Annotated in this window: 57 protein-coding genes, 2 tRNA genes and 1 riboswitch (1 of these 60 only partly in view); of the genes, 29 read left to right on the top strand and 30 right to left on the bottom strand. The window is 53.9% G+C overall.

Annotation, left to right across the window (positions count from 1 at the left end; translation table 11 throughout):
• Positions 1–313 carry the 5' portion of a DNA repair protein RadC gene (gene radC / locus IGQ15_RS03600; RefSeq protein WP_297048738.1) on the bottom strand. 437 nt of this gene lie to the left of the window's left edge, so the window shows 313 of its 750 coding nt (coding positions 1–313); its start codon is at positions 311–313; its stop codon lies off the left edge, out of view.
• A 295-nt stretch (positions 314–608) separates the two neighbouring features.
• Here radC and IGQ15_RS03595 point away from each other — a divergent pair, with 295 nt between their 5' ends.
• The 5 genes from IGQ15_RS03595 to IGQ15_RS03575 all read left to right on the top strand — a co-directional run bounded on the left by IGQ15_RS03595 (position 609) and on the right by IGQ15_RS03575 (position 6,420).
• Entirely contained in the window at positions 609–2,360 is a 1,752-nt protein-coding gene (locus IGQ15_RS03595; protein WP_297048737.1) for an iron uptake porin, read from the top strand.
• 167 nt (positions 2,361–2,527) lie between these two features.
• A complete protein-coding gene (locus IGQ15_RS03590) occupies positions 2,528–2,899 on the top strand; it encodes a hypothetical protein (RefSeq protein ID WP_297048736.1) in 372 nt (123 codons plus the stop codon).
• Complete coding sequence (gene rsmG, locus IGQ15_RS03585; RefSeq protein ID WP_297048735.1) at positions 2,886–3,566, top strand: 16S rRNA (guanine(527)-N(7))-methyltransferase RsmG; 681 nt, start codon at positions 2,886–2,888, stop codon at positions 3,564–3,566. The genes IGQ15_RS03590 and rsmG overlap by 14 nt, the downstream gene beginning before the upstream one ends.
• A 175-nt stretch (positions 3,567–3,741) precedes the next feature.
• On the top strand, positions 3,742–4,032 hold the full coding sequence (locus IGQ15_RS03580; RefSeq protein WP_297048734.1) for a DUF1816 domain-containing protein: 291 nt from the start codon (positions 3,742–3,744) through the stop codon (positions 4,030–4,032).
• 102 nt (positions 4,033–4,134) lie between these two features.
• Positions 4,135–6,420 (top strand): ComEC/Rec2 family competence protein, encoded by a 2,286-nt coding sequence (locus tag IGQ15_RS03575; protein WP_297048733.1) that lies wholly within the window; start codon positions 4,135–4,137, stop codon positions 6,418–6,420.
• On the opposite strand, the gene IGQ15_RS03570 is transcribed toward IGQ15_RS03575, so the two are convergent.
• The 3 genes from IGQ15_RS03570 to IGQ15_RS03560 are packed head-to-tail and all read right to left on the bottom strand — an operon-like array spanning position 6,417 to position 8,235.
• Positions 6,417–7,625 (bottom strand): GTPase, encoded by a 1,209-nt coding sequence (locus tag IGQ15_RS03570; protein ID WP_297048732.1) that lies wholly within the window; start codon positions 7,623–7,625, stop codon positions 6,417–6,419. The two genes, IGQ15_RS03575 and IGQ15_RS03570, sit on opposite strands and share 4 nt — an antisense overlap.
• Entirely contained in the window at positions 7,594–7,875 is a 282-nt protein-coding gene (locus tag IGQ15_RS03565; protein ID WP_297048731.1) for a DUF2973 domain-containing protein, read from the bottom strand. Before IGQ15_RS03565 ends, IGQ15_RS03570 begins: the two co-directional genes overlap by 32 nt.
• A 36-nt stretch (positions 7,876–7,911) precedes the next feature.
• Positions 7,912–8,235 (bottom strand): DUF2605 domain-containing protein, encoded by a 324-nt coding sequence (locus IGQ15_RS03560; RefSeq protein WP_297048730.1) that lies wholly within the window; start codon positions 8,233–8,235, stop codon positions 7,912–7,914.
• 184 nt (positions 8,236–8,419) lie between these two features.
• On the opposite strand from IGQ15_RS03560, the gene IGQ15_RS03555 reads away from it, so the two are divergent.
• Positions 8,420–8,956, top strand: a complete 537-nt coding sequence (locus tag IGQ15_RS03555; protein WP_297048728.1) for a phycobiliprotein lyase — start codon at positions 8,420–8,422, stop codon at positions 8,954–8,956.
• Positions 8,956–9,309 (top strand): VOC family protein, encoded by a 354-nt coding sequence (locus IGQ15_RS03550; RefSeq protein ID WP_297048726.1) that lies wholly within the window; start codon positions 8,956–8,958, stop codon positions 9,307–9,309. The genes IGQ15_RS03555 and IGQ15_RS03550 overlap by 1 nt, the downstream gene beginning before the upstream one ends.
• Here IGQ15_RS03550 and sfsA read toward each other — a convergent pair.
• Entirely contained in the window at positions 9,306–10,031 is a 726-nt protein-coding gene (sfsA, locus tag IGQ15_RS03545; protein ID WP_297048724.1) for a DNA/RNA nuclease SfsA, read from the bottom strand. The genes IGQ15_RS03550 and sfsA overlap by 4 nt on opposite strands.
• A gap of 346 nt (positions 10,032–10,377) precedes the next feature.
• Between sfsA and IGQ15_RS03540 the strand changes: the two genes are divergently transcribed.
• The 5 genes from IGQ15_RS03540 to IGQ15_RS03520 all read left to right on the top strand — a co-directional run bounded on the left by IGQ15_RS03540 (position 10,378) and on the right by IGQ15_RS03520 (position 14,589).
• Positions 10,378–10,713, top strand: coding sequence for a rubredoxin (locus tag IGQ15_RS03540; RefSeq protein ID WP_149819429.1), 336 nt, complete (start codon positions 10,378–10,380; stop codon positions 10,711–10,713).
• Positions 10,703–11,746, top strand: a complete 1,044-nt coding sequence (locus tag IGQ15_RS03535) for a photosynthesis system II assembly factor Ycf48 (RefSeq protein WP_297048721.1) — start codon at positions 10,703–10,705, stop codon at positions 11,744–11,746. The genes IGQ15_RS03540 and IGQ15_RS03535 overlap by 11 nt, the downstream gene beginning before the upstream one ends.
• Before the next feature lie 87 nt (positions 11,747–11,833).
• Positions 11,834–12,859 carry an aromatic ring-hydroxylating dioxygenase subunit alpha gene (locus tag IGQ15_RS03530; protein ID WP_297048720.1) on the top strand — a complete coding sequence of 342 codons (1,026 nt, stop codon included), beginning with the start codon at positions 11,834–11,836 and terminating at the stop codon, positions 12,857–12,859.
• Between the two features lie 57 nt (positions 12,860–12,916).
• Positions 12,917–13,696 carry an enoyl-ACP reductase FabI gene (fabI, locus tag IGQ15_RS03525; protein ID WP_297048718.1) on the top strand — a complete coding sequence of 260 codons (780 nt, stop codon included), beginning with the start codon at positions 12,917–12,919 and terminating at the stop codon, positions 13,694–13,696.
• 47 nt (positions 13,697–13,743) lie between these two features.
• The gene (locus IGQ15_RS03520) at positions 13,744–14,589 is read left to right on the top strand and encodes a PspA/IM30 family protein (RefSeq protein WP_297048716.1); all 846 of its coding nucleotides are present in this window, start codon (positions 13,744–13,746) and stop codon (positions 14,587–14,589) included.
• A 6-nt stretch (positions 14,590–14,595) separates the two neighbouring features.
• Here IGQ15_RS03520 and IGQ15_RS03515 read toward each other — a convergent pair.
• The 6 genes from IGQ15_RS03515 to IGQ15_RS03490 form a co-directional block, all read right to left on the bottom strand.
• Positions 14,596–14,667 (bottom strand) — tRNA-Lys (locus IGQ15_RS03515).
• Between the two features lie 54 nt (positions 14,668–14,721).
• Positions 14,722–15,504 carry an HAD family hydrolase gene (locus tag IGQ15_RS03510; protein WP_297048715.1) on the bottom strand — a complete coding sequence of 261 codons (783 nt, stop codon included), beginning with the start codon at positions 15,502–15,504 and terminating at the stop codon, positions 14,722–14,724.
• Between the two features lie 17 nt (positions 15,505–15,521).
• Positions 15,522–15,593: transfer RNA gene (locus tag IGQ15_RS03505), tRNA-Gln, on the bottom strand.
• Between the two features lie 70 nt (positions 15,594–15,663).
• Entirely contained in the window at positions 15,664–16,674 is a 1,011-nt protein-coding gene (locus IGQ15_RS03500; protein ID WP_297048712.1) for a TOBE-like domain-containing protein, read from the bottom strand.
• Between the two features lie 197 nt (positions 16,675–16,871).
• Positions 16,872–17,102, bottom strand: a complete 231-nt coding sequence (locus tag IGQ15_RS03495; RefSeq protein WP_297048711.1) for a hypothetical protein — start codon at positions 17,100–17,102, stop codon at positions 16,872–16,874.
• Positions 17,086–18,540 (bottom strand): ParA family protein, encoded by a 1,455-nt coding sequence (locus tag IGQ15_RS03490; protein ID WP_297048709.1) that lies wholly within the window; start codon positions 18,538–18,540, stop codon positions 17,086–17,088. Before IGQ15_RS03490 ends, IGQ15_RS03495 begins: the two co-directional genes overlap by 17 nt.
• A 217-nt stretch (positions 18,541–18,757) precedes the next feature.
• Between IGQ15_RS03490 and rpsB the strand changes: the two genes are divergently transcribed.
• Complete coding sequence (gene rpsB / locus IGQ15_RS03485; RefSeq protein ID WP_297048707.1) at positions 18,758–19,549, top strand: 30S ribosomal protein S2; 792 nt, start codon at positions 18,758–18,760, stop codon at positions 19,547–19,549.
• A 17-nt stretch (positions 19,550–19,566) separates the two neighbouring features.
• Complete coding sequence (gene tsf / locus IGQ15_RS03480) at positions 19,567–20,493, top strand: translation elongation factor Ts (protein ID WP_297048705.1); 927 nt, start codon at positions 19,567–19,569, stop codon at positions 20,491–20,493.
• 5 nt (positions 20,494–20,498) lie between these two features.
• Here the strand turns inward: tsf and IGQ15_RS03475 are convergent, their stop codons facing one another.
• The 5 genes from IGQ15_RS03475 to IGQ15_RS03455 are packed head-to-tail and all read right to left on the bottom strand — an operon-like array spanning position 20,499 to position 27,298.
• On the bottom strand, positions 20,499–21,149 hold the full coding sequence (locus IGQ15_RS03475) for a riboflavin synthase (RefSeq protein ID WP_297048703.1): 651 nt from the start codon (positions 21,147–21,149) through the stop codon (positions 20,499–20,501).
• 7 nt (positions 21,150–21,156) lie between these two features.
• Complete coding sequence (locus IGQ15_RS03470; protein WP_297048701.1) at positions 21,157–23,007, bottom strand: prolyl oligopeptidase family serine peptidase; 1,851 nt, start codon at positions 23,005–23,007, stop codon at positions 21,157–21,159.
• On the bottom strand, positions 23,004–24,452 hold the full coding sequence (gene purF, locus IGQ15_RS03465) for an amidophosphoribosyltransferase (protein WP_297048699.1): 1,449 nt from the start codon (positions 24,450–24,452) through the stop codon (positions 23,004–23,006). The genes IGQ15_RS03470 and purF overlap by 4 nt, the downstream gene beginning before the upstream one ends.
• Positions 24,453–26,738, bottom strand: a complete 2,286-nt coding sequence (gene purL / locus IGQ15_RS03460; protein WP_297048698.1) for a phosphoribosylformylglycinamidine synthase subunit PurL — start codon at positions 26,736–26,738, stop codon at positions 24,453–24,455. It abuts the gene before it with no gap.
• A 35-nt stretch (positions 26,739–26,773) separates the two neighbouring features.
• Entirely contained in the window at positions 26,774–27,298 is a 525-nt protein-coding gene (locus IGQ15_RS03455; protein WP_297048696.1) for a GNAT family N-acetyltransferase, read from the bottom strand.
• A 71-nt stretch (positions 27,299–27,369) separates the two neighbouring features.
• On the opposite strand from IGQ15_RS03455, the gene IGQ15_RS03450 reads away from it, so the two are divergent.
• Together IGQ15_RS03450 and IGQ15_RS03445 are read left to right on the top strand one after the other, a co-directional pair.
• The gene (locus tag IGQ15_RS03450) at positions 27,370–28,101 is read left to right on the top strand and encodes a hypothetical protein (RefSeq protein WP_297048694.1); all 732 of its coding nucleotides are present in this window, start codon (positions 27,370–27,372) and stop codon (positions 28,099–28,101) included.
• A gap of 97 nt (positions 28,102–28,198) precedes the next feature.
• Positions 28,199–29,869 carry a Ppx/GppA phosphatase family protein gene (locus IGQ15_RS03445; protein WP_297048692.1) on the top strand — a complete coding sequence of 557 codons (1,671 nt, stop codon included), beginning with the start codon at positions 28,199–28,201 and terminating at the stop codon, positions 29,867–29,869.
• 10 nt (positions 29,870–29,879) lie between these two features.
• Here IGQ15_RS03445 and IGQ15_RS03440 read toward each other — a convergent pair whose 3' ends face one another.
• The 6 genes from IGQ15_RS03440 to IGQ15_RS03415 all read right to left on the bottom strand — a co-directional run bounded on the left by IGQ15_RS03440 (position 29,880) and on the right by IGQ15_RS03415 (position 32,875).
• A complete protein-coding gene (locus IGQ15_RS03440; protein ID WP_297048690.1) occupies positions 29,880–30,815 on the bottom strand; it encodes a branched-chain amino acid ABC transporter permease in 936 nt (311 codons plus the stop codon).
• Positions 30,816–31,199, bottom strand: coding sequence for a glycine cleavage system protein GcvH (gene gcvH / locus IGQ15_RS03435; protein WP_297048689.1), 384 nt, complete (start codon positions 31,197–31,199; stop codon positions 30,816–30,818).
• Positions 31,200–31,215: 16 nt separating this feature from the next.
• Positions 31,216–31,413, bottom strand: coding sequence for a hypothetical protein (locus IGQ15_RS03430; RefSeq protein WP_297048687.1), 198 nt, complete (start codon positions 31,411–31,413; stop codon positions 31,216–31,218).
• Between the two features lie 18 nt (positions 31,414–31,431).
• Positions 31,432–31,998, bottom strand: coding sequence for a peptide deformylase (gene def, locus IGQ15_RS03425; protein ID WP_297048685.1), 567 nt, complete (start codon positions 31,996–31,998; stop codon positions 31,432–31,434).
• A 73-nt stretch (positions 31,999–32,071) separates the two neighbouring features.
• Positions 32,072–32,413: a LapA family protein gene (locus tag IGQ15_RS03420; RefSeq protein ID WP_297048683.1), complete on the bottom strand. Its 342-nt coding sequence runs from the start codon at positions 32,411–32,413 to the stop codon at positions 32,072–32,074.
• A gap of 96 nt (positions 32,414–32,509) precedes the next feature.
• Positions 32,510–32,875, bottom strand: a complete 366-nt coding sequence (locus IGQ15_RS03415; RefSeq protein WP_297048681.1) for a hypothetical protein — start codon at positions 32,873–32,875, stop codon at positions 32,510–32,512.
• A 78-nt stretch (positions 32,876–32,953) separates the two neighbouring features.
• Between IGQ15_RS03415 and IGQ15_RS03410 the strand changes: the two genes are divergently transcribed.
• From IGQ15_RS03410 to IGQ15_RS03395, 4 genes are all read left to right on the top strand, one after another.
• Positions 32,954–33,781 carry an aldose epimerase gene (locus IGQ15_RS03410; RefSeq protein ID WP_297048678.1) on the top strand — a complete coding sequence of 276 codons (828 nt, stop codon included), beginning with the start codon at positions 32,954–32,956 and terminating at the stop codon, positions 33,779–33,781.
• 33 nt (positions 33,782–33,814) lie between these two features.
• The gene (gene trpE / locus IGQ15_RS03405; RefSeq protein ID WP_297048676.1) at positions 33,815–35,335 is read left to right on the top strand and encodes an anthranilate synthase component I; all 1,521 of its coding nucleotides are present in this window, start codon (positions 33,815–33,817) and stop codon (positions 35,333–35,335) included.
• A 166-nt stretch (positions 35,336–35,501) separates the two neighbouring features.
• On the top strand, positions 35,502–36,152 hold the full coding sequence (locus IGQ15_RS03400; RefSeq protein WP_297048674.1) for a Crp/Fnr family transcriptional regulator: 651 nt from the start codon (positions 35,502–35,504) through the stop codon (positions 36,150–36,152).
• Positions 36,153–36,236: 84 nt separating this feature from the next.
• A riboswitch (Glutamine riboswitch) is annotated at positions 36,237–36,321 on the top strand.
• A gap of 44 nt (positions 36,322–36,365) precedes the next feature.
• Positions 36,366–36,818: a DUF4278 domain-containing protein gene (locus IGQ15_RS03395; protein WP_297048672.1), complete on the top strand. Its 453-nt coding sequence runs from the start codon at positions 36,366–36,368 to the stop codon at positions 36,816–36,818.
• A gap of 40 nt (positions 36,819–36,858) precedes the next feature.
• Here IGQ15_RS03395 and IGQ15_RS03390 read toward each other — a convergent pair whose 3' ends face one another.
• On the bottom strand, positions 36,859–37,464 hold the full coding sequence (locus tag IGQ15_RS03390; protein ID WP_297048670.1) for a hypothetical protein: 606 nt from the start codon (positions 37,462–37,464) through the stop codon (positions 36,859–36,861).
• 363 nt (positions 37,465–37,827) lie between these two features.
• Here IGQ15_RS03390 and IGQ15_RS03385 point away from each other — a divergent pair, with 363 nt between their 5' ends.
• Positions 37,828–39,027, top strand: coding sequence for a DNA double-strand break repair nuclease NurA (locus IGQ15_RS03385; protein WP_297048669.1), 1,200 nt, complete (start codon positions 37,828–37,830; stop codon positions 39,025–39,027).
• A 40-nt stretch (positions 39,028–39,067) separates the two neighbouring features.
• Positions 39,068–40,498: an apolipoprotein N-acyltransferase gene (gene lnt / locus IGQ15_RS03380; protein ID WP_297048667.1), complete on the top strand. Its 1,431-nt coding sequence runs from the start codon at positions 39,068–39,070 to the stop codon at positions 40,496–40,498.
• On the opposite strand, the gene IGQ15_RS03375 is transcribed toward lnt, so the two are convergent.
• Complete coding sequence (locus IGQ15_RS03375; protein ID WP_297048665.1) at positions 40,461–41,288, bottom strand: DUF3598 family protein; 828 nt, start codon at positions 41,286–41,288, stop codon at positions 40,461–40,463. The genes lnt and IGQ15_RS03375 overlap by 38 nt on opposite strands.
• 165 nt (positions 41,289–41,453) lie before the next feature.
• Here IGQ15_RS03375 and IGQ15_RS03370 point away from each other — a divergent pair, with 165 nt between their 5' ends.
• Genes IGQ15_RS03370 through IGQ15_RS03360 form a run of 3 tightly spaced genes read left to right on the top strand, consistent with a single transcriptional unit; the run spans position 41,454 to position 44,895 of the window.
• Positions 41,454–42,320 (top strand): response regulator, encoded by an 867-nt coding sequence (locus IGQ15_RS03370; RefSeq protein WP_297048663.1) that lies wholly within the window; start codon positions 41,454–41,456, stop codon positions 42,318–42,320.
• Entirely contained in the window at positions 42,317–43,564 is a 1,248-nt protein-coding gene (locus IGQ15_RS03365) for an FAD-binding oxidoreductase (RefSeq protein ID WP_297048661.1), read from the top strand. Before IGQ15_RS03370 ends, IGQ15_RS03365 begins: the two co-directional genes overlap by 4 nt.
• Positions 43,565–43,584: 20 nt before the next feature.
• The gene (locus IGQ15_RS03360) at positions 43,585–44,895 is read left to right on the top strand and encodes a heterodisulfide reductase-related iron-sulfur binding cluster (RefSeq protein WP_297048659.1); all 1,311 of its coding nucleotides are present in this window, start codon (positions 43,585–43,587) and stop codon (positions 44,893–44,895) included.
• On the opposite strand, the gene IGQ15_RS03355 is transcribed toward IGQ15_RS03360, so the two are convergent.
• Genes IGQ15_RS03355 through IGQ15_RS03345 form a run of 3 tightly spaced genes read right to left on the bottom strand, consistent with a single transcriptional unit; the run spans position 44,892 to position 47,489 of the window.
• On the bottom strand, positions 44,892–45,326 hold the full coding sequence (locus IGQ15_RS03355; RefSeq protein WP_297048657.1) for a hypothetical protein: 435 nt from the start codon (positions 45,324–45,326) through the stop codon (positions 44,892–44,894). The two genes, IGQ15_RS03360 and IGQ15_RS03355, sit on opposite strands and share 4 nt — an antisense overlap.
• 27 nt (positions 45,327–45,353) lie before the next feature.
• Entirely contained in the window at positions 45,354–45,737 is a 384-nt protein-coding gene (locus IGQ15_RS03350) for a hypothetical protein (protein ID WP_297048655.1), read from the bottom strand.
• A 42-nt stretch (positions 45,738–45,779) separates the two neighbouring features.
• Positions 45,780–47,489 (bottom strand): AarF/ABC1/UbiB kinase family protein, encoded by a 1,710-nt coding sequence (locus tag IGQ15_RS03345; protein WP_297048653.1) that lies wholly within the window; start codon positions 47,487–47,489, stop codon positions 45,780–45,782.
• A 357-nt stretch (positions 47,490–47,846) separates the two neighbouring features.
• Between IGQ15_RS03345 and IGQ15_RS03340 the strand changes: the two genes are divergently transcribed.
• Both IGQ15_RS03340 and IGQ15_RS03335 read left to right on the top strand, forming a co-directional pair.
• On the top strand, positions 47,847–49,772 hold the full coding sequence (locus IGQ15_RS03340; protein ID WP_297048651.1) for a DICT sensory domain-containing protein: 1,926 nt from the start codon (positions 47,847–47,849) through the stop codon (positions 49,770–49,772).
• A gap of 48 nt (positions 49,773–49,820) precedes the next feature.
• A complete protein-coding gene (locus IGQ15_RS03335; protein ID WP_297048649.1) occupies positions 49,821–50,546 on the top strand; it encodes a segregation/condensation protein A in 726 nt (241 codons plus the stop codon).
• A gap of 1 nt (position 50,547) precedes the next feature.
• Here the strand turns inward: IGQ15_RS03335 and IGQ15_RS03330 are convergent, their stop codons facing one another.
• The gene (locus IGQ15_RS03330) at positions 50,548–51,399 is read right to left on the bottom strand and encodes an inositol monophosphatase family protein (protein WP_297048647.1); all 852 of its coding nucleotides are present in this window, start codon (positions 51,397–51,399) and stop codon (positions 50,548–50,550) included.
• A 6-nt stretch (positions 51,400–51,405) separates the two neighbouring features.
• Positions 51,406–51,798, bottom strand: coding sequence for a 2Fe-2S iron-sulfur cluster binding domain-containing protein (locus tag IGQ15_RS03325; RefSeq protein ID WP_225901556.1), 393 nt, complete (start codon positions 51,796–51,798; stop codon positions 51,406–51,408).
• Between the two features lie 144 nt (positions 51,799–51,942).
• On the opposite strand from IGQ15_RS03325, the gene IGQ15_RS03320 reads away from it, so the two are divergent.
• Positions 51,943–52,491, top strand: a complete 549-nt coding sequence (locus IGQ15_RS03320; protein ID WP_297048643.1) for a DUF1269 domain-containing protein — start codon at positions 51,943–51,945, stop codon at positions 52,489–52,491.
• A 233-nt stretch (positions 52,492–52,724) separates the two neighbouring features.
• Entirely contained in the window at positions 52,725–54,497 is a 1,773-nt protein-coding gene (locus IGQ15_RS03315; RefSeq protein WP_297048641.1) for a hypothetical protein, read from the top strand.
• 6 nt (positions 54,498–54,503) lie between these two features.
• Here IGQ15_RS03315 and IGQ15_RS03310 read toward each other — a convergent pair whose 3' ends face one another.
• On the bottom strand, positions 54,504–55,337 hold the full coding sequence (locus IGQ15_RS03310; RefSeq protein ID WP_297048638.1) for an acyl-CoA desaturase: 834 nt from the start codon (positions 55,335–55,337) through the stop codon (positions 54,504–54,506).
• Positions 55,338–55,578: the final 241 nt, after the last annotated feature.

Raw genomic sequence — 55,578 nt, 5'->3', positions numbered from 1 at the left:
GCTTCCCCAGTTCCACAGCAGCCAGAATTGTCGTGGCTTTGGCGGGGCCAACACCGGGGATGGCCATCAATTCCTCTGGGGTAATGTCGCGTAAAACGCTGACAGCATCGCTACTGTCACCACTGCGCTCCCCCAACTGTTTGAGGATGAATTGTCCTAGGCCGACGGCTGAGAGTTTACCAGCCCCTTGACCGGTGCCCAGTAAAATCGCCAACAGTTCTGCTGAACTTAGATAGCGCGCACCTTGGCTGAGCAGCTTTTCACGCGGGCGATCGCCGACGGGCAGATCAGCAACACGGAGCGAGTAGGACATGGCAGCAACGATCAAGGGAATTGCTAAAAAGCATATCAAGATTTGCGTGCGGCAGCGTTGGAACTGGCTTAGAGAAATTTGCAAGAAGTAGTTGACTTTTATTTGCAAGTAGTTCAAGCTAAAGAAAGCAAAGAAACCGTTTTTCTCTGTGCAGCCTCAATGAACTTATTGCGAATCCACTCCTGACTTTCCTAGGGGGCAGGTGATGGTTACCTGTTCACGATCGCCCGATTGCCCTTGAATATCCTATAAATCGAGGCTTGCAGATACTTTGATCATTATTAAGGAGTGAATAATGGCGAGATCGATCGCGGTCTGGCTGGGGCTGGCTTTGGCTTCTGCTTGGGGAATGTCAGCGGCGCTAGCTGCAAATCAATTGCAAGATAGACCCCCTACGAGCAATGTGGATGCTTTTGAGTTTCTTGATGATGAGTTGCAACAAGCCACTCATTCAGTAACATCACCCTTGCCAGTGGCACAAATGCCAGCGGTGGCAGACTTAGAGGCTCAAGCTCCCCGACTCCCTGCCCCCGAGCCGTCTTTGGGAATGCAGCGGACAATGCCGCAAGTGACCTCGGTGAATCAACTCTCGGATGTGCGCCCCACGGACTGGGCCTATCAAGCCTTGGCGTCACTGGTGGAGAAATATGGCTGTATTGCCGGTTATCCCGATGGCACCTTTCGCGGCAACCGAGCAGCGACACGTTTTGAAATGGCTGCGGCTTTAAATGCCTGCCTCGATGTGATTAGCGATCGCTTTGCGAGCAAGGAAGATTTGGCCACCCTTCAGCGGCTAGCGGAGGAGTTTAGTAGGGAATTAGACGTGATCAAGGGACGGGTAACGAATCTGGAAGGCCGCGTTGCCAACCTTGAGGCGACCCAATTTTCCACCACTACTAAACTACGCGCTTCAGCAATTTTTAGTGTGTCCGATGTCCTCACGGGCACCCGAGCCGTTACGGCTCCTGGTCGTGGGCCAACCATCGAAGATAATCCCGTTGCCACCTACCGCGCTCGGCTGAACTTCGACACCAGTTTCTATGGCAAAGATGTCCTGCGGGTGCGCATTCAGGCGGCCAATATGCCTAACTACGGAACCGTTACCGGTACCAACATGGCACGCCTCAGCTACGACACCAACACTGGAGGCCAATTCGCCATTGATGACCTCTACTACCGCACCCCTCTGACCAACCGCCTGTTCCTTGCCTTTGACGCCGCAGCAGGGAACTTTGATAAGAATGTCTTCACCTTTAACCCCCTCTTGCAGTCCGATGAAACGGGAGCCATTAGCCGGTTTGGTCGCTTTAACCCCCTCTATCGCTTCGGTGGCGGTAACAGTGCCGGTCTAACCCTGCGTTACACACTCCTCGAAAATAAAGAGCAAGGCACGAGCCTCATCCTCAATCTTGGCTATCAAGCACCGAATGCCAACAATCCCAACCGTAACACCCCGAATACCAATGGTTTGATCGGGGGAGCCTATGCAGCCCTTGCTCAATTGGATTGGCGACCGGTGAAGAACTTAGCCCTCGGATTGACCTACGTGCGCTCCTTTGGTACCAGTGTTGCCGGCGGCACCGGAAGCAATGGTTTTGCCGGATCCGCTGATAACCCAATTGGTAGTAATGCCAACGCAGCAGCTGATAACTTTGGCTTTCAGTTTACCTATCGCCCGATTCCGAAGTTCAATATCGCCGGTTGGGTCGGCTACTCCAATGTCTATCAAGGGCAAAACTTCATTGGATCCCGGCCAGAAGCGGAGGTTTTGAACTGGGCAGCCACTTTTGCGGTACCGGACATCTGGCGCAAGGGCGATGTTCTGGGTTTGATTGTCGGCCAACCCCCACAGACCATTAGCGTCCGCAATGTGATAGGTGCCCCCAACGCGACGTTTAACTCCTACCACATTGAGGGGTTATACCGCATTCCCATTTCGCGGAATCTCTCGATCACACCGGGGGTCATTGCTTTGGTCAACCCCAACAGCAATAGTAATAATGCCCCAATCGTCCTCGGCGTGGTACGGACAACCTTTAGCTTCTAGCGTATTGCATCTTCCCTGCCCAACGGGGCGGGGCTTGACTTTAATCTTTGGGGGGTTAGAGCACTCTAAAGAGGCATCTGCTAAGGTAGGGGTACACCCCTTTTCTGGGGCGCACAACACAAAATAATTGCTAAGGTTGTTGAGTACTCACTTGGGAGCATTGCCCTATGTCCGAAAAACAAGTTTCGCCACCAGAGTCTCCGACGCCCGAACCTGAAACAGAAGCCGTCAGTCCAGAAGAGGTCACCGAACCACCAGAGTCCCCGACGCCCGAACCTGAAACAGAAGCCGTCAGTCCAGAAGAAGTCACCGAAGCGGCAAAAGCTCTCATTGCCGCGCTGCAACGGTTTGCAACTGCTCAACTCAAAGCCCTACCGGCGGATGTCCAAAAAGCCCTTGAAACAGCGATCGCAGAGCTGAAGTCGAATGCTGATACTGTCTCCAGCCATGTCAAGGATTTTGAGGAGCGACTCAAGGCTGCGTGGGAGGTGCTAACGGCAAAGAAAGAGTTGCCCAGTGGTGGTGATGGCGAGTCCTAGTCCGTTATTGCTTGAGCAATTCCCTTGGCAGGAGACACTCCAGTGGCAACCCACACCCCAACAGCAGGAACAGTTCGAACGCTTCTATGGGGCAATCCTCGCAGCCAACCAAGGGATCAACTTGACGCGGATTACGGCAGTCACTGAGTTTTGGGAGAAGCACCTCTGGGATTCATTGCGGGGGATTTTGCCCTGGCTTCAGCCTACTGGGGGCACGCTGGGAGGCACCAAGATTCAACAGGTCATTGATATTGGCAGTGGCGGTGGTTTTCCGGGGGTACCGGTGGCGATCGCCCGCCCCGATTGGTCAGTGACGCTCCTTGAAGCAACCCAAAAGAAAGTCAAGTTTTTGCACTCTCTCCCTTCAACCGTTGGTTTAGCCAACATTCACCCGCAATGGGGACGGGCAGAAGCCCATGAGCGCCGGTATGATTTGGCCTTGATTCGAGCCGTCGGTGATGTCGCTCGTTGTTGTGCCTATGGCTTGCCCCTATTGCGATCGGGGGGCGTTTTAGTCCTGTACCGAGGCCAATGGAGCAACGAGGATACCCAGCATTTAGAGACCCTCTTGCCGCGGTACCGCAGTCAACGACTGGATCTTCAGGCATTCACGACCCCCTTGAGCCATGCCCAGCGCCACTGCGTTTACCTTCAGCGTCAGGCTTGAATCAGCGATCTTAATCCTCGTGGGAAGTCTTGATGTAAATAAATATGACAATTGATGGTTTGGAAGTTTCGCCATACACATTTAGGGGGGGATCGGCTATACACAAATAGAGAGCAAACCAAAAGATGTATTGATTGGTTGGGGCAATTTGGCAAGTCTCGGAGGAATACTGTCAATGTTTAGAGATAATAATACAGGTTTTACAAGCTGGCTCGCCGATCTCGTCAATGGAATGGGTCTGGCATGGTGGGTCAAGATAGAAACGAAAACCCCCCCCTGCACCTACTACTTTGGCCCTTTTCTGACGCTCATGGAGGCGGAAAAAGAGAAGGATGGCTACATTGAGGATTTGAAGGCTGAGGGCGCAGAGGGACTTGAGGTTAGTGTCGTGCGCTGCCGTCCTAAAGAGGTGACCATTGACGCCGAAAAAAAGACGCGGGTGCCCCTTAGTGTTGGCATGACGTAGGTTAAAATTTGAGTTGGTTCTAAAGCCCTTTATCCTATAGCATGGTGCCGTCTTAAAGTTTTTTTCTCAGTCTCTTCACTGGACGCCAACCCCAACAAGGCCATGTTCAGCGTTACCAAGGCGGATGGAATTCTCTGGGCGATCGCCTTTATTACGGGGTGCATTTTCAGTCTTTTTCAGTGGGGGTGGCTGGGGGTCTTGGTCGTGGGGGGAATCCTCTATGGGGGGCGTCGTTGGGGCGGCAAGATTCGGCTGCACCTGCCTTCGAGTCAAAGTTTTGCGATCGCCAGCGGGGTTGCCCTCTTGGCAGTGGCCTATGTGTGGCTGCGCACGCCCCAGCCGGGGGTGAATGACATCAGCAGGTTAGTGCCGCGTCTTGGGGCGTTGAATCTACCGCCAACGGTGCTCGTCGAGGGGCGTGTTGAAACCACACCACTACCTAATCGCGCTGGGCGACTACGCTTTTTCCTAGGAGTGGAGCGCTATCAAAATCTCAGTCAGGTATCTGCCCAAAGTGGGGTGCTGCAAGGGAGAGCCAGTGGCCGCCTCTATGTGACGCTGCCAGCCGAGGAAGGGGCAAAGCTACATCCCAGCCAACGGATCCAGATTTCGGGGCGGCTCTATCTGCCTCGTGGGGGGGGCAGTGAGTTTTTTCGTGCCTTTAACTTTCGGCAGCAACTTCAGTTGCAGCATACCTTTGCCGGCTTAGCAGGCAATAAGGTCACGATTTTGGATCGGGGATCGCCCTGGGGGCTGTGGGCACTGCGGCAGCGAATTGTCCAAGTCCATGCCCAAGGGTTGGGCGATCGCTATGGTGCTGTGGTCTCGGCAATGGTGTTAGGGAACCGCGCGGTAGCCATTCCCTTTGAGGTGCGCGACAGCTTTCGGCGGGTGGGGCTATCCCATGCCTTGGCGGCGTCGGGGTTTCATACGGCGATTCTGTTAGCGGTTGTCTTGGCGGTGGCGCGTTTGTTGCCGCAGCAGTGGCGCTATGGTTTGGGGGCTGGGGTCTTGGTGCTCTTTGCCTGTTTGAGTGGGTTTGCCCCCTCAGCAATTCGCGCTGTGTTGATGGGTTTGGCGGGGTTAGTGGCTTTAGTGAATGGCCAAAAGGGACAACCCCTCGTGATTCTGCTGGCGATCGCCACTGCCATGCTGATCTACAATCCCCTGTGGATTGAGGACATTGGCTTCCAGTTAAGCTTCCTAGCGACATTGGGTCTAATTGTCAGTGCTCAACCGATTAGCGATCGCCTCGATTGGTTGCCAGCGCCCCTGCGTAACCTTGTTGCGGTGCCCCTCGCCGCCACCCTTTGGGTACTTCCCCTCTCTTTAGCAATCTTCGGTATTTTTCCGGTGTATGGTCTGCTGGCCAATGTCGTTGCCAATTTGCCCCTGGTTTTCTTGACGGTTGGCGGCTTCATCAGTGCAATGGTCGGCCTCCTCATTCCGCCTGTGGGCTCGGCTCTTGCTTGGCTCCTCTACTACCCCACAGCCTTCCTCCTGTGGCTGATTCAAACCATCGGTCAGTGGCCGGGGGCAACGATCGCCCTCGGCAGTTTGGGTTGGTTCCAAGTTGTTGTTCTCTATGGCCTGATCGTCCTTGTGTGGCTGAGTCCTCGCTGGCGGCGCCGCTGGTTTTTGCTGTTTACCCTTGGTGTCACTCTTGTTCTAGTGCCCTTTATTCTGCGCCAAAACACCCTCTTTCAAGCTACGGTTCTTGCCAATACACAGGTTCCGACACTGGTGATTCAGCAACCAGCGGGGACAGTCGTCATTAATGGGGGGGATTCCCAAGGGCTAACGGCTTTCTTGGCTCAAGAGGGCATTAACCGCATTGATTGGGCGGTGGCCAGCGATCGCCAGTACCGTCAACAACAGGGCTGGCGCGACATTCATGGGATCACCCCAATTCGCCAGTTTACGGATGTGCCAACGGCCAAGAGTGATCCTGCCTACCGGGAAATGTTGACCACCCTCAAGGTGCCCCATCAATCGCTACCTCTGCGGCAACCCGTTCAACTGGGTCAGGTGAAAATTACTGTCCTGCGGGCGGATCCAGCTATCTTGACCTTGGAGATGGGCAATACCCAGTGGCTCTTTGTCAGTGATCCGAGTCGCGATGCCGCTCAAACCGATTGGCTGGCCGTGACGCCCGTGGAGCCACCGCAAGTTCTCTGGTGGTGGGGGCGCAAATTAACACCACGCCTCTTTGAGATTGTCAAGCCGCGCAGTGTCATTCTTAGTCGCAACGCCCTTGAGCCCGCGATCGCCAGCTACCTAAAGCAGAAACAAATTCCCTATTTTGTGGTTGGAGAAGTAGGAGAAGTGCGCTGGCAGGCCGATGGCTCCCTGAGGGCCAACGCTCCTCAAAACGATGGCTTGGTTTAGCTCTCACTTTGTCGCAAGCGTAAATGTGCGGTTGCCAATGTTTCTTGGAGTACCTGCTGAATGCGCTGCGAATCGGGGGTTTTGCCCCCCATCAGGTCGCCAAAATAGACACAGGCGGCTTCCCCCAAGGCCCAAGTATAGGCCGCCGCCCAAGAGGCAGAGAGCACCGCTCCCCAACCCGGAATAAATTTAATCAACTGTTGCCCCACCAACCGCGCCACAAATCCGCCACCAATTGTGGTCAAGATGCCCCCGGCTTGGGAAGGTGAAAGGGTCTGACCGTACAACTGCCCCAACAGCACCACCATCACCACCTGCACCCCCACAAGGAGTGGCATCGTGGCAAAGGGCAAAGGCACTGCCGCCAAGGTTCCCGCCATCACTGCAAAGGGGGCAATGTAACGCCGCCCCACTTGACGATAGAGGGGAGCCAATTGATCACTGAGATGGGATTGGGCGACTAACTGGTGAAGCAATTGGGCTTCTGCTTTGGGCAGCACCGCCTCTAGGGTTGCAGCAAGGGCCTCAAAGCCATAAAAAACAGGGGTGTAGCCGTCTTCCTCCAACGTAAAGTCAAGGGGAATGACGCGATCGCTAATGTCGGCAAAGCGTTCCTTCAGGCCGGCGATCGCCAAGTTAACCTCGGGAACCTCTGGGGGGTAGGGGGGATGATTTTCTTGATGCGGGGGATATAACTCGTGGAGACAGGTAATGGCCAAAATAAAGGGAATCTCTGGATGGGCTTTCTTAAGCGCCTTTGCCACTTGGTGCAGGCGATCGCCCGCAAAATCCGTTACCTTGACCGTCAAAATAATTACCCGCGCCCGTTGACTTTGCTGCAACAGGTGATCCAATTCCGCCACTACCTCAGCCGTTTGCTCTGGCGTTTCCCCCAAGCCCACCGTATCCGTGAAGGTGAGCAGTGGCAGTTCAGCCGTGGGATAGTCATAGCGCTGTGTTTGCCGAGTATGGGGACGAAACCCCGCCCCGACAATACTGGCATCGGCACCCGTCATTGCCCGCACAATCGAACTTTTCCCCGATTGGGGTTTGCCAATCAGCAAGACTTCCGTTGCCGGTAACTCCTGCCGTGCCCTAGCCAAGACCTCCGCCAGCGCCGTTGCATCCACCTGAAACCAGCGGCTCAGGAACTGCCCATAGGAGCCTAAGAATTTAGGCTTGGGTTTCTCCACAGGCGTCGTCACCGTAGCTGGGGGATTCGCGGTAGATCGCATCCAGTTGAGCACGGGCATCCTCCACACTGAGAGAGCGCATCACCAACAGGGGTTCATCAATCACGTGGCCATCGCTATCCAAGAGTTCGGGATGGGTCACCCGTGGCGGTGAAAGTTGCCGTTGTGATTCAATGCCGAGGGTCAACAAACTACGAATCAGATTAGCCATCGCCAGTAGTGCCAAGACCGTAAAGGCAACAATATAAATCAACTGCAACATGAAGAAAGCACCTCCGAGCCAAGCGCTGAGAATGGTTTAAGCGTCACAAGATTTGGATAAGCGATAGTGGTGGGCAACCTGCCAGCACTCCATCAAGAGCGTATGCCACTGCATGAGTACCTGTGTATCAACCCCCACTTGGCCGTCCGTTGCCCGAAAGAGGCTTTGGGTAGCAATCACATCGTTGAGAGCGGTCTCCACCCGTTCAAGGAGTGTCTGCTGTTCCGCCACGGTCAAGAAGGGAATCACTTCTGTCTGCAACAGCGATCGCGATCGCGTGAACCAGTACTGAAAATCTTCAAGTAGCGGCTCCAGCAAGACCTTAAGTAGTTGAGGTTCAGGTAAATTTGAGTGCAGCATAGGGATTGATGAGGGCGACCTACTTCTATCTTAAATCTTAAACTCGTTTACATATTGTTACACTGTTAATCTTTGACTGCATCTTTCCTCAGCGCGATCGTTTGGAAGGAATCGAAGAGACGGTGTACCCTAAAAAAAGACTCAAAAATACCAACCTTGTCCCCATTACACAGTGTGCATAGGTATGGACATCCGCGACTTTTTTGCCCAAAGTGCTGGCCGCTGGTTTTCCCAACGTACCAGTCATCACTTGGCCTTTAAGCAAACCGAGTCAGGCAAGTCTCAGTTAACCATTGAATTACTGTCTGTGGATGATCCTGCGGTCATTGCCCTGTGTCAGCAATATGAGATGGATCCCGCTTGGGCAGTGTGCGGTGCACGGGTCAGTTGGGACGGCACGATGGAATGGGACAGCGAGAAGCATGAAGGTTCAACGGTACTGGTGCCGATCATGGATCAGGGGTCGCGGATGGAAGGCAAGCTCCTGCGGGAAATGGGCTATGCCGAAAAAGCACCGGTTGCCGGTCGTTTCAGTATGGGCAGTGATGGTGCCCTGACATTAATTACCGAATATGAAACGATGTATTCCGAAGAGCGCCTTTGGTTTGCCAGCCCCAATCTACGCCTGCGCACCAGTATTCTCAAGCGCTTTGGTGGCTTTAGTATGGCCTCCTTCTGCTCAGAAATTCGCTTAGGAGTGACGCAACCCGCCAATTCCTGATGGTCTTTCTCCACGTTGCCATTAACGTCACGGATTTGGAGCGAGCTGCTGCCTTCTATGAAGGGTTGCTGGGTCTTAGCCCCGTTGATCGCCCCCTGAAATTTCCCGGCCGTTGGTATCAAATCGGTACGGTGCAAATTCATCTCATCCCAGCGGAGAAGGTGGTCGATCCCTGTCAAGATGAGCGGTGGGGACGTAACCCCCACTTTGCCCTTGGCGTAACTGATTTAGCCAGTCTCGAACAACGCCTAGCCACAGCCCAAATTCCGTTGCAGCGCAGTGCCTCAGGACGAGCCGCAATCTTTGTCGCGGATCCCGATGGCAATCTGATTGAACTCACTCAAGTGTCCTAGAGGACCAATTTGGCCGTTCCCAAGAACTGAATGCCCCTTGGCTCAATGGTAAAACGATAGGGCAGAATTTCTACCCCTTGGTTGTAGGCGGCGCGTAAGAGTTGTCCATAGGTGGGATCGGCACTGTCCCCCGGTGCAAAGCGATCGCAATCACCGCGATTGATGAAGTAGAGTATACACACACGAGTGTCTGGCTGAGTTTGCCGTAGCCATTGCAGTTCCCGCAGATGCTTTTGGCCTCGGGTGGTCACTGTATCAGGAAACAGGGCTAAGCTCCCTTGCGCCCAAGTGGTATTTTTCACTTCAACATAGGCAGGGGGCTGTTGGGGATGATCCGTCAAGTAAAAGTCAATGCGGCTACGCTCTTGACCATAGGCCACCTCTCGTTGCTGAGTGCCGTACCCAGCCAGTTCCGGTAGGATGCCTGCCGCCAATGCCGCAGCAATCACCCGGTTCGGGAGACTCGTATTTACCCCTACCCATGTGCCATCAACAAAAATCATTTCCCAGGTATAGGCCAGCTTGCGCTTGGGATCCGCATGGTAGGAGACCTGGACAGGGGCACCCACTTGGCAAATTCCTGTCATGGGCCCTGTATTCGGGCAGTGGGCTGTGATGCGATCGCCAGAGGTCAACTCAATCTCAGCAAAAAATCGCTGATAGCGCCGACAGAGAATTCCTGCTTGGAGCGGTGGATAGTGCCAACACAACGTGGGAGTCACAGGCGACCCGTAGAAAGCGCAAGTCTCTATTCTACCCCTAAAAGTAAAATGCCAGCCTCCCTCGGTGATATGGAAGCCAGCATTTTACGGAATATTAAAGGAGATTTAAGGTTAAGGTCTATATAGGCTGACCTCAATTGAATACCCTTATCATGGCATCACTTCTTGGCAGAGGCAGCTTTCCTAATCTTTTCTTTATATTTATGTTGCAAAGGTCTGATCTTTCGTTACATGTCTTAGGGTTTCGCAGTATTGTCTTGAAAACCCCCCTGTCTTCATCACAAGAAACGCCCCTAAATCCCGTAGTATTAAGATGTATGTCGCAAATCTTAAAAATTTCTGAGGTATGACCGCCGAAACCCCTGATGTTGCACCCTTAGATCGGTTTGAGTGCCGTGCCTGCGGCTACATCTATGAACCCTCGAAGGGAGACGAGAATCGCTCGATTCCGCCAGGGACAGCCTTTGCTGATCTCCCCGTGAACTGGCGGTGTCCAGTGTGCAGTGCTCCGAAAAAGCAATTTAGCAACATTGGACCTGTGGGATCTCCCTCAGGCTTCAAGGAAAATCTGAACTACGGCTTGGGTGTGAATCGCCTCACCCCCGGCCAAAAAAATATCCTCATTTTTGGTGGTCTTGCCCTTGCCGTTCTTTTTCTACTGAGTTTCTATAATGTTCGCTAAACAAATTGACACTTATTGGCAAAAAATGAAAGGCATCCAGTTCCTGCATTGGCTACTAGTGACCGTTGTCCTCTGGGTGAGCCTGAGTACCCCTGCCCTTGCCATCCCCGCCTTAGACTACAACCCTTGGGAAGCCATCCAACTACCAACAACCTCAACCATTCTCGATATGAGCTTTATTGACCGGAATCACGGTTGGTTGGTGGGTGCCAATGCCACACTGATGGAAACTCGCGACGGTGGTCAAACTTGGGAACCCCGCACGCTGGTTTTAGATAATCCCGACTATCGCTTCAACAGCGTTAGCTTCCAGGGGAACGAGGGCTGGATTGTCGGTGAGCCACCCATTCTGCTGCACACGACCGATGGTGGCCAATCTTGGAGTCAAATTCCCCTCAATCCCAAACTTCCCGGCTCACCCCGCCTGATCAAAGCCCTCGGCAATGGCGCTGCGGAAATGATGACCGATGTAGGCGCCATTTACCGTACCAAAGATAGTGGCAAAAACTGGCAAGCATTAGTCCAAGAAGCTATTGGGGTCATGCGCAACCTCAATCGTTCGCCCTCTGGTAAGTATGTGGCTGTCTCCTCGCGGGGGAGCTTTTATTCCACATGGGAACCGGGACAAATCGCTTGGGAACCCCACAATCGTACCACCTCGCGCCGTGTCCACAATATGGGCTTTACCCCCGATGGTCGGCTCTGGATGATTGTCAATGGCGGTAAAATTGCCTTCTCTGATCCAGACAATTCCGAAAATTGGGGAGAACTCCTGAGTCCCCTGCGTCGCAATAGCGTTGGCTTCCTCGATCTGGCCTACCGCACACCCAATGAAGTATGGCTGGCAGGGGGTGCTGGCGTACTGCTCTGTAGCCAAGATGGCGGCCAAACGTGGCAGCAGGATGTGGATGTAAAAAAAGTCCCCTCCAACTTTTATAAAATTCTTTTCTTTAGTCCCGATCAAGGGTTCATTATTGGCCAGAAGGGAATCTTGCTGCGGTATGTAACTGACTTGACGGCTGCTTCGGCGTAACTTAGAAAATAACTGTGGAGCATCTGGTAGAGTCTCGTTATGAACTCCAGCAGCACTTCATTCTCCCTCCATGAGGGTAGGGGTTTCTTGCGCAATATCTGGTACTATGGTCTGCCAGCTACTGACCTCAAGCCGCGTCAGTCTCAAGCCAAAGTACTCCTGGGGGAACCCATCCTATTTTGTCGTACCACCTCGGGTAAACCCTTTGCCCTGCGCAATCTTTGCCCCCACCGTGGTGTTCCCCTGCACTATGGTCGCTTTGATGGGGAAGAGGTGGAGTGCCCCTACCATGGTTGGCGCTTTAATGCCCACGGCCACTGTACGCTGATTCCCTCCCTCACCAGTGATAGTGATGTCGAGCTCAAGCATTTTGGTGTCTTGAGCTATCCGGTGCGGGAGGTGCAGGGTAATCTCTGGATTTTTTTTCCGGCTAATGAGCGCAATGTCAGCGACCCCGCTTTAGAAGTACCCTTAGTTCCCGGATTTAGTGCCGAGACCCAACCCCAATTCGTGCAGAAATTCATCTGTCGGGGACATCTTGACCAGGTGTTTATCAACCTTATGGATCCCTCCCATGCGCCCTTTATCCATAGGGCGTGGTGGTGGCGCACGCGGGGCAAACTCTTTGAGAAGGCAAAAACCTTTGATCCGTCGCCCTATGGCTTTACAATGCGCCGCCATCCCCTGCTGCGCAAATCTTGGGCGCACCGTATTTTAGGCGGTCACCCTGAGGTGGAAATTATCTATCGGCTGCCGGGGATTCGCATCGAAACGAATTATAGCGATCGCCACAAGTTTTGTGTGCTGATTACCCTCACCCCCATCAACGATCAGGAAACTGAACTGACTGCCACCTACTACTGGACCTTTCCGTGGCTCGCCCCCCTGAAACTCCTACTAGCTCCCTTAGCGCGGGAATTTCTGAACCAAGATTTGCGCATTGTGGCCAAGCAGAGCGAAGGCCTGAAGTACAATCCACCGTTGACCCTTATTAAGGAAGCAGATTACCAAGCCAAGTGGTACTACCAGGTTAAACGCGAGTACGAAAAAGCCACCCAAGAGGGACGGGAATTTGTCAACCCCCTGAAAACCCAAGTTCTGCGCTGGCGCTAAAGGCAGCAGCCCCTCTGGTAGGATCAGAGGGTTAGATCATTCACACCGGCTGTACCTATGCTCCTAGACCTATCGGGAAAACGCGCCCTTGTGACAGGCATTGCCAATAACCGCTCCATTGCTTGGGGGATTGCTCAACAGCTCCATGCAGCGGGTGCCGAACTGGCAGTGACATATCTTCCCGACGAGCGGGGAAAGCTGAAGCAAAAGGTTGAGGAACTCACAGCCCCCCTTGCTCCCAAGTTGCTCCTGCCGCTGGATGTGCAGCAACCTCAACAAATTGACGAGGCCTTTGCGGCGATTCAATCCACTTGGGGTGGCTTAGAGATTTTGATTCACTGTTTGGCCTTTGCCCAAAAAGAAGATCTCAGTGGTGACTTTTCCGCCATCTCCCTTGAAGGCTTTAATCTCGCTCTCGACATCAGTGCCTACTCCCTCATCTCTCTCAGCCGTGCCGCTAAACCATTGATGACCAACGGCGGGTCAATCATTACCCTGACCTATTTGGGGGGTGTGCGGGTGGTGCCGAACTACAATGTCATGGGGATTGCCAAGGCCGCCCTAGAAATGAATGTGCGCTACCTTGCGGCAGAACTGGGGCCTCGGAATATCCGTGTCAATGGTATTTCCGCTGGTCCGATTCGCACCTTAGCTTCCTCAGCAGTGGGGGGCATTCTCGACATGATTCACCATGTGGAAGCCACGGCGCCGCTGCGGCGCACGGTGACCCAAACAGAAGTGGGCAACACAGCAGCTTTTCTTGCCAGTGATCTAGCCAGTGGCATCACTGGTCAAATTCTCTATGTGGATTCGGGTTACTGCATCATGGGAATGTGAAGGCCATGCGCTAGAGTAGAGTCAACGAGTTATTGACGAGGCAAAGCATGGGTTTACTTGATCGTGTGGGCATGGTGATTCGCTCTAACCTCAATGCCCTAGTCAGTGCTGCCGAAGATCCAGAAAAAATTCTTGAGCAAACGATTATTGATATGAATGCCGACTTGGTAAAGTTACGCCAAGCGGTTGCTCAGGCCATTGCCGCCCAAAAACGACTCGAACAACAGTACACCCAAAATCTTAAGGATGCCCAGCAGTGGGAAGAGCGGGCACGCCTTGCCCTCAGTAGAGGAGATGAAGCACTGGCTCTCGAAGCCTTGAATCGCAAGAAAACTGCCGCAGATACTGCTGTCGCCCTTAAAGCCCAAGTGGATCAAATGGCGGTGCAGGTGAAAACCCTCAAGGACAACTTGACCGCTCTTGAAAGCAAAATTTCTGAGGCCAAAACGAAGAAGGAAATGCTCAAAGCGCGTGCCCGTGCAGCCAAGGCCTCAGAGCAGATTCATCAAGCGGTCAGCAAGGTGGGTACCTCCAATGCGATGGCGGCATTTGAACGCATGGAAGATAAAGTCCTACAAATGGAAGCCCGCTCTCAAGCGATCGCTGAACTGAGTGGCGATACTCTCGAAAGTAAATTCCAAGCGCTCCAAAGCGGCGCCAACAAACAAGATGTGGAATTTGAACTGCTAGAAATGAAGCGGCAGATGGGCTTGTTGCCCGATGCTCCCTCTGCGGGGACACTTCCCCAGACCTCCAGTGGCAGCAGTCAGTTAAATATTAATATCAACGTCTCTACTCCTGAAGTGCAGGACGCGCCACGCACCAGTGCATCGTCTCAGAGTAAATCTATTGATGACGATATGGCAGAACTCCGCCGCCTACTGGAGAGTTAACTTAAATGGGTCGCCTGGGATTCGAACCCAAGACCAATCGGTTAAAAGCCGAGTGCTCTACCGCTGAGCTAGCGACCCGCGCTGTTTCACAGCTTTTTTAGTATAGGGAAAACCCCCTTGAAAGACAAGGGGTTAGGGGGAAAGCCAGCGGGGAAATTCACAAAATTGTTCTCGGCTGAGGAGATGAATACGCGGATGTGCCTCGGCCTGGGCGCGATCGCCAGCGGTGGTGTAGCCCCATGTGGCCAAGAAGAGTTCTGTTTCCTCTAGTTCCGGTGTAGCCGCAACCTGTAGCAGTGCCCCAAGGCGATCCTCAACGAACCACAGGGGAGCACCATAGGTTGACTGAAGCGCTTCAAGAATCACAGACTTGGACTGCTGTTGCTCTTTACCATAGATGGCCTCTGGGGGAAAGGCGATGCCCGCTTGCTTCAGCAAATAGGTAACAAAGCGCTGCTCCTTGGTGGTGACAATGGCGAGGGGTTGTCCTTGGGCTTGCCAGCGTTGCAGAGCCGCCACAACACCCTCATAAAAGTCATGGAGCGCCAGCCAGCTTTGCCAGTCCGTTGCAATCCAGCGATCGCGCAGGCCGTCCACTCGTTCTCCCAAATCGGTGGCAGTGAGATGGTAGGTAGCAAGTAGGCAATCACGCACCTTTGGCCAGTTTTGGAGAATCTCTTGAGTAGGGGTGCCTTCAAGGATTGCCCGCAATAGGAGTGGCATCTCCCAACCCACCGTAATCACAGGGCGCAATTGACCAAATTGCCTTTCTAGTTCCTCTAGGGAAAGCACAAGGGGCTGATCAGGCCACACTTGCTGATATACCCGCCAACTGGTTCGAAAATATTCCCGTAGGCCATTGCAGAGGACGCCATCAAAGTCTAAGGCCAGTAATGAGGGTAATATTTGTGGCATTGCTGTCTAAAACCTAACTGGGGCGGGAGGATTCGAACCCCCGAATGGCGGGACCAAAACCCGCTGCCTTACCGCTTGGCGACACCCCATTGCATCGCTCTGTTAGCATAACAAGTTTGGCTTGGTTTGTTCAAGGGATGGACTGATTTTTTTTCGTGCCTAAATGCTGTAGTACAGGGGAAAGGACTTTGCCTCCCGTGGCTTAATAAAGACCTGCTGTTGCGGTTCAAGGCGCAGTTCGTCAAAGCGCTCTCGCGATAGGTGTGCCATCAATTCCTGCCCATCGTCTAGGCGCAGTTCTACCTGAATTTCCCAACCCAAGTGAATGATGCGGTGAATGCGAGCTGAGACGGTGTTACCATTGGGACTCGTTTCAATAATGATGTCGCGCGGGCGCAGAAAAATATCGCAGTGGGCAGCCGTGCCTTCACTTTGCTGGAAGACGCGGGAGCGTAAGACATTCACAGGGCCAATAAAACTCATCACAAAGGGGCTGGCGGGATGGTCGTAAATTTCAGCAGGGGTGCCCACCTGCTCCACTTGACCTTTGTTCATGACGACAATTTGATCCGCGACTTCCATCGCTTCCTCTTGATCATGGGTCACGAAGACCGTTGTCACATGGACATCATCGTGGAGGTGACGTAACCATGCTCGCAGTTCTTTGCGCACCTTGGCATCAAGGGCACCAAAGGGTTCATCCAGCAACAGCACCTTTGGTTCTACAGCAAGGGCACGGGCAAGAGCCACCCGCTGGCGTTGTCCCCCAGAGAGCTGAGAGGGGTAGCGATCGCCTAAGCCAGCCAACTGCACCAACTCGAGCAACTCCTCGACCCGAGCTTTGATCTTGGCACGGGGCACCTTGCGCAACTCTAGGCCAAAGGCGATATTTTGACGCACAGTCATGTGCTTAAAAAGGGCATAGTGCTGAAAGACGAAGCCAATATTACGCTCTTGGACACTTTGATAGGTGGCGTCCTTGCCCGTGAGCAGAATCCGGCCAGTGTCAGGCATTTCTAGACCCGCAATCAGTCGCAGTAAGGTTGATTTACCAGAACCCGAAGGCCCCAACAGCGCTACCAAAGAACCACTGGCAATATCCAAATCCACCTGCTTGACGGCTTGAAAGGAGCCAAAGGACTTAGAAACGTTTTCAATAGTGATGCCCATAGGACTGCCAGCAATACTCTAGTTTCTCTATAAGATTACCGTAGTTTTGAAGTCTTGTGTCTCTGCCCACAGGGCAAACGCATACTCAGATAGTGGCAAGGAGAGGAGCGAGGTAGTCAAAGCCACATCCGGCACCCAGTCCACTTGGTTTTCAATCCCCCAATGGCAACGCACCGCTGGCGTTTTTCTAACTCCACTCACTGTTCGCGATTGGTCTGTACTTCTAATCGCACAGCCTCAATTTTTGCGCCCATGGTGTTAAATTTCTCATCAACAGCCTTGAATTTTTGGTTAATGGTGGCCTCTATTACATTGAACTTTTCATCAATAGCCTTGAATCGTTCATTGAGAGTTGCTTCCATTGTGTTGAATTTTGCATCGAATTTGACTTCGATTGCATTGAGTCTTTCTTCAAACTTGGTCTCCATTGCTTGGAGCTTCTGATCGACGATGTTGAATTTCTGATCGGTTTAGGAAGGTTGTCTCATTGGCAGGAGTTAAGGGGCAAAGATAGGCCTGCACCAATGTCTGATAGAAGCCTAAGACGCGCTTATCTTTGAAGACAGCAGGAACACGGGCAAAGGCAGCACGGGAAATAATGGCATATTCAGGAATGGCAAATACGCTTGTGTCATTGGCTTGATACTGTGGCCAAAAGTAGGGAGTGAGGTGGGGAAGTTTCTGGAGAATCCGTTCAATTTCTGCTTGAGCAACAGCCATCGCCTTATCGGTTGTGGGAGCACCATTAAAGAAAATAGGCAAAGGAAGGGGCCCCCCTTCGCGGCGCAATGTGTGAATTTCGTTAAAAAGAAATTGGTGAATCACCTGAGCGGCATTGTTGAGGGAGGAGAGATCGGTGTGGCGGGTGGGAATCAAAACGGCGTCACTGGCATACACGGCGCTCTTACTTAAAAAGAGCCAAGCACTGGGGCAGTCAATGAGGATGTAGTCGTAGCGATCGCGCAAGGGGGCGAGGAGTTCCCGCAGGCGGGTAATGGGTGGATGTTGGGTTTGCATCGCCTGAATGAGGATGCTTTGCAGTTGCGGCGCAGCGGGAATGACATCAAAAATATGGGCAGACTTGATACTGCTGCTGGTGCGAATGCGCAGGTCAAAAGGTCGAATCGTAGCCGTAATCGGCTCCTCAGGGTTTTGCAGACAAGCCGCAAGGGTTGTACCTGTGGGGGTTAGCTCAAGGGCGCGGCTGAGATCCCCTTGGGGGTCGCAATCAACGAGCAAGACAGCGGCATCTGCCACAGCAAGGGTGGCGCCCAAGTTAATTGTGGTGGTGGTTTTGCCGACTCCCCCCTTGTGGTTATAGAGACAGAGGGTGGTGGCACGGGGGCGCGATCGCAAGCAGGTTTTGAGATCGTCGATAATGCTCTCAAGGCGATCGCCCGTCAGTTCATAGTTGGGCGTTACTGGATAGACCAAGTGGCCGTGGCGTTGAAAAAGCTGTAGATGGCGGGCATTTGTAATTAATCCCCAAGTGGTTCCTTGGCAATGGCAACCCCTGAGAAGTTGGCGGAGTTGTTGCAGAGCGCGGCTATGGTGCGCAGACCCATTCTCAAGGTTCAAGGCCACAGTTTGACTGGGGGTATTGCGGGAGCGACGGGCAGGGGGTTTAATCTCCACAATTAAATCGGGGTTAACTTGAATCTGAGAAAAAGGAGGCTGATGCTCCCGGGGAAAACGGGCTGCCACATCGGCAATGCCCATACCTGTGTCAAAAGAGGAGACACGATCGCGATCGCCAAAGCCCAACATACTCAGGAGCGGTTGCACAAAGTGCTGCTCAATAACGGCTTCAGAGGTTTCGTCACCGTGAATTTGTTGCCATTGCGATCGCAAGCGGGAAATATCCAACGTTAAGCACCACCCAGCCGTCTTGAATCTTTCAGAATAGGTTGGCCACCCCCGAGCGTCAAGATCGCGACGCTACCAAATCATTGTGGATCGGGCTTTCCAACGGCCTTGATCATTGGCTATGATAATAAATCTGCAAATCTTTCACATTCGTCCCCTTGGGTGTCCTCACCGGATGATGGACGGATGGTTGTTTAACCCATAGGAGTACAACTCAATGGCAGTTCTTAGCCTTGCCCAAATGCTAGAGGCAGGGGTTCACTTTGGTCACCAAGCCCGTCGCTGGAACCCCCGAATGGCACCCTACATCTTCACGGTTCGCAATGGGGTGCACATTATTGACCTCGTACAAACCGCCCAACTGTTGGATGAAGCCTACAACTACATCCGCAACGCCGCCGAAAAAGGCAAACGCTTTTTGTTTATTGGTACCAAGCGCCAAGCCGCCGGCATCGTCGAGCAGGAAGCGCTCCGCTGCGGTAGTTACTACGTCAACCAGCGCTGGCTGGGGGGGATGCTCACCAACTGGAATACCATCAAAACCCGTGTCGATCGCCTCAAAGAATTAGAAAGCATGGAGGAAAATGGCCTCATTGATCTGCGGCCAAAACAGGAGGCCTCAGCCCTACGGCGAGAACTGGCACGCTTGCAAAAATACCTTGGCGGGATCAAACAGATGCGGCGGCTGCCCGATGTCGCAATCATTGTTGATGTCAAGCGGGAGTACAACGCCGTTGCCGAGTGTCACAAATTGGGGGTTCCGATCGTGGCGCTGCTGGATACCAACTGTGACCCCAACCAAGTGGATATTCCCATCCCCGCTAACGATGATGCCATCCGTTCGATTAAGCTGATTGTGGGTAAACTAGCCGATGCCATTTACGAAGGCCGCCATGGTCAGTTGGACGAACCGGAAGCGGATCTCGCTGATGAGGACGACGATGGGATGACCGCCAGCGACGATGGTGATGCTGAAGCCCTAGATATTCCAGATGACTCTGATGCTTAATCCTTGAGGAACAGATCATGGCAGAGATTTCAGCCAAACTAGTCAAAGAACTGCGGGACAAGACCGGTGCCGGCATGATGGACTGCAAGAAAGCTTTGCAGGAGTCGAACGGCGATATGGAAGCCGCCATTGCTTGGTTGCGGCAAAAGGGTCTGGCCTCTGCCGGTAAAAAGGCGGGGCGCGTGACCAGTGAAGGTCTGGTGGATAGCTACATTCACACCGGCGGGCGCATTGGCGTGCTGGTGGAGGTGAACTGTGAGACCGACTTTGTGGCTCGCAACGAGAAATTCAAAGCCCTTGTCCAAGACATTGCCAAGCAAATTGCCGCTTGCCCCAATGTGGAGTTTGTCTCAGTGGATGATATTCCCGCTGAGTACAAGGAAAAAGAACGCCAGATTGCCCTTGGCTCCGATGCTCTGAAGGGGAAACCCCCGGAAGTCAAGGAGAAAATCGTTGCTGGCAAATTGGAGAAAACCCTCAAGGAGCTGTGCCTGCTCAACCAGCCCTTTATTCGCGATCAGTCCAAGACCGTTGAAGAGTTGGTCAAAGAGCACATTGCCGAACTAGGGGAAAATATCCAGATTCGTCGCTTCCAACGCTTTGTCCTCGGCGAGGGGATTGAGAAGCAAGAAACCAACCTTGCTGAAGAGGTGGCCGCTCAAACCCGAGCCATGAGTGCTGCCGCAAAAACTGCCGAAGCACCCGCAAAAGTGGCCGAAACCGCAACTCCTGAAGTGAGTGCCCCTGAGCCAGCAGCGGAAACGACAACTGATGAGCCAGCCCCAGAACCTGTCGCAGTTTCTGAGCAGACGGTGGAACCAGTAGCTGAGCCTGCTGCCGAAAGTCCTGAACCAGTAGCTGAACCTGCGGCTGAAAGCAAGGGATTTGGTGCCGCTGCCAAAAAGTCTGGTGGCAAGTCTCGCACCACCAAGAAGAAAAAATAATGTCCCTAGGCGTAGCCATGGGCTTGGAGAAAGTCGAGGTCAATTTCCACTGCGGTTGAGGCCTCTTGGGGCTGGAGAAACTTGCGGGTATATTTGCCCAACAGATCCGCCTCTAGGTTGACGCCATCGCCAACCCTAAGAAATTGTAACGTGGTTTCTGCGTAGGTATGGGGGATGACAGCAATGCTAAATTCATCCCCTTTTTCATTGCAATGGGCAACGGTGAGGCTAATGCCATTGATGGCAATACTGCCCTTGGGGATAATGTACGTCGCTACCGCTTCAGGAGCAGAGAAGGTGAATTCCCAACTGGTGCCTGTGGGGGCGATCGCCAGTACAGTACCGACACCATCCACATGACCGGTCACAAAATGCCCCCCCACCTTATCCCCGACTCGTAGGGCAGGTTCTAAGTTCACCATCGCTCCCGCTGCTGCTTTGGCCGCCAATGTGGTGCGTTGCAGCGTTTCTGGGGAGACACTGACCGTAAAACCCTTGGTATCAAAGGTTTCCACTGTGAGACAGACGCCCTCAACGGCAATACTATCGCCAATGGCCACGTCCTTAAGGAAAGGGGCATCGGTCGTAGTAATGGCTAACTGGGACTCGGAGCGTTGCTGGAGCACACCGATCGCCTGAATAATGCCAGTAAACATTGTTCCTCTAGCCTTTGAGTAAATACCTTTGATAAAACTTCAATTCTGCCTCAAGGGCGGTGGCGATCGTGCTGCTTTGGCGGAAGCCGTGCCCCTCTTCGGCAAAGGTGTAATACTCGACGGGAATGCCCTTGGCCTGAAGGGCAGCCACCATCTGTTCCGCTTGGCTGGGGGGAACGACCACATCCTTGAGCCCCTGAAAGAAAATCACTGGGCAGGTGAGGCGATCCGCATGGTAGAAGGGCGATCGCTGGCGGTAGAGGTCTGCCTCTGCGGGATAGGGGGCAATCAGTTGATCAAAATAATGGGCTTCAAAGGCATGGGTCTCCTTGAGCAGGCTAATGAGATCGCCAATGCCGTAGTAACTCGCCCCCACATGGAATACTTGCGTAAATGTCAAGGCACACAGGGTGGTATAGCCGCCGGCACTGCTGCCACGAATCCCCAAGCAATCGCCAGCCACTCGTCCTTGAGCTACCAAGTACTGCGCCCCTGCTCCACAGTCGGCCACATCCACCACTCCCCACTGTCCCCGCAGGGCATTGCGATAGGCACGACCATAGCCGGTACTGCCACGATAGTTGACATCCAACACCGCAAAGCCACGACTTGTCCAAAACTGGATGCGCAAATCGAGACCTGTAGCACTGGCTGCCGTTGGCCCGCCATGACTTCTCACGATTAAGGGGGGGCGTGAGTCTGTCGGGGGTTGTACTTGGGGATTTTGGGGCGGGTAGAAAAAGCCGTAGGCGGTTGCACCCTCAGTTGTGGGAAATTCAATTACCTCGGGCTGCGAAACCCACTCAGGTGGCAAGGGACAAGCAATCGGTTGCAGCGGTGTGGTGGTGCCGTCATCCAGATTGAACTCAACAATATGGGGGGACAACAGGGGCGAACTGCCAATGAAGGCAACGGCGCGATCGCTGACGCGAATGAGGGAATGAATCTCAGTGTAGTCCGTCGGGACAGTTTGCCACTCACCCGTGGCGAGGGAAACCACTGCCAGCCGCCACAGCCCGCGATCGCTATAGGTTAAAACTGCTGTTTCAGCGTTCACAAGGGCATAGGTGGATTGACCAAAGACCCATAGGGGCACACCGGCATCATAGCTGGCCTGCCAAACGGGTTCATGGCGGCCATCACGGTAACGATAGAGATTCCACCAGCCAGAGCGATCGCTCACGTAGTAAAGGATCTCTCCCTGCCATTGGGGTTGCTGCACAGATTCCTCACTACTGCCAGCAATGCGGTAGGGGGTACCAAGGGAACCGTTACTACTGACCCTGGCTCCCCACAATTCACAGCCATCCCAAGGCATCTGCGGTGCTGACCATTGCAACCAGACAAAGGTATTGCCCTCTGGACTCAAGCGTGGCGCAGCATAAAAGCCAGCCCCAGCGATCAGGGAAGTCCGTTCCCCCGATAGGGAAATGGCAACAAGGGATTGCTGTGAGCTACCCTCTGGAAGATGCGCCTCTTCGACACACAGCAGGCGATCGCCCCAAGGATCGACGCAGCCATCGGCAAAGCGAGTATTCGCCGCTTGGTAGATGAGCTGAGGGCTGGGTTTCCCAAGGGCATAGATCCCCTGATCGGCATCATTGACAAAGTAAATCTGATCACCATCACACCAGTAGGCACCGCCGCCATACTCATTCACGCGCGATCGCGCACTCCAGGGGGCAGCCAAAAGTTCTTGCCCTTGACGCACCAACACCACTCGCCCCTTTTCTTGGGGACGCCGCTCTAACCACACTAGACCAAGGGGAGTGGAGCGCAATTCACTGAGACTGGTGGCCGCAGCACTGACGTCGGCGGCAGAGAGAATGGAAGGCCAGTGACCGTAGTCCAGACTCATTGGGGAATTTGCTCAAGCACCAACTTTTGCCGTTTCACTGGCTCCGGGATGCTAATGGGATACTTACCCGTAAAACAGGCAGAACAAAAGCGATCGCCCGTATCGTAGGTGGCGGCAATCATCCCCTGCCAACTGAGGTAACTCAGGGAATCCACACCAATCTGAGCGGCAATCTCAGCTACGGACTTGGTGGCGGCAATCAGTTGATCTTGGGTATCGGTATCAATGCCATAGAAGCAGGGGTGAGTGACCGGTGGCGAAGAAATACGCATGTGCACTTCCACAGCCCCGGCATCCCGCAGCGCCTTGACAATTTTGCGGCTAGTGGTGCCCCGCACAATCGAGTCATCCACAATCACCACCCGCTGTCCCATCAGCACATCCCGCAGCGGATTCAGCTTCATCCGAATTCCTGACTCCCGCATCGACTGGGTGGGCTGAATAAATGTGCGCCCCACATAGCGATTTTTAATCAAACCTTCGGCGTAGGGCACCCCCGTCGCTTGGGAAAAGCCAATGGCCGCTGGCACACCCGAATCGGGCACAGCAATCACCACATCGGCATCGGCGGGAGCTTCACTCCCCAACTGGTACCCCAAGCGCTGCCGGTAGCTATAGAGGCTCTCCCGCTGCATGACACTATCGGGACGGGCAAAGTAAATCATCTCAAAGATACACAGCTTGCGTTGCGACTCTGCCCATTGCACACTGTCAATGCCTTCAGCAGTAATGTGGACGAGTTCCCCCGGCTCCACATCGCGCAGATAGTCGGCACCAATAATATCAAGGGCGCAGGTCTCCGAAGCAAGGACATAGTGGGGTGTACCGTCTATCATTAGGCGGCCAATCACTAAGGGCCGAATGCCGTGGGCATCCCGCAGTCCAAACAATCCCGCTGGGGTACCCATGACTAGACTAAAAGCCCCTTGGCACTGTTGAGCCGCAGTAATCATCCCCGCTGACCAGGATTGGCCCGTGGCCACCGCTTGGGCGATCGCCCAGGCGATCAGTTCAGAATCTGTTGTACTCGCTAACACCGCCGTAGGGGCCTCACAGGCTAGGACTTGTTCGCGCAGAGCGTAGGTATTCACCAAGTTACCGTTGTGGGCTAAGGCCAAAGGCCCTAGGCGAGTTTCCACCACCACGGGTTGGGCGTTGACAATGCGACTAGAACCTGTGGTCGAGTAGCGGTTGTGGCCGACAGCCAAATCTCCCACTAGCCGTCCAAGAATCTCTTCGTCAAAGACTTGGGAGACCAAGCCCATATCCTTATAACAATGAACGGTGTCACCCGCAAATGTGGCAATTCCAGCCGATTCCTGACCTCGATGTTGTAAGGCATAGAGACCAAAGTAGGTAAGGCGAGCCACATCTGCCCCGGGGGCATAGACCCCAAACACACCACAGGCTTCTTCCGGCTTATCAGCAAATTGTTGTTCTGTCATTTAATCCAAATACTTCGGCAGGGGCGATCGCCACGCAAGAGCTAACTCTTCCATCGTAACCTTGATGAGCGGAGAATTGTCACAGGTGTCAATACACAGTTCTGTATATTCACCATTAACAACCCCTAGGCGTGTCCAAGCATTGGGCAGTTGCGCTTGCACATAGGCTTCCCACACCGTCTGTTCCGTTGGCGGCACAGAAACCAGAATGCGCGCCCCCCCTTCAGCAAACAGTAGCACATCCCACCGCGGATAGGTACCCGCTGGCAATTGAATCGTTGCCCCCCGTTGGCCACTGAGACAGCTTTCTGCCAAGGCCACGGCCAACCCCCCCTCACTGAGATCGTGGGCACTGGCAATCCACCCCTGCTGAATGCCATAGCGACACACCGCCTGCACTCGCTGCTCTAGGTCTAAATCAATTTGAGGCGGACGACCCGCCACAAGGCCATGGATCTGGGCAAGGTATTCCGACCCGCCCAGGCTCAGGCGCGGATCACTCAAGGGCGTGGTCAGAGGCAACCCCAATAGGTAAATGGCATCTCCGGGCGATCGCCAGCCCTGACCGACAACCCGCTGCACGTCGGGAATCAACCCCACCATCCCCACTACGGGGGTCGGATAAATGGGCTGTGGCTGGCCATTGCTATCAATCGTTTCGTTGTAGAGGGAGACATTACCACCAGTAACCGGCGTGTGTAGGGCACGACAAGCCTCGGCCAGACCCCCACAGGCATGGGCCAACTGCCAGTAACCTACGGGGGTTTCTGGACTGCCAAAGTTGAGGTTATCGGTAACGGCCAGAGGCTCTGCCCCAACACAACTAAGATTACGGGCAGCTTCGACCACGGCTGCTTTGCCCCCTTCGTAGGGATCCAGATACACATAGCGGCTGGGGCAATCCACGGTTGCCGCAATTCCTTTTGAGGTACCCCGCAGGCGAATTACCGCTGCATCGGCATCACCGGGAAAGACGAGGGTGTTGTTTTGCACCTCGTGATCGTACTGACGATAGACCCATGCCTTGGAAGCAATACTGGGGGTGGCAAGCAGGGTGAGCAAGATCTCCGAGGGCGATCGCGCCGGTAGCGCCAATTGATCCACTGACCATTGCCGCGCCTGTTGTACATAGGCTGGCGGCTCACTGGGGCACTGCCGCTCATAGAGGGGGGTATCTTCAGCAAGGGCACGGGCAGGCACCTCTGCGGCCACCTCGCCACGGTAAAGCACCCGCACTAGCGGCTCAGCAATGACCCGACCCACAACCACCGCCTGCAAGCCCCAACGATGGAAAATCTCAATCAATTCTGCCTCCCGCCCTTGGACTGCCACAAACAGCATCCGTTCTTGGGATTCCGAAAGCAGAAACTCGTAGGGCACCATCCCCTGTTCCCGTACGGGCACTTTGTCCAAGTCCAGTTCAATACCGACACCGCCTTTGGCAGCCATTTCCGAAGTCGAGCAGGTCAAGCCCGCTGCCCCCATGTCTTGGGCGGCCACCACTGCCCCAGTTTGAAAGGCTTCCAGACAGGCTTCAATAAGGCATTTTTCCATGAAGGGATCCCCCACTTGGACGGCGGGGCGATCACTCATTGATTCATCGGTGAGTTCGGTACTGGCAAAACTAGCCCCCCCCATGCCATCACGACCCGTTGTGGAGCCCACATACAGCACGGGATTGCCAATGCCACTCGCTCCCGACTTGACAATTTCTGGAGTTTCCATGAGGCCCAAGGCCATGACATTCACCAAGGGGTTACCGGCATAGCAAGGGTCAAAATAAACCTCGCCCCCCACCGTGGGCACACCGACACAGTTGCCATAGTGGGCAATACCCGCCACGACTCCTTTCACCAATTGTTGGGTTTTGGCTTCCTTGAGATCGCCAAAGCGCAAGGCGTTCAGCAGGGCAATGGGACGCGCCCCCATCGTGAAAATATCCCGTAGAATCCCCCCCACCCCAGTGGCTGCTCCCTGAAAGGGTTCAATGGCCGAGGGATGATTGTGGGACTCAATCTTAAAGGCAAGGCGCAAGCCATCCCCTAAGTCCACCACGCCGGCATTCTCACCGGGACCGACCAGTACCTGTGGCCCTTGGGTGGGAAACTGCTTGAGCAGGGGACGGGAGTTTTTGTAGCAGCAATGCTCTGACCACATCACCCCAAACATGCCCAATTCCGCGCGGTTGGGATGGCGACCAAGGCGGCGGACAATTTCGGTGTACTCTTGGGGTTTGAGGCCTTCAGCAGCAATCTCAGCCTCAGTGACGAGGGGCGTTTGGCTCATGGCGATGATTTAGGCTACGTTATCGATTATCGAGCCTAGCGGGAATTGGGGTACCAAAACATCCCCTTAATCCCCTCGGGATCCGGACGAAAACCCAACTGACGGTAAAAGTCCACAACATGGGGATCGGCAAAGAGGGTAATGTTGCTGATGTCCTCACTGCGCAGTTCTTTGATAATTTGCCGCATTAATTCTTTGCCCAGACCCCGCCCTTGAAATTCTGGATGCACCACCACATCCCAAATCGTGGCATTAAAGGCATGGTCAGAAGTGGCACGGGAAAAACCAATCAGACGACGATAGGCACCCCGCTGCTCCCACATCGAGATCACCAAAAAGCTATGCTGAATTGCCTTTTTTACCTTGCGAATGGGACGGCGCGACCAGCCCACAGCATCACAAAGTTCTTCGAGTTCATAGACATCAATATCTTTTTCTTTGCTAAAAATAATTTGGCTTTCGCTGCCATTGTCCCGCTCTACCTGAGAACCTAAACTAGGGGACGTCGTGGTGGCGCTGGCAGTCGGTTGCGAATTGAACAGCGATTTCCAGAAGCTCATGCAAGTATGCTGGAGATGGGGAAACGACCAAGTGTAACCCGGCCTAGGCTATAGTATAGCGACTCTCACCCATGGTTTCCGATTTTCAACTGCGTAACCTTGATGTCCTGAAGCGGTTTAACCGCTCCTTTCCGGACTTTTATGAGCAATTTGTTGGTCGTGATGTCCAACTGCAAAACCTCAAGTTGGGCTTTCAAATTCATCGGACAAATCAGGCGGTGATTCAGATTCATCCCGAAGGCGATCGCTCCGTTCTCCACTTTGCCCACCGCAATCACTCCTATCTGCTCAGTGATCTCTTTGGGGTGATGGCCGCCTACAAGCTAACGATTCACAATGTCTCGCTCTATGGCCATGTGCGACCACCGATGCTGGTGTTTGTCAAACTGGTGCTCTCAGAGCAGGGCAAACCCCTGACGAAAAAGCGCAGTGAAAGCGTGCGCCGTGCCCTCCAACAGACCCTCAGTGGTGAGTTTGCCGTTGAGGAAATGCTGGCAATGGAGTTTAACGTCAACGAAGGCCTGCCGCAAATTACCACCAGCTTTTATCAGGATCAGGTCTTTCATCTACCAGCACTCTTGGTGGAGTCGGCGAATCATCCCGCACTGCTTTACAAGGTGATGCATGCCATTTGGCAAGAGGAATTGCTGGTGGTGAATGTCAACTTTATGCTTTGGCGGGGGCGGGTGCGGCTGTTGCTCTATCTGCTAGGCCCCAATGGCAGTGTCATTCCCGACTATTTAGGCTCACGGATTGCTGCCAAAATCAAGGATCATTTAACAGGAAATACAGCCCTTTTCTGAGATAGGAGACACCTCGTGGCTTGCATCCTTTCGCGTCTGCTCTATCCTCGTGAAAAGATTTGGAGTTGGGATACCATAGGGGATGTTTGTCCCCTCGATGACAAGTCCAATGACGGCTGAACAACATCTCCACCTGTGGCGACCGGTGAACCTCAGCGATCGCATTCTGGCAGCAATTGATGTCGGGACAAACTCAATTCACATGGTGGTGGTGCAAATTCAGCCCAGTTTACCCAGCTTCAAAATCATTGCTACCGAAAAGGATATGGTACGGCTGGGGGAACGCTGCCAAATTACTGGGCAACTGACGGAAGAGGCCATGAATCGGGCGATCGCCACCCTGCGCCGCTGTCGCGAATTGGCCATGGGTCTCAAGGCGGAAGAAATTATTGGCGTCGCCACCAGTGCTGTGCGCGAAGCCCCCAATGGTCGCGAGTTTTTAGAGCGGGTCAAGGAAGAGACCGGCCTGACCATTGATCTGATTTCCGGCGAAGAGGAAGCGCGGCGCATCTACTTGGGGGTACTCTCGGGGCTAGAATTCAACGGCAAGCCCCACATTATCATTGACATTGGCGGTGGCTCCACAGAGTTAATCCTTGGTGATGGGCATGAACCCCGCTACCTCAGCAGTACCAAGGTGGGGGCAGTACGTCTGACAGATTTATTTGTCAAAAGCGATCCCATTAGCGATCAGGACTACGCAGCCCTGCGCGCCTACGTCCGGGGAATGTTGGATCGTGCCGTTGAAGATCTGCGGCAGCAACTCAGCCCCCATGAAAAACCGCAATTGGTGGGTACCTCAGGCACGATTGAGAGCCTGATGATGATTCACACTTGCGATCGCCTCGGTGCTTGCCCCCCCTCTCTACGGGGCTATGAACTGACGCTAGAGGACTTAAAGGCACTTGTGGCCAAATTGCGGCGACTAAACTTTAACCAGCGCTGTCAACTCTTGGGGATGTCGGAGCGGCGCGCAGAAATTATTGTTGCGGGGGCAGTGATTCTCGCTGAGGCCATGGAGATGCTGGGTCAACCCAGCCTGATTACCTGCGATCGCGCCCTGCGGGAAGGCATCATTGTGGACTGGATGCTCACCCACGGTCTGATTGAAGACCGCCTCCGCTATCAAAGCTCCGTCCGCCAGCGCAGTACCTACAGTTTGGCGCAAAAGTTCCATGTCAATCTTGCCAGCAGTGAACGGGTGGCCAATTTTGCCCTGACGCTATTTGATCGCACCCAAGGAATCCTCCACAACTGGACAGAAGTGGAACGGGAACTCCTTTGGGCAGCGGCAATCCTCCACAATGCTGGCCACTACGTCAGCCATTCCGCCCACCACAAACATTCCTACTACCTGGTGCGCCACGGTGGCTTACTGGGCTACACCGATACGGAAATTGAGATCATTGCCAACCTCTGTCGCTATCACCGCAAAAGCCCCCCCAAGAAAAAACATGAGAACTTCCGCCAATTGGTGGGACGGCGAGAACGGCAAGTTGTCGAGCAACTCAGTGCAATTCTACGGCTGGCTTCAGCCTTGGACCGGCGGCAAATCGGAGCTGTGGATCACATTACCTGTGAGTGGCGCGCTCCGCAGCGGGAATTTTGTGTGCAGGTGCAGCCGGCAGATCCTAGCGATCGCTGTGAGTTGGAAATTTGGAGTGTCAACTACAAAAAAGAACCCTTTGAAAACCAATTTGGCGTCAGTTTGAAGGTGGAATTAGTGCCCGCCAGCAGTACGGTTCTAGCTACAGCAGTGAATGACTGATTGAAGCGCCTTAGACTTTTTCCACTGGGGACTGACCCAGCAGCCCTTGGGGGCGCACAAGCAACACAAGAAAGAGAATCGCAAAGGCAGCAGCATCCCGAAACCCCGAAGCAGCGGCAGGCACCATTGCCTCCACCAATCCCAGAAAGAAACCCGCCAACATCGTCCCCGGTAAGCTCCCTAGGCCCCCCAGCACAATCACCGCTAGCCCCTTGAGGCCAAAGATCACCCCAAACTGTGGCCCCGTGATCCCAACACTCAAGGCGACGAGGGTACCAGCAACAGCAGCTAGAGCACTGCTGACAAAAAACGTTACTTGAATAATGCGATCGCTATCAATCCCCAGTAATGTCGCGGCAGTTGGATTTTCGGCCACCGCTTGCAATCCTTTCCCCATGCGCGTGCCTTTGACCCAATAGGTCAGGGCAATCATCAAGACCACGGCCACGACAAGGATGACAAATTGACTAGTGCGCAGGGCAATGTCCCCCAATCGCAGGGTGAGGGGCAATCCCCCCCAGAGTTGATCGGGATAGGTATAGACTTCGGCACCCACCAAATACTGGATCAGGTTGCTGAGGAGCACAGCCGCCCCAAGACTCGCCACCACGGTCAAGAGGGTATCGGTGCGCTGCTGCCGCAAGGGTCGAAAGACCGCCCAATCCATGCCAACCCCCAACAGGCCACAGCCAAGGGCACTCACAACTAAGGCCGGCACAAAGGGTAAGGCAACGGGAAGCTGTCCATTGGCCAACAGACCATTAAAGCCAAAGCGTCCTCCCAAGAGGGCATAGGTGAGATAAGCGCCAATGGCAAAAACAGCGCCGTGGGCAAAGTTGATGATGCCCAAAATTGAGAAGACAAGGGTATAACCGAGGGCAAAGATGGCATAAACACTTCCCGTGGCCAATCCATCTACAAGGACTTGCAGGGCGTTCGTTGCCACCTAAGCGCCTTCCACAAGGGCACGATAATCTGCTGCTGAGAGGAGCCCTGTCGGGGGGGTACTGACTTGCACCTTCACCAACCACCCCTTGCCGTAGGGATCGGCAGCAATGTGCTCGGGGTTGTCAATGACTGCTTGATTGACCTCAATCACGGTTCCTGCAAGGGGGGCATAGAGATCCTCAACGGCCTTAACCGACTCAATCGTGCCAAAGCGTTCGCCAGGTTCTAGGGCATCGCCAACAGCAGGCAACTCAACGAAGACAATATCCCCCAGTTGATCGACGGCAAAGGCACTAATGCCGAGGGTGGCCGTATCGCCCTCAAGGCGCAGGTACTCATGGCTGTCGAGATATTGCAGGTCGTCAGGGTAGGTGAGCGTCATAGCAGGTTCCAATCCGTCAGGGGCGATCGCTGGCACGGCCAAGGCGCACCGCCATTACAAAGGCTACTAAACCCAGGGGCACACTGAGCAGCAAGATCACGGTAGTTGGGATGGTTCCCAACTGGGCTTCTCCCGAACTGAGTTCAAAGACACAACCCACCGTGGCGATCGCTGCCACACAGGCCCCCAATAGGTATAGATAACTCTTGGCCACAGACAATGATCCTCAGGGTTAGGCAGCAATGGGACGCACGGCACTGGCGGTAAACCCATGCTCTTTGAGTTCGTGGCGCAGTAGCGCTTGGTTTTCGACGCGATCGACAAACATCACCCCCATCAGGTGATCAATTTCATGCTGGATCGCACGGGCAAGCAGCCCCCCCGCCATAATGACTTGGGGACGCCCCCACTCATCTTTGTAGGCCACCTCCACCATGGCTGGACGCCGCACCTCTAGGTACACCCCCGGAATACTCAGGCAGCCCTCTTGGCATACTTCAAGATCTTCACTGAAGTCCTTAATGACGGGGTTAATCATCACCAACGGCTCTGCTGCGGGGTCATCGGGATGAATGTCGATAACGAGAATTTGCTTATTGATGCCCACCTGTGGTGCCGCCAAGCCAATGCCATCAGCACTGTACATGGTTTGCAGCATTTTCCGCACAATATCGCGAATACTTTCATCAACTTTAGTGACCCGTTTGGCGGGTTGACGCAGCACGCGATCGCCCAAATAGTGCAATTGCAGGGGCGGATTTTTTAACTTTTTCTTTTCAACAGCCAGAGATGTAGCCATAGGACACGCCGACCTAACACAAAATAACAAAAGTTAATTACTTCCTAGCCTAACGAATTTTCAAGGCTCTAGGCTACTTTTCCGTCGAGGCACTGCTGACACTGGGCAAGAGGCGTTGTTGCTCCTCAAGGGCAGCTTTGTAGCGTTCCACATCCGCCTCAAGGTGGGCAATTTGCTCATCGCGGGCTTCCATTTCCACCCGAATTGTAAAGATGCGCTGCACCTGTACCCAGACGTTAAAGACCCAAGCAAAGACAGCACCCATGCCCATGGCCACAATCAGTTCAATGCACAATGGGGCTTGAATCACTTTCCCTTCAAAGAACTTAATACTAACGGGATCCGTATTTTGAATACTAAAGAGAACTAAGCCCAAACCAATGACAAATATCATTAAAAAGTTAAGTTGTTGCATAGGGCATCCTGTAACACATCTAATCATAGATAGGGATTATCGCATCGGGCATCTTGCCAGCGAGCAACAATACTTGGGCTAATCATACCACTGTGGCTAGTCCTCAATCACTGATTGACTGACTTCTACTGCTTGGACATCAATGGTGCCGGGGGGAGCCAATCGTTGAAACTGGCGATCGCGCACCATCAGGATTTCGCCGCAGGCGGGGCATTGGGTTTGGGTATTATTCAAACTGCTAAATTCAAAGCCACACACTGGGCAGGCCGCCGTCACCAGCTTCCAGCGAAACCACAGTTGCAACCCCGTAAAAAGGAGCACAGGGGTCAACATCAAGATGAAAAACAGCACCAGAAAGGATTGCACTAACCAGCCTAGCCCCAGTAGCCCCAGTAACCAAGTCACCAGCAACACACTGAACCAAAAACGTAGGGTGGGGGTTAGGGTAAATCTTAGGGACATTGGCCTCCCTCCAAGGGCATTGCCGCTATTCTAGCGTAGTTGCGGGTGTATCCTAAAAAGCAGGCGTCCTGTCCAGCTATGGTAATGCCCTATACCCTCCACGCCGAACGTACTCGCGTTGAAGTGATCCCAGAGCGCGGTGGCCTCATTAGTCGCTGGCAGTGGCAAGGTCATGAGCTGCTGTACCTAGATCGGGAGCGCTTTGCTAACCCGCAGTTAAGCGTGCGCGGCGGTATTCCGCTCCTTTTTCCGATTTGTGGCAATTTGCCCGAGGATACATTTCACTACTATGGCCAAACCTATCACCTCAAGCAGCATGGCTTTGCACGGGATTTGCCATGGCAGGTGTTAGATCAGCAGGAACATCTCTTGAAGCTAGGATTGCAAGATACGCCAGCCACGCGCCAAATGTATCCCTTTGCCTTTCATCTGACCTTAACCTACACCCTCGCTGCTGATGCCCTGGCGATCGCCCTTGAGGTAGCTAACCCCGGTGATACCCCCTTGCCCTTTAGCTTTGGCTTGCATCCCTACTTTGCCGTTGCTGACAAGCACCAACTGCAGTTTGACCTGCCAATCCATGCCATGGTGGATCAGAAAACGCAACAACCCCTCACCTTTAGCGGCACGTTTGACTGGGGTGCCGCAGAACTGGATTTGGCCTGTCGCCCCCTCACGGGTCAAGTGGCTCGCGTCTGTGATCTGCAACAACAGTACTGCCTGACGCTGCGCTACGATACAGCCTTTACCACCCTTGTTTTTTGGACTGTTCAGGGTAAACCCTACTACTGTCTAGAGCCTTGGACCGCTCCCCGCAATGCCTTGAATACGGGAGTAGATCGACTGCACGTGCCACCACAGAAGCACCTCACCCTTAGCGTCGAGATTGCTGTTGCCCCCCTTTAGGGAGAAAATAAGAAAGCTTTCACAGATGCGACCATGTACCCCGATTTTCAGACCTTTTGTCAGCTTGCCGAGCAGGGGAACTTCATCCCCATCTATCAGGAGTGGGTGGCGGATATGGATACGCCCGTGTCGGCTTGGTATCGGGTCTGTCGCGATCGCCCCTACAACTTTTTGCTGGAGTCTGTCGAGGGGGGTGAACAATTGGCTCGCTACAGCCTCCTCAGTTGTGATCCGCTATGGGTACTGGAAACGCGGGGCAACCAAACCACCCAAACCCATCGCGATGGCTCGGTCACCACATTTACCGGCAATCCCTTCACGATTTTGGCCAATTGCCTTGCGCCCTATCAGCCCGTAAAGCTGCCACAACTGCCGGGGGGCATTGGCGGTCTTTTTGGTTTTTGGGGCTATGAACTGATTCAGTGGATTGAACCACGGGTTCCCATTCATCCTGCTACCGAAAAGGATTTGCCTGACGGCGTGTGGATGCAGGTGGATCAAATCCTGATTTTTGATCAGGTGAAGCGGAAAATTTGGGCAGTGGTCTATGCTGATACCCGCAACACAGATTTGAAAACGGCCTATACCCACGCGGGCGATCGCCTAGAGCGGCTTTTGAGCAAACTCCAAACCCGTATTCCTGCTGAGGCCACCCAACTTCACTGGCAACCCAGTCGGCAGATCCCCAGCTACACCAGCAACATCACCCCTGAAGCCTTCTGTACCAATGTGGCGCGTGCCAAGGACTACATCCGCGCCGGCGACATTTTCCAAGTCGTTCTCTCCCAACGCCTCAGTGCCCCCTACAGCGGTGATCCCTTTGCCCTCTATCGCTCCTTGCGCCTGATTAACCCTTCTCCCTACATGGCCTACTTTCAATTTGGCACGTGGCAGATCATTGGCTCCAGCCCAGAAGTCATGGTCAAGGCGGAGCACCACCCTGAAAAAACTGGGTCTCTTCTTGCCACTGTGCGTCCCATTGCCGGTACTCGCAAGCGGGGGCACACCCATGCCGAAGATCAGCAACTTGCCGCAGAACTCCTCGCTGACACCAAAGAAGTCGCCGAACACGTCATGCTAGTTGATTTGGGGCGCAATGATTTGGGGCGGGTGTGTCGTCAAGGGAGTGTCACCGTTGAAGAGTTTATGGTGATTGAGCGCTACTCCCATGTCATGCACATTGTCAGTAATGTGGTGGGAGAGCTACTACCCAACAAAACGGCATGGGACTTACTTCAAGCCTGTTTCCCCGCTGGGACAGTGAGTGGTGCCCCCAAAATTCGGGCGATGGAGATTATTCATGAATTGGAGGGCTGCCGCCGTGGCCCCTACTCGGGTGCCTATGGTTACTATGACTTTGAAGGTCAGCTCAACACGGCCATTGCCATTCGCACAATGGTGGTGCAACCCCTTACTGACGACGAACATCTCATTCACGTGCAAGCGGGTGCTGGCATTGTAGCTGACTCCGATCCCCAACGGGAATACGAAGAAACCCTGAATAAAGCGCGGGGGGCGCTGGAGGCAATTTCTGCCTTGGTCATCAAACCTTAACCCTATCTTGAACCAAGGATTATCTCATCTTTACGTTTGCCCCCTAGCCTAGTCGACAGTGTTGGCCAACGTTACCCAGAACACAGGCACTGGGAATGTTGGAAAAACAACCAATCTCTTGGGCTTGCACCTAGGTATTGGTTGCTTGGCTTGAGGTTCTGCTGCCATGGCAAACGTCTCCACCGCTGCAGTTACTCCCCCTGTGGATGAGCGCTGGCGTTCCTTTGCTCGAGTCCACATCTTCAGCGCGGGTGAGAGCATCTGGATGGAGCCAGAGCGCATTTGGCTAGTGAGCCGGGGGGTTGTCCTCTTAAATCTTTTGCACCCCGATGGTGAAGAAGTGGTGGTGGGACTGGCTACACCTGGTACTGCTTTTGGTTTACCCTTAACCAGTTTAACGGCCTACCAAGCCAAGGCACTTTCCAAGGCAGAGCTAATGCTCTTTACCCTAATGGAAGTGGAATCCTCGCCTAACTTGACCCAAAGTCTTGTGCGCGGTCTGGCTCGTCGCCTGTCTCAAGCAGAAGGCCTCCTGGGAATTACCAGCCATCGCCGCATTGAGGATCGATTGCGCCATTTACTCCTCCTGTTGAAGCAAGAAATTGGTCAACCCCATCCCTTGGGCACACGCTACAGTGTCCGCCTCACCCATCAACAATTAGCAACAGCTATTGGTACGAGTCGGGTGACGATGACTCGCCTCTTGGGCAAGCTCAAAGAGGAGCAGTGGCTCACCTATGATCGCGATCGCCACATCATTCTCACCAACACCGCTGAGATTTCAGAGGGCACCCCCACCTGCATCAAGGCCCCCTAGAACAGGGGGGGAGCTTTCTAGTGTAAATTTTTGTAAATACTTGCATTCATAGTGGCAAAACTGTTAAATTAGATACAGAAATAAATCGTTCATCTTCGCTAGCGAACACCTGAAAACTGGGGTGAGCAGTGAAGACGGAAGTAGGGCAGTTGTCCCGAAGGAACGCGCCTCAGTTGACAAAAACCACCTAGTAGATAATGTGGGGCGATGACTATGAAAACCACACTGACCTATCGCGGCGTTCAATACGATTACGTTCCTCCGGCAGTACGCACCGAAGCAACCGATGTGGTGGCAAAATATCGGGGTTGGAATTACCACTGCACCCACGCAGTGAATCCCCCAGCCCAACCTGTACGGGATTTAATCTATCGCGGTGTTGCCTACCGTACGGGTCAAGCAGAAGCCGTGAATACGAAGGCAACTGCTGCTGCCAACACAGCCAAGGAAGTAAATATGCCAGCACTTGATCTCAATCAACTTTCGCGGGTCATTCTCACCCATCACCACCAAGTGATCAAAAACCGCGAACAATCCCTCCTCACGCGGATGATTGCCCAAATGGGATTACCTGCGGCCGCAGGCCACTATTGGAACCAAATTCAGGGCAAAATTAAGCCCCATATCTGGACAAGCTACGATCGCAGTCATGCCACAATGAGCTAGCGCACGGATGTAATTGTCCTCTCTCAAGAGTAATTTACAGTTAGCCTCGCATGGGTTGACCTCTCATGCGAGTTTTTATTGGACTCCGCTGTGGCGTTTTTGTCGGAGTTAACCAGTGCTTCTCATCAAAGTGAAGGTCGAATTCCGCTAAATCCTCTGGATCAATCAAATCTTGCTTCAGTGGCTCCTGAACGGGTTTGAACGAATGGAGTTGGGAAGTCCCCTTCGATTCCCCTGGATTCCCCCCCAGCGCCCTTTCGATGCGGCTGCTTTTTTGGAGGGCATTGGGGTTCACATATTGCAGGAAGAAGTTAACCGTTTCCTGTTTCACCCAGCCATTGAGGACAGCCAAGGCACCAAAGCGATAGCTAGTCTGCCATTGTTCTTTGAGAATTTGCTGAATTTGTTCCTCGGTCAACAAACCGGCCTTTTTGAGATAAAAACCAATGGGATGTTTTTCTTTATCTTGGATGAGCTTAGGCCATTCTTCGACAAAAAAATCAATGGTGCCCTGTGATAGCCAACCGTGGAGGGCAAGAATTTCCCCGAGGCGCAGGTGAGTGTAGATATCTTTCTCCCTCAAGGCCACTTGAAGCTGACCAAGGTTAATTAGGGCTGCTTTCAGCAGTAATTCGCCAATTTTCATGGTTACTCCTACTGGTAGAAAATTATTGAACTTTCGGCACCAAGGGGACATCAATCGATGAATTTTTAATGCCTACTTTCCTGAGGAAATGTGATCTACAACTCTTTTCACACGGATAGCACACATGAAAATCGCGAAAGTCTTTATAGGAGAGGATTTCATGCTTTATTCTAAGAAAAGAGCTGTACTGTTGACAATACCCCTAGAGATCGCTAAAGTTACCAGCAGTCCCAAATCGCAATAAATCTTAATACTTTGAATTTATCGATAATCAACGTGTATCTAACTTAACAATTAGTCACGGGCGATCGCGGGTTGAGGGAGCAAGACCTCGGTGCATCTGTATCTCTAGATACGAAAGCAGTGTTGGACTTCGTCAAGGTGGCTGCTCAAATGGGAACGGTGGGTCATGTGATCCGCCAAGGGGCGATCGCCAGCCAACAAAAACAAGCCCGTGCCCTCGAAGTCTTGACAGGGATGGCAGAGAATTTAGAGCACTATCGCCAAGCCATCGAAGCGTGGGGCGACTCCTTTCCCTTTCATACTGCTGAACCGGTTGAATCCCTCACCGCAAGGCATACTGTACCCTCCGCCCCAAGATCACACACGATTTTTGCCACCGATGGCTCGCAAATTGCCCCCAGTCACCACGAAATTGCCTACTGCTATTTGATTAATGTGGGACGGGTGGCGATCGCCTACGGTCAAGGGCAACGCCCCCATTTAGATAGCGTGCCGCAGTTGGTTTATGACCCCGATGAATTGGGGCGATCGCGCGGCTGGGGACTCACCATAGAAGACTGGTTACGCTACCGCCGCACCCAAGCGGAAATTCTTGCCCTTGTTGAACTCATTCAAACGCAAGACAAGAAAGCCCCCAGCTTAGCACTCGTGGATGGTTCACTGATTTTCTGGGCGTGGGAATCACTGCCGCCAATGGTGCGTGAGGAATTGTTGACGCCCATCTTAGCTGCTTGGGATGAATTGCGCGCGAAGCGAATTCCCTTGGTGGGCTATGTCAGCGCCTCTCGCAGTCATGAAACGGTCAATTTTCTGCGCTTGGGGGTTTGCCCCTACCCTGAACCCAACTGTGCCCTCCACTGTGGTCAAACAAGTCAGACTGGCCTCGAGGCAACTCGCGATCGCCCCCCTTGTCAAATCTTTGATCCGCTGCGGGATGTGCTCCTCTGGCAAGCGCACTTAGCACCGCAACAGTATAGCTCCCTCTGGCGTAGCCGCAGTCGCATTCTGGAACATTACGGTGAACATCAGATCTACGTTGCCTACCTCCACGGTGGCTCGGAAGTGGTGCGTTTGGAAGTCCCTCAATGGGTAGCGCAGGATGTAGACCTGTGGCAACAGGCAGTCGCGTTGACGGCAGCACAAATTGAAAAAGGCCGCGGTTACCCTGTGGCATTGGCAGAAGCCCACAATTTAGCCGTTGTGCGCGGCAGCGATCGCCAGCGCTTTTTTGCTTTACTGGAACGGGAACTGATTAAAGCAGGACAGTGGCATGTGGCTCCTTCCCCCAAAGAGCAACGCAAACGCCAAAGTATTGCCTAGGTGGCCGCTGTTCGTTGGTTTAGGCATCGCGGGGTGGGGAATGCAGTTGGCCCTACCGCCAGTAAGCGGGTGGTTCTTGGCCTTTGGGGGAATTGTGCCCCTGTGGTGGCAATGTCAGATTTTATCGCCCCTGTGGGCAGCGATCGCGGGGCTGTGTTGGGGATGGGGGTTCTACGGCAGTAGCTTGGTCTGGGTGTGGGATTTGCATCCCCTGACGTGGATCGGTATTGCCCCAGTCCCCAGTTGGCTAATCTCGCGGGGGATTTGGCTTTTCCTGAGCACTTGGGGGGCAGTCCTGAGCGGGAGTTGGGCCTTTTTGATGGCACGCTACGGTGTACGGCGATCTGCCCCTTGGCAACTCCTGTGGGGTGTGACCCTTTGGTGTGCCCTTGAGGCCCTTTGGAGCCATTCACCCCTATGGTGGACTAGTTTATCCCTGACCCAAAGCCCCACGGGACTCCTTCAACTGGGTCGTCTGGCGGGGCCCACCACGATTACGGCAGTCGTGATGACAGTGAATGGCTTGGTCACCCTCAGTCTGCAGCGGCAAAAGTGGGCAAGGGTCTGGCTTGCGATGACCCTCGCGGGGGCGATCGCCCTCAATGGGATTTTGGGCGCTAGTGTCATTGCCGATCAAGGGGAACCCCTACGGGTGGGGTTGATCCAAGGCAATATCCCGACACGGGAAAAGCTCACGCCAGAGGGTATCCGCCGCGCTTGGCAGGACTATCCCCGTGGCTATCGCCAACTGGTGGCTCTAGGGGTTGATGCCGTTTTGACCCCAGAGGGGGCACTGCCCATTCTCTGGCAGCCGCAGCAACTGAATCCGATCACGCAGGCAGTGCGGCAGGCGGGGGTGCCCCTGTGGTTAGGAACCTTTATGGAGACGGCGGGGGGACATCATCAGGTGCTCCTGACCCTTGATGGTAACGGTGAGATTTACAGTCACTATGACAAAGTCAATCTTGTCCTATTGGGGGAATATATTCCCGATTGGCTGGCGGGGGTGGTGCAGCGGTTATCCACATTGCAATCGCGCCTGATTCCAGGAGACCCTGAGCAGGTCTTTACCACCCCTTGGGGCAATGCCGTTGTCTTGATTTGCTTTGAATCCGCCTTTTCCCACCGCAGTCGCTGGCAACTGGTTCATGGGGGGCAGTTTATCCTGAGTATTGCCAACAATGATCCCTACCGTCACCAACTGATGACCCAGCACCACGGCCATGATGTGTTGCGGGCCGTCGAAGGCGATCGCTGGCTGGTGCGCTCGACGAATACAGGTCTTTCCGCGGTGATTGCGCCTACGGGGGAAACCCTTTGGCTCTCAGATACCGACGAGTTTGTGATTCATGCAGCAACGATTTTGCGGCGACAGACCCAGACCCTCTACACTCACTATGGGGATTGGTTGCTCCCCCTCTTGCTGGGGATGCTTAGCTTATCCGTTCTTCGACAACGAGCGTCGCACTGACCCATTCACCGCGATCGCCATAGGTACGAATGAGGCGCTGCCGCTGCCCTTCTGCCCACAACCAGCCCACCTCAACAAAGAAGGGCTGACGAAAGGAGACTTGCAGCGGTGTAAGGCTAGAGGTGCCATCGGGTAGCAACACAAGCTGCTTGGGTTGATCCGTATCGCTAAAGAGAAGCCGTGAGCCAGTCATTGTGGCCGTTGTTTTCACCTCGTGGTCGGGGGTTTGCAGCAGTTGGTAGAGCCGATCGCCCTCGCGCCAAAGGCTCAGCTGGGTCGGGGTTTCCGTTGGCGATCGCCAGTCGGCATAGACGGTGTAGGCCGTACCGCGCCATTCCCCTAAGAGTTGATCCACGGTTAAGGGGGGACGTTCAACGGCATTACTGTGGGCACGAAACTCGCGAATCAGGGTCATGGATTGGAGGTGCTGATTTTTGTCAAAGAGTTGGACAAACCGCAGTCGGCGATCCCCCATGACAAAGCCATACTCGGCACCAAACTCCGCAAAGGGCGCCACCTGCAACGATCCCTTAGAAAAAGCCCCCGTCGGAAAAAAGACATTTTGGCGGCCAATGGTGGTATACTCCTGCACCGTTTCACTGGTGGGGGGCTGATCGAGACCATTGCCAAAGCGTCGCAGTTCAAAGCGCACCCGCTGACCGTCAGCAGTATCGGCAAGGATCAAAATCGAGGGCACTGATGTTCCCACTTCCCCCATCGGACTGACAGCCGTGAAGGAGCCATGCCATTCCCCAAGGTTTTTGCGAAAATTTTCCCAATTTGTTGTCATTGATTATCTTTGCCGCTGTGTGCCACCACCATCCTATAGAAAAATGAAGTACTGGAGATCTGGGCAATTGGGAACTGGCCGGCGATCGCCTGCGGTCAGAAAAAACTTTGATAGGATGGGGAGTGTCAGGGTGCTGACAAACGATCGCCATTGGGAGACCCGTGCATGACCACCGACCTCTTTGATTCAGGGGCTGGTCGCATTCTGATAGTCGATGATACCCCCGAAAATGTTGAAGTTTTAACCACACTGCTCCAACTGGAAGGCTACGATGTGCGCGGTGCTATCAGTGGCCAAATGGCGCTCATGGGGATTGAGGCCGAACCCCCGGATGTCATTCTCTTGGACATCATGATGCCTGATATGAATGGCTACGAGGTCTGTCAAACCCTGAAGGAGAATCCCAAGACCAAGCATATCCCCATTATTTTCATTAGTGCCCTCGATGATGTCTTTGACAAGGTGAAGGCCTTTGAGATGGGTGGCGCCGACTACATCACCAAACCCTTTCAGCAGGCGGAGGTGCTGGCACGGGTCAAGAATCAGTTGACGATTGCCCTCCTACAGCGGAAGCTGCGGCAAAAAAATGCCCTGTTGCAAAAGCAAAACCAGCAGTTACAGGAAATCGCTGAGGAGCGGCGTGACTTGGTCTCCTCACTGCAAGCGGCGCAAGAACAGTATCGGCAAATGTTTGAGGAAGCCGTGGTCGGGATTTACCAAAGTTCGCCAGAGGGGGTTTACTTCAAAGTTAACAATGCCTTGGCACGCATCTATGGCTATGCCGATGCCGAAGATTGGCTAGCAGATATTGAGCACCATAATCATCGTCCCTACGTGGATGACAGCTCTTGGGGAAAATTCCAACAGCAAATTGAAACTTGTGGCTTTGTGCGCAACTTGGTTTCTAAAGTGTATCGGGCTGACCAAACGATCACGACCATTTGCGAATGCGCCCGCCCTGTCAAAAGTGAGGACGGTCAACTTTTATACTACGAAGGGTTTGTCTTTGAACTGCCCACCCGCAATCCATGAAACAAACGCTGAGCGCCCTGTTGGGGGATGCAGCGGTTCACTCCCTTGCTGAATTGGGCGATCGCGCCCCCCACCTGCGTCCTTACCTTCCTGAGCATGCCCTGCTGGTGACTCCCCCCACCCCAGAAGCGGGGGCAGAAGTGATTGCCTATGCCCAGCGGGAAGGCTGGCGAGTATTGCCCATTGGCGCAGGCACCAAACTCAATTGGCTAGGGAACACCCCCAAGGCAGATATTTTTCTACGGACAACGGCGTGGCACAGGCTCATTGATCATGCCGCTGCCGATATGACTGTTACTACACAGGTGGGTATTCCCTTTCAACAACTCCAGCACCAGCTAGCACCCGCAGGACAATGGATTGCAGCGGATCCCCTCTTTCGGGAAACCGCTACCCTTGGGGGTTGCTTAGCCACCCAAAGCAATGGCAGCCTACGGCAGCGGTATGGGTCATGGCGCGATCAGGTATTGGGGGTCAAGTTCATTCGCAGCGATGGCCAAATCGTTAAAGCCGGGGGACGAGTGGTCAAAAATGTGGCTGGCTATGACTTGATGAAGCTGCTCATCGGTAGCTATGGCACGTTGGGAATTATGACGGAGGTGACGTTGCGGGTCTATCCCCTGCCCGATGCGGTGCAAATTTGGCAGTTGCGGGGCGCGGTTGCTGCCTTGGTCAAGGGGTTGGAGGGGATTTTCAGCAGTTCCCTAGCCCCTGCGCGGTGCGTCCTTCGCCTTGAGGGAACAGGGGCACTCTTACTGGAATTGGAGTTTCATACGCTGCGGGAAGTCTTGGCCTTGGGCACATTGGGCGATCGCCTGAGTGATATTGCCCAGACCCATGATCTGCAACTGGAACCCCAAGCCCCCCTAGGCATTACCCTCAACCCCACTCCCGATCAAGTGATTCTCAAAATCGGTGTGCCTTTGAGCGAGATGTTGCCCGCCCTCACCCAGCTTCAGCAGTTGGCAAGGGAATTGGCCTGCGAGTGCCGAGGCGAAATGAGTGCAGGGGTGGGTTACGCCTATCTCCACGGACAGGAGGCGCATCTCCGCCAACTCATTCTCAGGCTGCGCCAAGGGCTACCCCGGGGCTATGTCACCGTCTTAGCTGCACCCCTGAGCCTCAAGCAGCAACTGGCTCCCTGGGACTATCGCGGCAACGCCCTTGAATTGATGCGGAATCTTAAGCAACAATTGGATGCAACGGCTGTCTTTGGCACTGGTGTTTTTGTCGGCAATCTCTAGGCAGATTTCAATACTTACGAATGACTGCAACTGATCCTGTGGCTCGCCCGCCCGATCCACACCTGATTGATGCCTGTGTCCACTGCGGGTTTTGCCTCTCCACCTGTCCGAGTTATCGGGTGCTGGGCACGGAAATGGACTCCCCCCGTGGTCGTATCTATCTCATGGATGCCATTAATGAGGGGCAGGTACAACTGGCGGATGTCGTACAGCACTTTGATTCCTGCTTGGGTTGCTTGGCCTGCGTTACCACCTGTCCATCGGGAGTTGAGTACGATAAGTTGATTGCCGCCACCCGGGTTCAGGTGCAGCGTCATTATCAGCGTCCCGTGGGCGATCGCTGGTTGCGGCAGTTGATTTTCCAAACGTTGCCCTACCCCCAACGGCTGCGTGCGCTCCTGTGGCCGCTCTGGCTCTACCAAAAACTAGGCTTGGCCAATCTCGAAAAGCGGGTGGGACTGCTGAAACGGCTGCTGCCCAAGTCCCTTGCGGCCATGTATCAAATGCTGCCGCCCCTTTCAGCCGCAACCTTTCGCGATCGCTCCCCTGAAGTCGTCCCTGCCCAAGGGAAACAACGTGGCCGCGTGGGGGTGATTCTCGGCTGTGTCCAACGGCTCTTTTTGCCTGAAGTCAATGAAGCCACGATCTCCGTGTTAAGTGCCAATGGCTTTGAGGTGGTGCTGCCGCCGCAACAGGGATGCTGTGGTGCCCTGCCCCATCACCAAGGGGAAGAGGATCAGGCGCAAACCCTTGCTCGCCGGATGATTGATTGTTTTACTGCCGCTCATGTGGATGCGGTTTTAATCAATGCGTCGGGTTGTGGCCATACCCTCAAGGAGTACCATCACCTTTTGGCAACTGACCCTGACTATGGCGATCGCGCCCGTGACTTTGTGCAAAAAGTTGAGGATGTACAGGTCTTTTTGGTCAAACAGGGCTTGGTGACACCGCTTCACCCCTTGGGCGATCGCCCTCTGACCGTGGTCTATCAAGATGCCTGCCACATGATCCACGGTCAAAAAATTCGCCTTGAACCCCGTCAACTGCTGCGGCAAATTCCCCAAGTGCAACTGCGGGAACCCCTTGATGCAGCGCTGTGCTGTGGCAGTGCCGGGGTTTATAACATTCTTCAACCCGATGTCGCAGCCGAATTGGGACGCCAAAAGGTGCGCAACCTGCTGAATACTCGCCCTAATGTCATTGTCTCAGCCAATGTGGGTTGCACCGTGCAATTGCGGCAGTATCTCCAAGAGCAGAGCAGCCCCGTGCCCATTTACCACCCGATGCAACTGCTAGACTTGGCGATTCGTGGTGAGCAGTTGCCCTCTTAAGCGATATTCGGGGGGGCACTGAGGATTGCGCGCACCTGAGCCAACAACGATTCCCGCCCCACTTCCCAGCCCCGCTCACCATCCGCCTCAAGGATCATCAGGCTATCCACTGGCTCTGCGGCCAACAGTTGAAATAAGAGGGGAATAATTGGCATGGGCACTGGGATCACTTGTTCATCACAGGCCTCTTGAGCCATGGCTTGACTGCCGTAGGCGTGGATTACATTTTTTTGCTGGTGGGGAGGGTGCTGTTCCTCAAGGGTAATCACCTGCCACTGACCATCGCGGGTTTGCAGGACGTAGTAAACCGTTTGCCCGTAGCGCTGGGCTTCTTCATAGAGAATGGGGGCGATCGCCTGTACCGCCGCCACAGTCGCAGGGTCATCGGGGGCGTTGGCAATCAGTTCATCCACTTGGGTCAGTAAATCCACAACGCCTCCTTTGGTGGTTATAGAGAACTATTCCTTGGCCTCAAGGGCATCGAGATCAAGGGCGCGGGAGCCACCCGTCCCTAAAATCGTCAGCACTTTCCCCAGTTGATACCACACCAAAAGCGCGGTGGCGATCGTCAGCACAAAGGCAATGACCATACTCAGCCCTGCACCAAAGCCATAGGTCCACAATCCCGCCATCAGGAAGAGCCAGATGCCAATGGAAATCCCCAAGTAGGGCAACTGAAGTTGGGGGCCGCGCAATTGACTCAGAACGCGGGTGGAGCGACTGCGGTTCCATTCTTGAACGCTCTGCTTGAGGGTGGCTTCAAAGGCTTTACCACTGGTCAACCCCATAAAAATACCCGCCAGGAGCAAGACAATGGGTGGATCAAACACGGGATACTTCATCCTTCTTAAACACTCAGGGAGGTTGATAACCGCTGCCAACCCTTAACTGGCCACCACCAAGGAACTGCTCTCTTCTTCTTTACCCAGCGTGTGGGAGACAGAGGCCTTGAGGGCTTCCCATGCCACATCAATCAAAAAGAGCGGACGCAGATCAGACTTGACCAAATTCCAAAGGCGTTGCACCTCTTCGGTGTGGAGACGGTCATCTTCGGTTAACGCTAGCACAATTTGCCGCCGCAGGTACTGCCCCTCCTCAGAAAAGAGATACTGCAAGCCTAAGGTGGCCGTTGGCGCGAGGTTAAAGTGCTGATCCTGCCGAGCGATCGCAATCAGGTTTTCGAGGCGTTGCCACTGAAGACGACCATCCTTGAAGAGGATATCCAATAACCGTCGCCGCAGTTGGGGCGATTCTCCTTGGAGCAGACGCCGTGCCACATAGGGATAGCTGACATCGACGATGCGGAAGTTAGGGTTGAGACACAGGGCAATGCCCTCTTGGGTGACTAGAGAGCGAATGATCAGGGCAAACTTAGCGGGAACACGGAAGGGATAGGCATACATCAACTCGGAAAAGCGATCAGTGATCACTTTGAAGTTGAATTCCCGCACACTGGAGCCAATCACCTCCTCAAAGACCGACTCAAGGGCAGGGATAATCGGTGTAATATCCGTTTCTGGGGTCAGAAAGCCCAGTTTGACAAAGTCCGTCGCCAAGGCTGGATAGTCCTTGTTCACCAAATGAACGACGGCATCCACCAAGGATTCTTTAGTGCTCTCCTCCAGTTGATCCATCATGCCGAAGTCAATGTAGGCTATACGGCCATCGGGCATGGCGAAGAGATTCCCCGGATGTGGATCCGCATGGAAAAAGCCAAATTCCAAGAGTTGCCGCAGACCAGAAATGACGCCAACACGGATCAGCTCATCGGGATCGACGCCCGCCGCCACCATGCAATCCGTACGGGTGAGCTTAATGCCATGGATCCACTCCAGCGTGAGCACGTGCTCCGTGGTGTATTCCCAATAGATTTTCGGTACCTTAACCGTGGGATCATCGCGGAAGTTGGCAGCAAATTTCTCGGCATTGCGCCCTTCATTGAGGTAGTCAATTTCCTCGTAGAGCTTGCGGCCAAACTCATCCACAATGTCCCGCAAATCGTGGCAGAGGTTAATGGGTAGCCACGGCTTGACCCACTGCACCAAAAGGCGGATTAAGAAGAGATCGCGGGTAATCACGGGCAAGAGATTGGGACGCTGCACCTTGACGGCCACTTCTTTGCCACTGTGGAGTCTGGCTCGATAGACTTGGCCGAGACTCGCAGCGGCCACCGGTTGGGGTGAGAATTCGGCAAAAATATCCCCTAAGTTTAAGCGCAGATCCCGCTCAATAATGGCAATCGCAATCTCATTGGCAAAGGGGGGAAGTTTGTCCTGAAGGAGCGTCAGTTCTTCGAGGTAGTCAGGGCAAATCAAATCGGGGCGAGTGGAGAGAGCTTGACCAACTTTGATGAAGGTTGGGCCTAAACGGATCAGGAGTTTGCGCAGTTGCATTGCCCGCAGGGGACGCTGACTTTCCTGTTGACCTAGCCATTTGTCCCACTGCAACAACAGCCAGAATGTCAAGAAAGATACCGAAATGTTAATGAACCGCCAGATTACTTGCCAAGGGTGTCGCCAGTAGTAGCGGGCGATCGCCTCAGGATCGTAACGACGATGACCAGCACTAGGGACAGCAGAAACACGGGCAGTCACAGCTTTTTCACCTTATTCTCTGAAACCCAACTTACTACAACCCTCTCCCCTTGCCATGGGTGTTTCCACGGAGCCCTTTGGGGGACAACGTAAGCAACCATCGCAATTATGAGGATTTTGTTGATCCCTGCTGCTAGAGGAGCTGATCTTTTTGGGTTCGCTTAAATATAGTATAGAAAACTACACATAAGCCCTGCTAATTAATAAAATTCTTAACAAAAGTTTAAGGTTGGTGGTTCCAGCAATTAAGCCGTTGGTTGACTGAGGTACAGCCGCTCGACCTGAATTTCAGTAGGTTCGCTGGTGCGGATTTGCCGATAATGGTAGCGTAGGGCATCTTCTCATTCACACCCTTCCATGGCCAACAGAATCATTGCCACATCTGTTCTTGAGGAGTTGTTGGCGCGGTTGCCTCGCTTGCGATCGCAACTGTACTTCAAGACATCGCTGACGGCGCTTTCCCATGCAATGGAGGATCAGGTTTTGGCCAATGAGGATGCGCCGATTATTATTGCCTGCTTTCAGCGGGAACGTTTTTATCGCCAAGAAGCCCATCGCTACCAGCGCATTGCCACAAAGTCCCACCATGTTTACGTTTTGGCTGCTCCGGAAACCGAGTTTAAGAACTGCTCGGGAGACTATGAAACGGTTGCCTTTGATCCCGCCGATGCCCTCAGTCAAGAATGGCATTTGACGGTCTTGGGTAAAAATTACAGCACTTGCTTGGTCTGCCGCGAAGTCCAGCGATCGCCCGCTAATCGCTTAGATGTGTTGCCGCCGATGGATGCGGCGCGTCGTTTTGAGGGCATTTGGACCTTTGATCGGCAAGTGGCAGCCACAACGGCTGAAATCCTCCTGAACCGTATTCGGGAGTACCGCCCTGAACTGGAGGAGAAACTCAAGGAAGGTCTGGTATGGGTTGAGACCTATCGCCAAGTGGCGGGATGCAATAGCGATCCTGCCCCCTTTGCCGATCGCCTAGTGACCTATCTTCAGGCAGGCCAGTACAAGCAAATCAAGGCCTACCGCCAAATTGCCATTCAAGAGCGCAAGGAACGCCTCACCAATGCGATTACCACGGCGATTCGCAACTCCCTTAATCCCACAGAAATTCTCACTCGTGCAGTGGCAGAACTAGGGGAAGCCCTCAAGGGCGATCGCTGTCTCATTTATCGTTGCCGCAGTACCGATACGCGGGTGCGCATTGAACACGAGTACACCAGTGGTACCCTACCGCCATTGCAGTACCAGTATTGGCCCGTAAGTGAACACCCCTACACCCAGCAGGCACTGGCACATCAGCAGGTTATTCAGGTGGATGATGTGGCCGCTGATCCCCACTATGAGGCGACCCGTTTCAAGCCCCTCGATGCCGCCGGGGTCAAAGCCCTCCTACTGGCACCGGTTCTCTATCAGGGGCGGCTGTTGGGCATTGTTGAACTCCACCGAGGTGAACCGCTGCCGTGGCACGATATGGACGCAGAATTGGTGGAGGCGATCGCCACCCAAGTGGGGGTTGCCCTGATTCAGGCAGAGGCCTACGCAGATCTGGAGGAACTCAATGCGCAACTAGAGGCCTTAGATCGCACCCGCAGCAATTTAATTGCAATTACGGGTCATGAACTGCGCACGCCCCTTTCGACCATTCAAGTCTGCCTCGAAAGTCTAGCGAGTGAACCCGATATGGATCCAGAACTGCGGCAGATGATGTTGAGTACCGCTCTCACTGATGCTGAGCGCATGCGGAAACTGATTCAGGACTTCCTCACCCTCTCGCAGTTGGAAAGTGGCCGGGTGCAGTGGCGACCAGAACCTCTGCCCCTCCAAGAACTGGTGGATATGGCTCTCAGTAGTCTGCGCACCCCCAAGGATCAACTACCGACTATTCGCACGGTGTTGCCCAAGGAATTGCCCTTGATCCGAGCAGATGGCGAATGGCTAGTGGAGGTGCTCTCAAAGCTACTGGATAATGCCTGCAAGTTTACTGAGCAGTCGGGTCAGGTTTCCATTGTTGCCAAGCCTCGTCCCGATGGTCTATTGGAAGTGACGGTTGCCGATACTGGGCGCGGTATTGAGCCGGATCGCTTGGAAACGATTTTTGATCGCTTTTATCAGGAGGAGGGCGCACTGCGGCGCTCTACGGGTGGGACGGGCTTGGGTCTAGCGATCTGTCGCCAGATCATTACCAATTTGGGGGGGCAAATTTGGGCGGAGTCGGCGGGGCGCGATCGCGGCAGTGAGTTCCACTTTACGATTCCCATTGCTGAGCCTTTTTCTGGATAGGGGCTGCCAATCCCCCTAAGATAGACAACAACGAGTGGGCAGCCAGCCATGAGCCAATCTTTTGCCGATACCGCCATTGACATTTTGATTGACTTGGCCGAGCGGGGGGAAATTGACCCTTGGGATATTCAAGTGATTGAGGTCTTCGATCGCTGTTGGGTGGAGTTGGCACGGCGGGGGGAACCCAATCTCAGTGAAGCAGGGCAAGCCTTTTTGTATGCAGCGATGCTGGTACTCCTGAAGAGCGATCGCCTAGTGGCGGTTGCTGAATCTATTCCAGAGGAAACAGAATTCGCAGAGCCGTCAGAGATCAGTGAAAACCAGTCCGTTATGGTCTTGCCCCCTGCCCTAGAGCAGCATTTGCATCGTCGCCCCGTGGCTCCCCCCCAACAACGGCGCCGCGTCACCCTTGAGGAATTGATTGCCCACCTGAAAACCATGGCGGTTCAGAACGACCGTGCAAAGGTGCTGCGGCCGCATCAACCCCGGCGGCGGCGCCGTCCCACAACCCTCAAGGCAATTACCCAACTGGCTCACCAAGAAAACCTCACGGAGATAGCTAGCGAAGTAGAGAGCCTCCTCGGAGAAATGGCTCCTGAAGGGACATGGCTAGACTTCCAAGAGCTACTGCGGCGCAAACCCGATCCCGTGGGAGTCTTTTGGGCGCTGCTATTCCTCGCTGCCCAGTCTAAGGTGGATCTCCAACAAACAGATTTTTATCACCCCCTACAGGTGCGGACGTGTCTAGCTGAGGCGATGCCCCTAGAGGCCTAAGTTAACGTCCCTCGGGGAGAAACGAAAAGCCCAAGGGTTTTACCCGCAGGAGTGCCTCACTCAGGGCAGGATGGAGATACCCATTCGTGGCTAAAATCCGCCCTGATGTCAGTTGAAAAGGAGATTGATCGTAGGCCGTGACGATGCCCCCAGCTTCACGAACCAGAACCACACCAGCCGCCAAGTCCCAAGGGGAGAGACCCCGTTCCCAATAGCCATCAAGGCGACCACAGGCAATGTAGGCCAAGTCAATGGCTGCCGCGCCACCCCGCCGTACCCCTTGGCTGAGATGGGTCAGGTAGCAAAATTCCGCATAGTTGTTGTCCTCTGTTTCACGGCGATCGTAGGCAAAACCCGTAACCAAAAGGCTGTGACTCAGTTCTGCGGTGCTGGAAACACGGATGGGCTGGCGATCGCGGGTGGCACCGAGGCCTGTAGCAGCGCGAAACAGTTCGCGATGAAAGGGATCATAGACGACACCAATGTGGGGTTCTCCCTCTACTAAGAGAGCCACTGACACCGCACTAAAGGGGTATTGATGGGCATAGTTGGTTGTGCCATCCAGAGGATCAATTGCCCACAGGAATGGATTGTCCTTGAGTCCCGAAAGACCCGATTCCTCCGCTAGCACCGCATGGTCTGGACAGTGGCGATGAATCACATCCAGTACCGCCGCTTCTGACTGGCGATCGGCCACCGTGACGAGGTCACCAGAGCGCCCTTTTTCCTCAATCTCACTCAGTTTGCCCCAGTAGTGCTGAAGGACAGCGCCCCCGGCCAAGGCTGCCTCCGTGGCAATTTCTAAATAACGCTGCCGCTCATGCTCCGGCAGTGGGCAACTCACGGCTGACATGGCGCACTAGTCCTCATCGAGGGGTAGCCCCAATTGTACTCGCCCTTTGCCAAAGTAGCGGCCAAATTGCAGCTCATAGACTTCATCTTCATCTTGGGTTTCCACCTCAAGGTCAGAGCGGGCATAGCTGACACACAAGAGGGCATAGCCTTGGGCTTGCAGGGCTGGGGAGAGTCCCATGGCTTCGGGTTGATAGACATGGCCAGAGAGAATGCGCACCGCACAGGTGGTACAGGCACCGTTGCGACAGGAAAAGGGCAGCTCAAGGCCTTGGCTCTCAGCGTATTGCAGGATGTAGCGATCGCTCGGAACAGTAATTGTGTACGTCCGCGTGGGTGGATCCCCCGGCTTGAGGGGACGCACATGAATGGTCACCGTGTAGGTTTGTGGCGTGCTCATCGTTTCGCTATCTTACCGTGAAAAGGGCTGTTAAAGGCCTTCTTGCTTCGTCCCTTAGCTACAATACCGCAATCCCAACCTGCTAATGACAATGCTAGGGTAGGAGCGGTTCTATGACCCACCTTCATAGGGAGACCTAAAGTTATGAGTACCTTAGTGGTCATTGCGTTTGATGATGAGTACAAGGCGAACGAAGTATTAATCCAGCTATTAAAACTGCAGCGGGAGCATCTCATTGATCTGGAGGATGCTGCTGTTGTTGTACGCACTAAAGAGGGCAAGGTTAAAATCAACCAGACCCAAGATTTGACCCTCCAAGGCGCCCTTGGCGGTGGCGTTTGGGGGCTGTTAATTGGGCTATTGTTCTTCAATCCCCTCTTGGGCTGGGCTGCGGGTCTCGTGGCGGGGGCAATTTCCGGCAAACTGACCGATATTGGCATTGATGACAACTTCATCAAAGAATTGGGGCAAACTATTTCCCCCGGTAGCTCGGCCATTTTTACATTAGTGCGCCAAGCCACACCAGACAAGGTGATCGAGGAAATTGCTCCCTTTGGCGGCAAGGTCCTGCACACGTCTCTATCAAAAGAGGATGAGGCAAAGTTGCAGGAAGCTCTCAATCGAAGCAATGCCGCTTCCCAATCGCCTACCCCCAGCGAAGTGACAACCTCTGGTGAAACGACGAACAGTTAGTTTGTTGAGTTTGTCTTGAGTCTAGCTCTCGCTCTTAATTGATTAGGATAATTTTGAGAGGCTTGATCATTCCCGAGGGACAGCTGTTCTGGCTAAGGATGGAAGATGCTCAACGCTGCGAAAGCAAGTGGCGGATAAGGTTTCCTTAACTCTTATTTCAGAAGAGGGCTGTCAGCGAGCGTTGTGCTCACAGTTAGGGATGCCAATAGGGAGTGTTGGGGAGGGGGGAAACAGTGCAAGATCAAACTAAACCAACCGCAGTGATCGCCATCTTAAAACGCTTTGGCGGGCGATCGCTCCAACTCAATCGTCTAGTCCCCTTTGTCCACAAGCAGTGGCGTGCCTGCTTACCTTGGTTGCAACACTGGCAAGTGGCGGCCAGCCTCTCTCTCCTAACCTCGGTAGGGATTTCCGGGCTATCCCTGTGGCTGCTGCTGCGGCAACCGACGACTCCCGGCAATTGTGATTTTGTCCTTTGGCCTTTGGCATCGGCCTCCTTTCGCCTCTACTGCGCCCAACAGGCGGCGGAGCGACAGACCCTTGAAGATTTGCTCCATGCCATTGATCTCATTGATGACTTGCCCCGCGATCATCCCCTTGCCCCTGAGATTAGTCGTCGCTTAGAGGCGTGGTCAGATCAGGTTTTGGCCTTGGCAGACGTAGCCTTTCATGAGGGCCAATTAAATCGGGCGATCGCCTTTGCACGGCGGATTCCCCGGCATGTCCAAGCCTATACCAAGGTGGAAGAACGCATTCAGCGCTGGCAGGAAATTTGGCAAGAGGGGGAGAACATTTACCGGCGCGCCGAAGCCGCCTTAAAAAACCTCGAATGGCGAGAAGCTTTTCAAATCTCGCTCCAGTTGCAATTTATTGACTGTCGTTATTGGGCGCAGGAGCAGTTTGGTGCCTTTAATGAGCGGATTATCCGTGCCCAACGGGAAGATCGGCAGTTGGATGAAGCACGTGCCCTCATGGCACAGGGGGGAGCCGATAACTTGGCCGCTGCCATTGAAATTGTGCGGCGAATTCCCACCACTAGCGATATTTATCCCGGTGCGCGGCGATTGCTCAATGAGTTGGGTGAACAGTTACTTGCATCAGCAGTGGCGGCCCTGAATCGCTATGACCCCCAAGAGGCAAGGCGGATTGCTGGTTTAATTCCCCGTGATGTTAGGAGTGCCCGCAGCGCTGAGGATGTGGTGAGATTGGCAACAGCAGAAGAATTGGCCCAAGCGGGGATGGGTCAGGATATTGATCGGGCGATCGCCCAAGCCCGAACGATTACGGCAGAACGCCCCCTCTACTTTGAAGCTCAGCAGGCCATTCGGCGCTGGCAGATAGATCTAAAAGTCCTGCATACCCTCGCAGAAGCCCAAGCCATTGCCCGTGGTGGCACGATGGATCGCCTCTACCTTGCCCTCAACAAGCTCAACATTCCTTTGGCGGACGCGAGTCCCTATCGCCAAGACCAAATCCGCGATCAGCGACGGCTGTGGCAACGTCAAATCGAGATTGCTGAGGATCAACTCCTGATCGATCAGGCCAATGCCCTTGCCCGCCAAGGCACCCCTGAAGCCCTGCTGCAAGCCCGCCAACTCCTTGAGCGAGTTCGTCCCCAGCGTGCCCTCTATGAAACGGCTCAAAATCGCCTCAAAGAACTCTTTCCCCCCGTTGCAACTGAAGCGGTGAGCTGGCAGCCTGACCCAGATACGGCTCGCCTGAATGAAGCCCAACGCCGTGCTCGAGGGGGGCGCGATCGCGACTTTGCTGCTGCCATTGCCATTGCCCAAGAAATCTCCCCCAACTCCAGTGTCTATGCCACCGCCAACCAGTTAGTTGTGCAGTGGGGCAATAATATCTTGGAGCAGGCGCGCTATTGGGTGGGGCGGGACAACCAGCAGGCGATCGCCACCGCCAAACTCATCCCCCCCACGCATCCCCTCTACCCAGAGGCAAGGGAATTGATCCGCATTTGGCAAGAGGCGGAACCCCAGACCCCCTTTTAGAAACTTTTATTGGTTCGCAGGAGCTTCCACGAGCCGCACCTTTTGAGCCAGACCGATCGCTTGCAGTGCCCGAATCGTGATCCACGTAACATCAAATTCCCACCATTGCAGACCGTGGCGTGCCGAATGGGGATAGGTGTGGTGATTGTTGTGCCAGCCTTCGCCAAAGGTGAGGAGGGCAACCCACCAGCAATTCGTGGAGCGATCGCCCGATTCAAAGGTGCGGTAGCCAAATTTATGGGTGGCACTATTGACAAACCACGTGAGGTGATACACCAGCACAAGGCGGACAAAGATGCCCCAGACCACAAAGGGCAGTCCTCCCCACAAATACAGCAAGACCCCTAGAACCACTTGAATGGGCACAAAGTACTGATTCAAAAAGCGATACACAGGGTCAGTGTTAATGTCCTTGGTGAGGCGTTCTACCTCTGCCTTGGCAGGCACTTCTTGGAGCATCCAGCCCATGTGCGACCACCAAAACCCCTTTTGGGAATTGTGCTGATCCAGTTCTTGATCGGAGTGGAGATGGTGATTACGATGGAGACCAACCCATTCAATGATGCCCCCTTCACAGGCCAAGCTACCGCAAAAGACAAAAAAGTATTCCAGCCATTTCGGACATTGGAAACTGCGATGGGTGACAAGGCGATGCCATCCCAAGGTAATCCCTAGGCCACCAGACACCCAGTAGAAGACAAAACAGAGGAGCACTGCCGACCATGAAAACAGCCCGGGCACCAATCCCAGCAACGCTCCCAAATGGACAATGCCCATAAAAAAAATCACCCCCCAGTTGGGACGCAGGGGGCGCAAAGGCAACGAAGAAACAGATGTCATAAAACTCTCAAACACATTGACAAGCCCCGCCAGACTTTCCAGCCTGCTAAGTTGGGGCATAACGGTTGTGAATGCTTTTTGAACCAGGCCTCAAGAGAAACCTATGCTTAACCAGCAAACCAGCCAACCCTTTATTCCATCTTGGCCGAGATTGGAGGGCACGTCAAGCTAAATTTGGATCGGTTATCCACTACATTGCAGCGCCCTGCCATCTTATCAAACCTTAATGTTTCCCCAGTTC

Source organism: Thermosynechococcus sp. M98_K2018_005 (assembly GCF_015295825.1).
Taxonomy (GTDB): Bacteria; Cyanobacteriota; Cyanobacteriia; order Thermosynechococcales; family Thermosynechococcaceae; genus Thermosynechococcus.
Note: the sequence above shows the minus strand (reverse complement) of the source record. Positions and strands in the feature narration are given on the sequence as shown.

What these genes read in the sequence shown, in the direction of transcription:
- IGQ15_RS03595 (WP_297048737.1), top strand. Translation starts at nt 609, where the DNA reads ATGGCGAGATCGATCGCGGTCTGGCTGGGGCTGGCTTTGGCTTCTGCT.
- IGQ15_RS03590 (WP_297048736.1), top strand. Translation starts at nt 2,528, where the DNA reads ATGTCCGAAAAACAAGTTTCGCCACCAGAGTCTCCGACGCCCGAACCT.
- rsmG (WP_297048735.1), top strand. Translation starts at nt 2,886, where the DNA reads ATGGCGAGTCCTAGTCCGTTATTGCTTGAGCAATTCCCTTGGCAGGAG.
- IGQ15_RS03580 (WP_297048734.1), top strand. Translation starts at nt 3,742, where the DNA reads ATGTTTAGAGATAATAATACAGGTTTTACAAGCTGGCTCGCCGATCTC.
- IGQ15_RS03575 (WP_297048733.1), top strand. Translation starts at nt 4,135, where the DNA reads ATGTTCAGCGTTACCAAGGCGGATGGAATTCTCTGGGCGATCGCCTTT.
- IGQ15_RS03565 (WP_297048731.1), bottom strand. Translation starts at nt 7,875, where the DNA reads ATGTTGCAGTTGATTTATATTGTTGCCTTTACGGTCTTGGCACTACTG.
- IGQ15_RS03560 (WP_297048730.1), bottom strand. Translation starts at nt 8,235, where the DNA reads ATGCTGCACTCAAATTTACCTGAACCTCAACTACTTAAGGTCTTGCTG.
- IGQ15_RS03555 (WP_297048728.1), top strand. Translation starts at nt 8,420, where the DNA reads ATGGACATCCGCGACTTTTTTGCCCAAAGTGCTGGCCGCTGGTTTTCC.
- IGQ15_RS03550 (WP_297048726.1), top strand. Translation starts at nt 8,956, where the DNA reads ATGGTCTTTCTCCACGTTGCCATTAACGTCACGGATTTGGAGCGAGCT.
- IGQ15_RS03540 (WP_149819429.1), top strand. Translation starts at nt 10,378, where the DNA reads ATGACCGCCGAAACCCCTGATGTTGCACCCTTAGATCGGTTTGAGTGC.
- IGQ15_RS03535 (WP_297048721.1), top strand. Translation starts at nt 10,703, where the DNA reads ATGTTCGCTAAACAAATTGACACTTATTGGCAAAAAATGAAAGGCATC.
- fabI (WP_297048718.1), top strand. Translation starts at nt 12,917, where the DNA reads ATGCTCCTAGACCTATCGGGAAAACGCGCCCTTGTGACAGGCATTGCC.
- IGQ15_RS03520 (WP_297048716.1), top strand. Translation starts at nt 13,744, where the DNA reads ATGGGTTTACTTGATCGTGTGGGCATGGTGATTCGCTCTAACCTCAAT.
- IGQ15_RS03510 (WP_297048715.1), bottom strand. Translation starts at nt 15,504, where the DNA reads ATGCCACAAATATTACCCTCATTACTGGCCTTAGACTTTGATGGCGTC.
- IGQ15_RS03500 (WP_297048712.1), bottom strand. Translation starts at nt 16,674, where the DNA reads ATGGGCATCACTATTGAAAACGTTTCTAAGTCCTTTGGCTCCTTTCAA.
- IGQ15_RS03495 (WP_297048711.1), bottom strand. Translation starts at nt 17,102, where the DNA reads ATGGAGACCAAGTTTGAAGAAAGACTCAATGCAATCGAAGTCAAATTC.
- rpsB (WP_297048707.1), top strand. Translation starts at nt 18,758, where the DNA reads ATGGCAGTTCTTAGCCTTGCCCAAATGCTAGAGGCAGGGGTTCACTTT.
- tsf (WP_297048705.1), top strand. Translation starts at nt 19,567, where the DNA reads ATGGCAGAGATTTCAGCCAAACTAGTCAAAGAACTGCGGGACAAGACC.
- IGQ15_RS03475 (WP_297048703.1), bottom strand. Translation starts at nt 21,149, where the DNA reads ATGTTTACTGGCATTATTCAGGCGATCGGTGTGCTCCAGCAACGCTCC.
- IGQ15_RS03470 (WP_297048701.1), bottom strand. Translation starts at nt 23,007, where the DNA reads ATGAGTCTGGACTACGGTCACTGGCCTTCCATTCTCTCTGCCGCCGAC.
- purF (WP_297048699.1), bottom strand. Translation starts at nt 24,452, where the DNA reads ATGACAGAACAACAATTTGCTGATAAGCCGGAAGAAGCCTGTGGTGTG.
- purL (WP_297048698.1), bottom strand. Translation starts at nt 26,738, where the DNA reads ATGAGCCAAACGCCCCTCGTCACTGAGGCTGAGATTGCTGCTGAAGGC.
- IGQ15_RS03455 (WP_297048696.1), bottom strand. Translation starts at nt 27,298, where the DNA reads ATGAGCTTCTGGAAATCGCTGTTCAATTCGCAACCGACTGCCAGCGCC.
- IGQ15_RS03450 (WP_297048694.1), top strand. Translation starts at nt 27,370, where the DNA reads ATGGTTTCCGATTTTCAACTGCGTAACCTTGATGTCCTGAAGCGGTTT.
- IGQ15_RS03445 (WP_297048692.1), top strand. Translation starts at nt 28,199, where the DNA reads ATGACAAGTCCAATGACGGCTGAACAACATCTCCACCTGTGGCGACCG.
- gcvH (WP_297048689.1), bottom strand. Translation starts at nt 31,199, where the DNA reads ATGACGCTCACCTACCCTGACGACCTGCAATATCTCGACAGCCATGAG.
- def (WP_297048685.1), bottom strand. Translation starts at nt 31,998, where the DNA reads ATGGCTACATCTCTGGCTGTTGAAAAGAAAAAGTTAAAAAATCCGCCC.
- IGQ15_RS03420 (WP_297048683.1), bottom strand. Translation starts at nt 32,413, where the DNA reads ATGCAACAACTTAACTTTTTAATGATATTTGTCATTGGTTTGGGCTTA.
- IGQ15_RS03415 (WP_297048681.1), bottom strand. Translation starts at nt 32,875, where the DNA reads ATGTCCCTAAGATTTACCCTAACCCCCACCCTACGTTTTTGGTTCAGT.
- IGQ15_RS03410 (WP_297048678.1), top strand. Translation starts at nt 32,954, where the DNA reads ATGGTAATGCCCTATACCCTCCACGCCGAACGTACTCGCGTTGAAGTG.
- trpE (WP_297048676.1), top strand. Translation starts at nt 33,815, where the DNA reads ATGTACCCCGATTTTCAGACCTTTTGTCAGCTTGCCGAGCAGGGGAAC.
- IGQ15_RS03400 (WP_297048674.1), top strand. Translation starts at nt 35,502, where the DNA reads ATGGCAAACGTCTCCACCGCTGCAGTTACTCCCCCTGTGGATGAGCGC.
- IGQ15_RS03395 (WP_297048672.1), top strand. Translation starts at nt 36,366, where the DNA reads ATGAAAACCACACTGACCTATCGCGGCGTTCAATACGATTACGTTCCT.
- IGQ15_RS03390 (WP_297048670.1), bottom strand. Translation starts at nt 37,464, where the DNA reads ATGAAAATTGGCGAATTACTGCTGAAAGCAGCCCTAATTAACCTTGGT.
- lnt (WP_297048667.1), top strand. Translation starts at nt 39,068, where the DNA reads ATGCAGTTGGCCCTACCGCCAGTAAGCGGGTGGTTCTTGGCCTTTGGG.
- IGQ15_RS03375 (WP_297048665.1), bottom strand. Translation starts at nt 41,288, where the DNA reads ATGACAACAAATTGGGAAAATTTTCGCAAAAACCTTGGGGAATGGCAT.
- IGQ15_RS03370 (WP_297048663.1), top strand. Translation starts at nt 41,454, where the DNA reads ATGACCACCGACCTCTTTGATTCAGGGGCTGGTCGCATTCTGATAGTC.
- IGQ15_RS03365 (WP_297048661.1), top strand. Translation starts at nt 42,317, where the DNA reads ATGAAACAAACGCTGAGCGCCCTGTTGGGGGATGCAGCGGTTCACTCC.
- IGQ15_RS03360 (WP_297048659.1), top strand. Translation starts at nt 43,585, where the DNA reads ATGACTGCAACTGATCCTGTGGCTCGCCCGCCCGATCCACACCTGATT.
- IGQ15_RS03350 (WP_297048655.1), bottom strand. Translation starts at nt 45,737, where the DNA reads ATGAAGTATCCCGTGTTTGATCCACCCATTGTCTTGCTCCTGGCGGGT.
- IGQ15_RS03340 (WP_297048651.1), top strand. Translation starts at nt 47,847, where the DNA reads ATGGCCAACAGAATCATTGCCACATCTGTTCTTGAGGAGTTGTTGGCG.
- IGQ15_RS03335 (WP_297048649.1), top strand. Translation starts at nt 49,821, where the DNA reads ATGAGCCAATCTTTTGCCGATACCGCCATTGACATTTTGATTGACTTG.
- IGQ15_RS03330 (WP_297048647.1), bottom strand. Translation starts at nt 51,399, where the DNA reads ATGTCAGCCGTGAGTTGCCCACTGCCGGAGCATGAGCGGCAGCGTTAT.
- IGQ15_RS03325 (WP_225901556.1), bottom strand. Translation starts at nt 51,798, where the DNA reads ATGAGCACGCCACAAACCTACACGGTGACCATTCATGTGCGTCCCCTC.
- IGQ15_RS03320 (WP_297048643.1), top strand. Translation starts at nt 51,943, where the DNA reads ATGAGTACCTTAGTGGTCATTGCGTTTGATGATGAGTACAAGGCGAAC.
- IGQ15_RS03310 (WP_297048638.1), bottom strand. Translation starts at nt 55,337, where the DNA reads ATGACATCTGTTTCTTCGTTGCCTTTGCGCCCCCTGCGTCCCAACTGG.